Annotated in this window: 55 protein-coding genes and 1 pseudogene (2 of these 56 cut by a window edge); 23 read left to right on the plus strand and 33 right to left on the minus strand. The window is 74.1% G+C overall.

Annotated features, from left to right (window positions below):
- Positions 1-454, minus strand: partial view of a TetR family transcriptional regulator gene (locus tag HNR61_RS35835; protein WP_312898264.1) — the 5' portion only. The gene continues 188 nt to the left of window position 1, outside the view; only the first 454 of its 642 coding nucleotides appear in the window; the start codon lies at positions 452-454; the stop codon falls past the left edge of the window.
- Positions 455-526: 72 nt separating this feature from the next.
- Between HNR61_RS35835 and HNR61_RS35840 the strand changes: the two genes are divergently transcribed.
- Positions 527-2,770, plus strand: a complete 2,244-nt coding sequence (locus tag HNR61_RS35840; RefSeq protein WP_182847581.1) for an MMPL family transporter — start codon at positions 527-529, stop codon at positions 2,768-2,770.
- Complete coding sequence (locus tag HNR61_RS35845) at positions 2,767-5,889, plus strand: ATP-binding protein (protein WP_182847582.1); 3,123 nt, start codon at positions 2,767-2,769, stop codon at positions 5,887-5,889. Before HNR61_RS35840 ends, HNR61_RS35845 begins: the two co-directional genes overlap by 4 nt.
- On the opposite strand, the gene HNR61_RS35850 is transcribed toward HNR61_RS35845, so the two are convergent.
- The 4 genes from HNR61_RS35850 to HNR61_RS35865 all read right to left on the minus strand — a co-directional run bounded on the left by HNR61_RS35850 (position 5,870) and on the right by HNR61_RS35865 (position 10,154).
- Positions 5,870-6,655 carry an ABC transporter permease gene (locus HNR61_RS35850; protein ID WP_182847583.1) on the minus strand — a complete coding sequence of 262 codons (786 nt, stop codon included), beginning with the start codon at positions 6,653-6,655 and terminating at the stop codon, positions 5,870-5,872. The two genes, HNR61_RS35845 and HNR61_RS35850, sit on opposite strands and share 20 nt — an antisense overlap.
- Positions 6,652-7,602 (minus strand): ATP-binding cassette domain-containing protein, encoded by a 951-nt coding sequence (locus HNR61_RS35855; protein ID WP_182847584.1) that lies wholly within the window; start codon positions 7,600-7,602, stop codon positions 6,652-6,654. Before HNR61_RS35855 ends, HNR61_RS35850 begins: the two co-directional genes overlap by 4 nt.
- Positions 7,603-7,774: 172 nt before the next feature.
- Positions 7,775-8,671, minus strand: coding sequence for a cytochrome d ubiquinol oxidase subunit II (locus HNR61_RS35860; protein ID WP_182847585.1), 897 nt, complete (start codon positions 8,669-8,671; stop codon positions 7,775-7,777).
- A gap of 115 nt (positions 8,672-8,786) precedes the next feature.
- Positions 8,787-10,154, minus strand: a complete 1,368-nt coding sequence (locus tag HNR61_RS35865; protein ID WP_246444502.1) for a cytochrome ubiquinol oxidase subunit I — start codon at positions 10,152-10,154, stop codon at positions 8,787-8,789.
- A gap of 92 nt (positions 10,155-10,246) precedes the next feature.
- Between HNR61_RS35865 and HNR61_RS35870 the strand changes: the two genes are divergently transcribed.
- Together HNR61_RS35870 and HNR61_RS35875 are read left to right on the plus strand one after the other, a co-directional pair.
- Positions 10,247-10,633: a BlaI/MecI/CopY family transcriptional regulator gene (locus HNR61_RS35870; RefSeq protein WP_312898265.1), complete on the plus strand. Its 387-nt coding sequence runs from the start codon at positions 10,247-10,249 to the stop codon at positions 10,631-10,633.
- 127 nt (positions 10,634-10,760) lie between these two features.
- On the plus strand, positions 10,761-11,669 hold the full coding sequence (locus HNR61_RS35875; RefSeq protein ID WP_182847586.1) for a M56 family metallopeptidase: 909 nt from the start codon (positions 10,761-10,763) through the stop codon (positions 11,667-11,669).
- 43 nt (positions 11,670-11,712) lie between these two features.
- Here HNR61_RS35875 and HNR61_RS35880 read toward each other — a convergent pair whose 3' ends face one another.
- From HNR61_RS35880 to HNR61_RS35890, 3 genes are all read right to left on the minus strand, one after another.
- Positions 11,713-12,159, minus strand: a complete 447-nt coding sequence (locus tag HNR61_RS35880; protein WP_182847587.1) for a PPOX class F420-dependent oxidoreductase — start codon at positions 12,157-12,159, stop codon at positions 11,713-11,715.
- Between the two features lie 29 nt (positions 12,160-12,188).
- A complete protein-coding gene (locus tag HNR61_RS35885; protein WP_182847588.1) occupies positions 12,189-13,637 on the minus strand; it encodes an MFS transporter in 1,449 nt (482 codons plus the stop codon).
- Between the two features lie 74 nt (positions 13,638-13,711).
- The gene (locus HNR61_RS35890) at positions 13,712-14,200 is read right to left on the minus strand and encodes a MarR family winged helix-turn-helix transcriptional regulator (protein WP_182847589.1); all 489 of its coding nucleotides are present in this window, start codon (positions 14,198-14,200) and stop codon (positions 13,712-13,714) included.
- 214 nt (positions 14,201-14,414) lie between these two features.
- On the opposite strand from HNR61_RS35890, the gene trpS reads away from it, so the two are divergent.
- From trpS to HNR61_RS35910, 4 genes are read left to right on the plus strand one after another with little or no spacing between them, the layout of a single operon-like run.
- On the plus strand, positions 14,415-15,482 hold the full coding sequence (gene trpS / locus HNR61_RS35895) for a tryptophan--tRNA ligase (protein ID WP_182847590.1): 1,068 nt from the start codon (positions 14,415-14,417) through the stop codon (positions 15,480-15,482).
- A gap of 43 nt (positions 15,483-15,525) precedes the next feature.
- Positions 15,526-15,858, plus strand: coding sequence for an ArsR/SmtB family transcription factor (locus tag HNR61_RS35900; RefSeq protein ID WP_067820777.1), 333 nt, complete (start codon positions 15,526-15,528; stop codon positions 15,856-15,858).
- On the plus strand, positions 15,855-16,337 hold the full coding sequence (locus tag HNR61_RS35905) for an SRPBCC family protein (protein ID WP_182847591.1): 483 nt from the start codon (positions 15,855-15,857) through the stop codon (positions 16,335-16,337). Before HNR61_RS35900 ends, HNR61_RS35905 begins: the two co-directional genes overlap by 4 nt.
- A gap of 14 nt (positions 16,338-16,351) precedes the next feature.
- A complete protein-coding gene (locus HNR61_RS35910) occupies positions 16,352-17,134 on the plus strand; it encodes an alpha/beta fold hydrolase (RefSeq protein ID WP_182847592.1) in 783 nt (260 codons plus the stop codon).
- Between the two features lie 10 nt (positions 17,135-17,144).
- On the opposite strand, the gene HNR61_RS35915 is transcribed toward HNR61_RS35910, so the two are convergent.
- Positions 17,145-17,564 (minus strand): MarR family winged helix-turn-helix transcriptional regulator, encoded by a 420-nt coding sequence (locus HNR61_RS35915; RefSeq protein WP_182847593.1) that lies wholly within the window; start codon positions 17,562-17,564, stop codon positions 17,145-17,147.
- A gap of 112 nt (positions 17,565-17,676) precedes the next feature.
- On the opposite strand from HNR61_RS35915, the gene HNR61_RS35920 reads away from it, so the two are divergent.
- From HNR61_RS35920 to HNR61_RS35930, 3 genes are all read left to right on the plus strand, one after another.
- Positions 17,677-18,099, plus strand: coding sequence for a DUF6069 family protein (locus tag HNR61_RS35920; protein WP_182847594.1), 423 nt, complete (start codon positions 17,677-17,679; stop codon positions 18,097-18,099).
- Positions 18,096-18,542 (plus strand): nitroreductase family deazaflavin-dependent oxidoreductase, encoded by a 447-nt coding sequence (locus tag HNR61_RS35925; RefSeq protein WP_182847595.1) that lies wholly within the window; start codon positions 18,096-18,098, stop codon positions 18,540-18,542. The genes HNR61_RS35920 and HNR61_RS35925 overlap by 4 nt, the downstream gene beginning before the upstream one ends.
- Before the next feature lie 100 nt (positions 18,543-18,642).
- Positions 18,643-19,755: a type III PLP-dependent enzyme domain-containing protein gene (locus HNR61_RS35930; RefSeq protein WP_182847596.1), complete on the plus strand. Its 1,113-nt coding sequence runs from the start codon at positions 18,643-18,645 to the stop codon at positions 19,753-19,755.
- A gap of 29 nt (positions 19,756-19,784) precedes the next feature.
- On the opposite strand, the gene HNR61_RS35935 is transcribed toward HNR61_RS35930, so the two are convergent.
- Genes HNR61_RS35935 through HNR61_RS35945 form a run of 3 tightly spaced genes read right to left on the minus strand, consistent with a single transcriptional unit; the run spans position 19,785 to position 22,167 of the window.
- The gene (locus HNR61_RS35935) at positions 19,785-20,387 is read right to left on the minus strand and encodes a TetR/AcrR family transcriptional regulator (RefSeq protein WP_182847597.1); all 603 of its coding nucleotides are present in this window, start codon (positions 20,385-20,387) and stop codon (positions 19,785-19,787) included.
- Positions 20,387-21,340 (minus strand): saccharopine dehydrogenase family protein, encoded by a 954-nt coding sequence (locus HNR61_RS35940; RefSeq protein ID WP_182847598.1) that lies wholly within the window; start codon positions 21,338-21,340, stop codon positions 20,387-20,389. Before HNR61_RS35940 ends, HNR61_RS35935 begins: the two co-directional genes overlap by 1 nt.
- The gene (locus HNR61_RS35945; protein WP_182847599.1) at positions 21,337-22,167 is read right to left on the minus strand and encodes a class I SAM-dependent methyltransferase; all 831 of its coding nucleotides are present in this window, start codon (positions 22,165-22,167) and stop codon (positions 21,337-21,339) included. Before HNR61_RS35945 ends, HNR61_RS35940 begins: the two co-directional genes overlap by 4 nt.
- 136 nt (positions 22,168-22,303) lie before the next feature.
- Here HNR61_RS35945 and HNR61_RS35950 point away from each other — a divergent pair, with 136 nt between their 5' ends.
- Both HNR61_RS35950 and HNR61_RS35955 read left to right on the plus strand, forming a co-directional pair.
- Positions 22,304-22,942: a TetR/AcrR family transcriptional regulator gene (locus HNR61_RS35950; RefSeq protein ID WP_246444504.1), complete on the plus strand. Its 639-nt coding sequence runs from the start codon at positions 22,304-22,306 to the stop codon at positions 22,940-22,942.
- Positions 22,932-24,038: a winged helix DNA-binding domain-containing protein gene (locus HNR61_RS35955; protein ID WP_182847600.1), complete on the plus strand. Its 1,107-nt coding sequence runs from the start codon at positions 22,932-22,934 to the stop codon at positions 24,036-24,038. Before HNR61_RS35950 ends, HNR61_RS35955 begins: the two co-directional genes overlap by 11 nt.
- Before the next feature lie 48 nt (positions 24,039-24,086).
- Here the strand turns inward: HNR61_RS35955 and HNR61_RS35960 are convergent, their stop codons facing one another.
- From HNR61_RS35960 to HNR61_RS35970, 3 genes are read right to left on the minus strand one after another with little or no spacing between them, the layout of a single operon-like run.
- Entirely contained in the window at positions 24,087-24,740 is a 654-nt protein-coding gene (locus tag HNR61_RS35960; protein WP_182847702.1) for a LuxR C-terminal-related transcriptional regulator, read from the minus strand.
- 8 nt (positions 24,741-24,748) lie between these two features.
- Positions 24,749-25,984, minus strand: coding sequence for a sensor histidine kinase (locus HNR61_RS35965; RefSeq protein WP_182847601.1), 1,236 nt, complete (start codon positions 25,982-25,984; stop codon positions 24,749-24,751).
- Positions 25,984-26,430, minus strand: coding sequence for a hypothetical protein (locus tag HNR61_RS35970; RefSeq protein ID WP_182847602.1), 447 nt, complete (start codon positions 26,428-26,430; stop codon positions 25,984-25,986). Before HNR61_RS35970 ends, HNR61_RS35965 begins: the two co-directional genes overlap by 1 nt.
- A 156-nt stretch (positions 26,431-26,586) precedes the next feature.
- Here HNR61_RS35970 and HNR61_RS35975 point away from each other — a divergent pair, with 156 nt between their 5' ends.
- Entirely contained in the window at positions 26,587-27,966 is a 1,380-nt protein-coding gene (locus tag HNR61_RS35975) for a cytochrome P450 (RefSeq protein ID WP_182847603.1), read from the plus strand.
- Positions 27,967-27,997: 31 nt separating this feature from the next.
- Here the strand turns inward: HNR61_RS35975 and HNR61_RS35980 are convergent, their stop codons facing one another.
- The 3 genes from HNR61_RS35980 to HNR61_RS35990 all read right to left on the minus strand — a co-directional run bounded on the left by HNR61_RS35980 (position 27,998) and on the right by HNR61_RS35990 (position 30,990).
- The gene (locus HNR61_RS35980; protein ID WP_182847604.1) at positions 27,998-28,831 is read right to left on the minus strand and encodes an NAD-dependent epimerase/dehydratase family protein; all 834 of its coding nucleotides are present in this window, start codon (positions 28,829-28,831) and stop codon (positions 27,998-28,000) included.
- Positions 28,832-28,975: 144 nt separating this feature from the next.
- On the minus strand, positions 28,976-30,298 hold the full coding sequence (locus HNR61_RS35985; protein ID WP_182847605.1) for a sensor histidine kinase: 1,323 nt from the start codon (positions 30,296-30,298) through the stop codon (positions 28,976-28,978).
- Positions 30,298-30,990 carry a response regulator transcription factor gene (locus tag HNR61_RS35990; protein WP_182847606.1) on the minus strand — a complete coding sequence of 231 codons (693 nt, stop codon included), beginning with the start codon at positions 30,988-30,990 and terminating at the stop codon, positions 30,298-30,300. The genes HNR61_RS35985 and HNR61_RS35990 overlap by 1 nt, the downstream gene beginning before the upstream one ends.
- Before the next feature lie 116 nt (positions 30,991-31,106).
- On the opposite strand from HNR61_RS35990, the gene HNR61_RS35995 reads away from it, so the two are divergent.
- Together HNR61_RS35995 and HNR61_RS36000 are read left to right on the plus strand one after the other, a co-directional pair.
- A complete protein-coding gene (locus HNR61_RS35995; protein ID WP_182847607.1) occupies positions 31,107-31,808 on the plus strand; it encodes a PepSY domain-containing protein in 702 nt (233 codons plus the stop codon).
- 179 nt (positions 31,809-31,987) lie between these two features.
- Positions 31,988-33,013 carry a PepSY domain-containing protein gene (locus HNR61_RS36000; protein ID WP_182847608.1) on the plus strand — a complete coding sequence of 342 codons (1,026 nt, stop codon included), beginning with the start codon at positions 31,988-31,990 and terminating at the stop codon, positions 33,011-33,013.
- Positions 33,014-33,960: 947 nt separating this feature from the next.
- Here the strand turns inward: HNR61_RS36000 and HNR61_RS36005 are convergent.
- A complete protein-coding gene (locus HNR61_RS36005) occupies positions 33,961-34,419 on the minus strand; it encodes a MarR family winged helix-turn-helix transcriptional regulator (protein ID WP_182847609.1) in 459 nt (152 codons plus the stop codon).
- A 131-nt stretch (positions 34,420-34,550) separates the two neighbouring features.
- Between HNR61_RS36005 and HNR61_RS36010 the strand changes: the two genes are divergently transcribed.
- The gene (locus HNR61_RS36010; RefSeq protein WP_182847610.1) at positions 34,551-35,744 is read left to right on the plus strand and encodes an MFS transporter; all 1,194 of its coding nucleotides are present in this window, start codon (positions 34,551-34,553) and stop codon (positions 35,742-35,744) included.
- A 48-nt stretch (positions 35,745-35,792) separates the two neighbouring features.
- Here the strand turns inward: HNR61_RS36010 and HNR61_RS36015 are convergent, their stop codons facing one another.
- Positions 35,793-36,665: a LysR family transcriptional regulator gene (locus HNR61_RS36015; protein WP_312898266.1), complete on the minus strand. Its 873-nt coding sequence runs from the start codon at positions 36,663-36,665 to the stop codon at positions 35,793-35,795.
- A 93-nt stretch (positions 36,666-36,758) separates the two neighbouring features.
- Between HNR61_RS36015 and HNR61_RS36020 the strand changes: the two genes are divergently transcribed.
- Positions 36,759-37,916, plus strand: coding sequence for an MFS transporter (locus tag HNR61_RS36020; RefSeq protein WP_182847612.1), 1,158 nt, complete (start codon positions 36,759-36,761; stop codon positions 37,914-37,916).
- Positions 37,917-37,979: 63 nt separating this feature from the next.
- Positions 37,980-38,489, plus strand: a complete 510-nt coding sequence (locus HNR61_RS36025; protein WP_182847613.1) for an O-acetyl-ADP-ribose deacetylase — start codon at positions 37,980-37,982, stop codon at positions 38,487-38,489.
- On the opposite strand, the gene HNR61_RS36030 is transcribed toward HNR61_RS36025, so the two are convergent.
- Both HNR61_RS36030 and HNR61_RS36035 read right to left on the minus strand, forming a co-directional pair.
- Entirely contained in the window at positions 38,486-38,944 is a 459-nt protein-coding gene (locus tag HNR61_RS36030; protein ID WP_182847614.1) for a universal stress protein, read from the minus strand. The two genes, HNR61_RS36025 and HNR61_RS36030, sit on opposite strands and share 4 nt — an antisense overlap.
- An 84-nt stretch (positions 38,945-39,028) precedes the next feature.
- Complete coding sequence (locus HNR61_RS36035; RefSeq protein ID WP_182847615.1) at positions 39,029-39,817, minus strand: TIGR03084 family metal-binding protein; 789 nt, start codon at positions 39,815-39,817, stop codon at positions 39,029-39,031.
- A gap of 102 nt (positions 39,818-39,919) precedes the next feature.
- Between HNR61_RS36035 and HNR61_RS36040 the strand changes: the two genes are divergently transcribed.
- Positions 39,920-40,636, plus strand: a complete 717-nt coding sequence (locus HNR61_RS36040) for a carbon-nitrogen hydrolase family protein (RefSeq protein ID WP_312898267.1) — start codon at positions 39,920-39,922, stop codon at positions 40,634-40,636.
- A 27-nt stretch (positions 40,637-40,663) separates the two neighbouring features.
- Here HNR61_RS36040 and HNR61_RS36045 read toward each other — a convergent pair whose 3' ends face one another.
- The 5 genes from HNR61_RS36045 to HNR61_RS36065 form a co-directional block, all read right to left on the minus strand.
- Positions 40,664-41,566: a transposase gene (locus tag HNR61_RS36045; protein WP_182847616.1), complete on the minus strand. Its 903-nt coding sequence runs from the start codon at positions 41,564-41,566 to the stop codon at positions 40,664-40,666.
- Between the two features lie 40 nt (positions 41,567-41,606).
- Positions 41,607-41,891, minus strand: a complete 285-nt coding sequence (locus HNR61_RS36050) for a hypothetical protein (protein WP_182847617.1) — start codon at positions 41,889-41,891, stop codon at positions 41,607-41,609.
- Positions 41,892-42,101: 210 nt separating this feature from the next.
- Positions 42,102-43,073, minus strand: coding sequence for a C40 family peptidase (locus HNR61_RS36055; RefSeq protein WP_182847618.1), 972 nt, complete (start codon positions 43,071-43,073; stop codon positions 42,102-42,104).
- Positions 43,074-43,125: 52 nt separating this feature from the next.
- On the minus strand, positions 43,126-43,560 hold the full coding sequence (locus HNR61_RS36060) for a tyrosine-type recombinase/integrase (RefSeq protein WP_246444509.1): 435 nt from the start codon (positions 43,558-43,560) through the stop codon (positions 43,126-43,128).
- Between the two features lie 70 nt (positions 43,561-43,630).
- The gene (locus HNR61_RS36065) at positions 43,631-43,915 is read right to left on the minus strand and encodes a hypothetical protein (protein WP_182847620.1); all 285 of its coding nucleotides are present in this window, start codon (positions 43,913-43,915) and stop codon (positions 43,631-43,633) included.
- Positions 43,916-44,211: 296 nt separating this feature from the next.
- On the opposite strand from HNR61_RS36065, the gene HNR61_RS36070 reads away from it, so the two are divergent.
- Positions 44,212-44,490 (plus strand): WGxxGxxG family protein, encoded by a 279-nt coding sequence (locus HNR61_RS36070; protein WP_182847713.1) that lies wholly within the window; start codon positions 44,212-44,214, stop codon positions 44,488-44,490.
- Positions 44,491-44,584: 94 nt separating this feature from the next.
- Here HNR61_RS36070 and HNR61_RS36075 read toward each other — a convergent pair.
- The 3 genes and pseudogenes from HNR61_RS36075 to HNR61_RS36085 all read right to left on the minus strand — a co-directional run bounded on the left by HNR61_RS36075 (position 44,585) and on the right by HNR61_RS36085 (position 46,706).
- Positions 44,585-45,314: pseudogene (locus HNR61_RS36075) on the minus strand (transposase).
- 140 nt (positions 45,315-45,454) lie between these two features.
- Complete coding sequence (locus HNR61_RS36080; RefSeq protein WP_220510204.1) at positions 45,455-46,138, minus strand: DUF899 family protein; 684 nt, start codon at positions 46,136-46,138, stop codon at positions 45,455-45,457.
- A gap of 103 nt (positions 46,139-46,241) precedes the next feature.
- Complete coding sequence (locus HNR61_RS36085) at positions 46,242-46,706, minus strand: hypothetical protein (RefSeq protein ID WP_182847622.1); 465 nt, start codon at positions 46,704-46,706, stop codon at positions 46,242-46,244.
- Between the two features lie 1,284 nt (positions 46,707-47,990).
- Here HNR61_RS36085 and HNR61_RS36090 point away from each other — a divergent pair.
- Positions 47,991-48,902 (plus strand): transposase, encoded by a 912-nt coding sequence (locus HNR61_RS36090; RefSeq protein WP_182847623.1) that lies wholly within the window; start codon positions 47,991-47,993, stop codon positions 48,900-48,902.
- Here the strand turns inward: HNR61_RS36090 and HNR61_RS36095 are convergent.
- Positions 48,890-50,548, minus strand: coding sequence for an AMP-binding protein (locus HNR61_RS36095; RefSeq protein ID WP_182847624.1), 1,659 nt, complete (start codon positions 50,546-50,548; stop codon positions 48,890-48,892). The genes HNR61_RS36090 and HNR61_RS36095 overlap by 13 nt on opposite strands.
- A gap of 108 nt (positions 50,549-50,656) precedes the next feature.
- Between HNR61_RS36095 and HNR61_RS36100 the strand changes: the two genes are divergently transcribed.
- On the plus strand, positions 50,657-51,505 hold the full coding sequence (locus tag HNR61_RS36100; RefSeq protein WP_182847625.1) for a class I SAM-dependent methyltransferase: 849 nt from the start codon (positions 50,657-50,659) through the stop codon (positions 51,503-51,505).
- On the opposite strand, the gene HNR61_RS36105 is transcribed toward HNR61_RS36100, so the two are convergent.
- Positions 51,468-53,807 carry a PEP/pyruvate-binding domain-containing protein gene (locus HNR61_RS36105; RefSeq protein ID WP_182847626.1) on the minus strand — a complete coding sequence of 780 codons (2,340 nt, stop codon included), beginning with the start codon at positions 53,805-53,807 and terminating at the stop codon, positions 51,468-51,470. The genes HNR61_RS36100 and HNR61_RS36105 overlap by 38 nt on opposite strands.
- A 63-nt stretch (positions 53,808-53,870) precedes the next feature.
- Positions 53,871-54,522 carry the 3' portion of an SDR family NAD(P)-dependent oxidoreductase gene (locus tag HNR61_RS36110; RefSeq protein ID WP_182847627.1) on the minus strand. It continues 107 nt past the right edge of the window, so the window shows 652 of its 759 coding nt (coding positions 108-759); its start codon lies off the right edge, out of view; the stop codon is at positions 53,871-53,873.

Here is a 54,522-nt window from a genome sequence, read left to right on the forward strand (position 1 = left end):
GGCACAGCTCGCGCAGCCGGGTCTCGATCTCCTGCTGGACCTCGGTGATGCGCTCCAGCGCGCGGGCGCGCAGCGCGGGCCGGTCCAGGATCAGCTTCACCTGCACCGGGCCGTACTCGCCGGTCTCGGCGACCAGCGCCTCCAGCACCGCCACCACCGCGCGCCGGACCGTGCGCAGCGGCGGTTCGCCCGGCGGCCGGCCGGCCAGCAGCTCCCCGACCTCGGCGAGACGGTCGTCCACCTCGGCGAACACCACGTCCTCCTTGGACGGGAAGTACGCGAAGAACGTGCGCGGCGACACCTCGGCGGCCTCGGCGATGTCGGCGATGGTGGTCTCCTCGTAGCCGCGCTCGGCGAACAGTCGCAGCGCGGCGGCGGCGAGCGCCCGCCGGGTGCGGGCCTTCTTGCGTTCGCGCAGGCCCTGCCGGGACAGGGGCCGGGGAGAGTGATCCACGTCACGGAACCCTACCATGACTGCAAACTTGCATCTGTTGCAAAAATGCACCGGGCGCGGTGTACTTCGATCATGGCGCGACTGCTGGAACGGCTGGGCCGCTGGTGCGTGCGCCGCCGTCGGACCGTGTTCGGGCTGTGGGCGCTGCTGATCGCCGGGACGGTCGCGCTCGGCGTCGCGGGCGGCGGCATGTTCGTGCAGCAGAGCACGCTGCCCGGCACCGAGACGCAGCGGGCCATCGACCTGATGGAACGCGAGTTCCCGTCGATGGCGGGGCCGACGGCGACCGTGGTGTTCACCGCGCGCGGGAACGTGACGCCGGCCGACTGGCGGGTCGCGCTGGTCGTGGACCGGGCGATCGGCGACATCACGCGGCTGGACCGGGTCGCGTTCGCCGAGAACCCCTACGTCCAGGGCATGGGCGGGATGAGGAGCCACCGCGCCGTCGCGGTCCGCGTCGCCTTCAAGGGCACGATGGGCGACATCACGGCCGCCGACCTGGAGCGGCTCGACGCGGCCGTGGAGCCCGCGCGGATGGCCGGGCTGGACGTGCGGTTCGGCGGCATGGTCGCGATGATCCTCAACCAGCCGAAGGGCGGCCCGCAGGAGGCCGCCGGGATCGCGCTGGCGCTCGTGGTGCTGCTGCTGGCGTTCGGGTCCTACCTGGCCGCCGGGATCCCGATCCTGGTGTCGCTGTGCGGGATGGCCGTCGCCTACTCGCTGATCCACTACGCGGCGGGGCTGGTCGAGATCCATCCGACCGCGCCGATGGTGGCGGCGATGCTGGGGATCGGCGCGGGCATCGACTACGCGCTGTTCGTCGTCACCCGGCACCGGCAGCAGCTCGCCGACGGCGACGACGTGGAGACCGCCGTGGGCCGCGCGATGGCGCACGCCGGGCACGCGGTGGTGTTCGCCGGGGGGACGGTCGTGTTCGCGATCTGCGGGCTGTTCCTGTCCGGGATCGCGTTCATCGGGCGGATCGGGCTGGCGTCGGCGGCGGCGGTCGCGCTGATGGTGCTGGCCGCGCTCACGCTGCTGCCCGCGATCCTCGGGGCGATCGGAACGCGCATCGACCGCTACCGGCTGCCGCGCGCCCGGCCCGACCGGTCCGCCGAGCGCTGGACGCGCTGGGGACGCCACGTGGACCGCCACGCCTGGCCGTACGCGATCGTCGGGACGCTGGTGCTGCTGGTCATGGCGGTGCCGACGCTGAGCCTGCGGTCCGGGGTGATGGCCGACTCGATCGCCTCGCCGAAGATGGAGGCGCGGCAGGCGTACGAGGCGGTGGCCCGGGAGTTCGGACCGGGGCACCACAGCCCGTTCCTGGTCGTGGCGCGGGTCCCCGGTCCCGAGCCGAAACCCGCGAGGAAGGCGGGAGCGCCCGCGTACCAGCTGCCCAAGGGCGCCCCCGACCTGACGCGGAAGCCCGACCGCCGGGCGGCGCTGCTGATGCAGGACCTCCGGCAGCGGATCGCCGAGACACCGGGGGTGGCGTTCACCGGCGAGCCCGTCGTCGCCGGGAAGGCCGCGACGCTCCAGGTGGTCCCCGAGACCGCGCCGCACGAGAAGGCGACCACCGACCTGGTCCACCGGCTGCGCGCGGACGCGCTGCCCGCCGCCGCCCGCGCGCACCCCGGCGCGGCCGTCCACCTGGGCGGCGAGAACCCGGCGATCATCGACATGGCCGACACGGTCGGGGCCCGGATGCTCACGGTCGTGGTCGCGGTGGTCGCGGTCGCGCTGCTCCTGCTGGTGGTCGCGTTCCGGTCGATCCTGGTGCCGGTCAAGGCCGCGCTGATGAACCTGCTGTCGATCGGGGCGTCGTTCGGTGTGGTGACGGCCGTGTTCCAGTGGGGCTGGGGCGTCGGGCCGCTGGGCGTGGACCAGCCGGTCCCGATCATGTCGTTCGTGCCGCTGTTCATGTTCGCGCTGGTCTTCGGACTGTCGATGGACTACGAGGTGTTCCTGCTGTCGCGGATCCGGGAGGAGTACGAGCGGACCGGCGACCCGCACGGCAGCGTGGTCACCGGGATCGGCGCGACCGCCCGGCTGATCACCTCGGCCGCGCTGATCATGATCTTCGTGTTCGCCAGCTTCGTGCCGCAGCCGGACCCGACGGTGAAGATGATGGCGCTCGGGCTGGCCGTCGCGGTCGCGGTGGACGCGACGATCGTGCGGCTGGTGCTGGTCCCGGCGCTGATGAGCCTGCTCGGCCACGCGAACTGGTGGTGGCCCGGACGGGGACGGCCCGTCCCGGCGGCCGTGGACGGGGAACGCGCCGAACGTCCGCTGGTGTCTACGCTTTCCGGGTGAGCGTCGAGCTGACCCTGCTGTCGCGCGTGGCCCACCGGGGGCGGGAGGTCCCCGGGGAACGCCCCCGCGCGCTGCTCGCGCTGCTGGCCGCCGACCTGCGGGCGGGCTGCTCGGCGGCCCGCCTGGTGGAGGGCCTGTGGCCCGGCGGGCGGCCCGCGCACCCGGCGAAGGCGCTCCAGGTCGTGGTGGCGCGGACGCGTTCCCGGCTCGGCCCCGGCGTGATCGCCGGCACGCCGACCGGCTACCGGCTGACCCTCGACGAGACGCGGGTGGACGCCTCGGCGGTGCTGCTGCACGCGGCGGAGGCCGCGCGGCTCGCCCGTTCCGGCGACCACGCGGGCGCGCTCGCGGAGGCCGAGGCGGGGCTGGCGCTGTGGGAGGGCGCCCCCGGGGACGACGGCGACGGCCCGGTGGGGGAGCTGCGGGCGGAACGGCGGGGCTCCCTGCGCGCGCTGCGGCGGTCCCGGGGGCTGGCGCTGGCGCGGCTGGACCGGCACGCCGAGGCCGCCGAGGCCCTGGCCGCCCTGGACCCCGACGAGGAGGTCCTCGCCGAGCTGCTGCGCTGCGAGGCGGCGACGGCCGGGCCGGCGGCGGCGCTGACGCGCTACGAGAAGTACCGGCGGGAGCTGCGCGACACCCTCGGGACCGATCCGGGGCCCGCGTTGCGGGCCGTTCACCAGCGGCTCCTGCGGGAGACCGAACCGGCCGTGCGGCACGGCGTCCCGCACGAGCCCAACCCCCTGCTCGGCCGCGACGACGACCTGGCCGCCGTCGCCGGGCTGCTGCGCTCCTCCCGCGTCGTGTCGGTCGTCGGGCCGGGCGGCCTCGGCAAGACCCGGCTGGCGCAGGCGGTGGCGCGCCGCGCCGGGCAGAGGGTCGTCCATCTGGTGCCGCTGGCCGGGATCGGCGCGGACGCCGACGTGACCGCCGAGGTCGCCGCCGCGCTCGGCACCGGCGACCTGTGGGCCGTGCCGAAGAGCCGCGCGGCCCTGCTGAACGACATCGTCCGCGCCCTCGGCCCCGGCCCGGCGCTGCTGGTGCTGGACAACTGCGAACACCTCCTGGACGGCGTGGCCGACCTGGTCGGCGCGCTGGTGGCCGCCGCCCGGGAGCTGCGCGTCCTCACCACCGGCCGCGCCCCGCTCGGCCTGTCGTCGGAGGCGGTGTACCCGCTGCCGGAACTGCGGCTGGACACGGCGGTCGAGCTGTTCGCGCAGCGCGCGCGGGCGGTGCGGCCGGACGTCCGGTTGCCCCCGGACGAGGTGGCCGCGCTGTGCCGCCGCCTGGACGGGCTGCCCCTGGCGGTGGAGCTGGCCGCCGCGCGGGTCCGGGTCATGCCGGTGGCGGAGATCGGCCGCCGTCTGGCGGACCGCTTCGCGCTGCTGCGCGGCGGGCCGCGCGACGCCCCGCACCGCCACCGCACGCTGCGCGCCGTCGTGGACTGGAGCTGGAACCTCCTGGACGCCGACGGGCGGGCCGCGATGCGGGCGCTGTCGGTGTTCCCCGGCGGGTTCACCGCCGAGGCGGCCGAGGCGGTGCTCGGCGGGGAGGCCTGGGAGACGCTGGAGCACCTGGTCGAGCAGTCGTTGCTGAAGGTCGCCGACACGCCGCCGGGCGTGCGGTTCCGGATGCTGGAGACGGTCCGGGAGTTCAGCGCCGACCGCCGCGAGGAGGCCGGGGAGACCGGGCGCGCGGTGGACGGCTTCCTGCGGTGGGCGCGCGGGTTCGGCGTGGCGCACCACGAGACGCTGTTCGGCGCGGAGGTGCCCGAGGCGTTCGTGGAAGGGCTCCGCGCCGAGCAGGACAACCTCGCGCGGGCGCTGCGGCACGCCCTCGACCGCGGCGACGCCGCGACCACCGCCGCCGCCGTGGCGCTGCTCGGCGGCCTGTGGATGGTCGAGGCGAACCACCCGCGCGTGGCGGGGCTGACGCGGGACCCGGTCCGGCTGCTGTCCCTGCGGCGGCCCGCGCCGGAGTACGTCGACGTGACGCGGACGGCGCTGTGCCTGTGCGCGCTGAACGCGTTCACGCAGGGGCCGCGCGAGCTGCGTTCGCTGGCCGCGCTGCGCCGCCTGCCCGACGCCCCGTCCGGCACGCCGGGCCGCACCCTGACGACCGTGCTGCGCGTCCTGCCCGAGCTGATGGGGCGGGACCCCGCGACGGTGCGGCGGCTGTGCGAGAGCGGGGACCGGCCGGTGGCCGGCGCGGCCGAGACCGTCCTCAGCTACGTCCACGAGCACCGGGGGGACATGGACCGCGCGCTGGCGGCGGCCGAACGGGCGCTGGCGGCGTTCGAGGGGACGGGCCACCGGGGCGCGCTGTTCCTCGCCCATGCGCGGGCCGGCGAGCTGGCCATGGCCGTCGCCGACGGCGAACGCGCCGAACGGCACATGACGAGCGCCCTGCTGGCGGCGCGGGGGGCTCGTCCGCAGCCCTTCGTGGAGGGGCTGTCGCTCGGGCTGGTGGTGGCGGCCCTGCTGCGCGGCGACCTCGACGAGGCCGAGCGCCGCCTGGCGCTGATCACGCACGTGCCCGGGGAGACGATGGGCGCGGTCCCGGTGGTGCTGACGGTCCGCGCGGACATCGCGCTGGCGCGCGGCCGGGTCGAGGAGGGCCTGCGGCTGTGGCGCGACGCCGTCGCCGGGTGGCGGGGCGACCGCGACCCGGCCTACGGCGACGGGCCGCGGGAGTCGGAGCCCTGGACGCTGGAGACCCGGTCGGCCGCCGTGATGGCGCACGCCCTGCACGACCGGCTCGACCTGGTCGCCGACCTCCTGGAACGGCTGCCGGGCGATCTGGGCGACGTGCTGGCCCACCCGCTGCCCGCCCCGCCCTCCTACCTGGTGGAGCCGCGGATGTGCGGCACCGCCCTGCTCGCCCTCGGCCTGGTGGACCTGGTGCGCGGCGAGCGCGTCCCGGGGACGCGGCTGGTGGCGCTGTCGGAGCGCTTCGGCCACACGCGCAGCTACCACCCGCTCCTGGCCGCCGAGGCGGCCCGCCGCGTCGCCGGGGAGGCCGACCGCCCGGCGTACGCCGCCGCGCGGGCGGAGTACGCCGGGCTGTCCCGCGACGAACTGCCGTCCGCCGCGCTCGACGCGCTCAGACGGTACGGCGGTTGAACAGCCGCCGCGCCCAGAAGAAGCACACCAGGCTGGTCCCGGCGCACCAGGCGACGGCGATCCACCCCTGGTCCCCGATCGCGGTGCCGAGCAGCAGCCCGCGCAGCGTCTCGGTGATCGGCGTGAACGGCTGGTACTCGGCGAACCACCGCAGCGCCGTCGGCATCGAGTCGGTGGGCACGAACCCGCTGCCCAGGAACGGCAGCATGGTCAGCGGCATCGGCGTGTTGCTGGCCCCCTCCACGGTCCTGGCCTTGACCCCGAGCCCCACGGCCAGCCAGGTCACCGCCAACGAGGTCGACGTCACCAGCCCCGCCGCCGCCAGCCACTCCACGACGGTGGCGTGCGACCGGAACCCGATCGCCACCGCGACGACCACCACGACGACCACGCTGAACAGCGACTGGACCACGCTCCCGACGACGTGCGAGGTCAGCAGCGCGGGCTGGAAGACGGCCATCGTCCGGTACCGGGCGACGAACCCCTGGATCATGTCCATGGCCACGGAGACGGACGTCCCGGTGGCCGACCCGCCGATGGCCAGCAGGATGACGCCGGGCGTGACGTAGGCGATGTACCGGGCGCGGCCTCCCGACGTGCCCCCGAGCCCCGCGCCGAGCGTCTCGCCGAAGACGTAGACGAACAGCAGCAGGAACACCACGGGCAGGCCCGCGAGCATCAACGTGATCGACGGGTACCGCAGCAGGTGCCGCATCCGGCGGCGGAGCATCGTCGAGGTGTCCTGGACGGCGTACCCCACGCTCATCGCACGGCCTCCCGCCGGCGCTGCCCGGTGAGGGCGAGGAAGACGTCGTCGAGGTCGGGCGTGTGCACCGACAGGTCGGCGACGTCGAGCGACTCGGCGTCGAGCGCGTTCAGCAGCAGCCGCAGCGAGGCGACCCCGCCGTCGCCGGGCACGCGCAGCGTCAACGCCTCGTCGTCGCGCCCGGCGGCCTCGAACATCCGCGCCGCCGCCGCGTACGCGCGCGGCTCGGCGAACCGCAGCCGCACGTGCGCCCCGGGCACCCGCCGCTTGAGCTCCCCGGGGGTCCCCTCGGCGACGATCCGTCCGCCGTCCAGCAGCGCGATCCGGTCGGCGAGCTGGTCGGCCTCCTCCAGGTACTGGGTGGTGAGCAGGACGGTGACGCCGTTCCCGACGAGTTCCCGGACGATCTCCCACATGGCCCGCCGGCTGCGCGGGTCCAGCCCCGTCGTCGGCTCGTCGAGGAACAGGATCCCCGGCGACCCGACCAGCCCCATGGCGAGGTCGAGCCGCCGCCGCATCCCGCCCGAGTAGGCGAGGGCGGGCTTGCGGGCGGCCTCGACCAGGTCGAACCGGTCCAGCAGCTCGGCGACCCGCGCCCGCCCGGCCCGTTGGCCGAGCCGGTGCAGGTCGGCCATCAGCCGGAGGTTCTCCTCCCCGGTCAGCGCGTTGTCGAGGGCGGCGAACTGCCCCGTGACCCCGATCTCCTTCCGCACCCGCTCGGGGTGCCGCGCCACGTCGTGCCCGGCGACGCGGGCCTCCCCGCCGTCGGCGGGGACCAGCGTGGACAGGATCCGCACCACCGTGGACTTCCCGGCCCCGTTCTGCCCGAGCAACGAGAGGACCGACCCCGCGGGCACCCGCAGGTCGATCCCGTCGAGCACCCCATGGTCCCCGTAGGACTTCCGCAGTCCGGTGACGGCGACGGCCGGATGACTGGCTTCGCTCATCGTTCCCCTCCTGATGACGCGCGACCGGCCCGGCCGCGCGTCCCCAGGGTCCGGCCGTCCGGCTTCACCCCGGCTTCACCCCGGCTTCACGGCGGTTTCACGCGGTTTCAGGAGGGTGCGGCGCGCCGGGCCGGTTGGTTGCCGACCGTGAGCGGCCCGGCGCGCCGCGGGTTCAGGAGGCGGTGCGGCCCGGGCCCCGCTGGAACAGGACGAACAGCCACACCATCGAGGGGACCAGGATCAGCGCGCCGACGCCCAGGGCCGCGAAGACCACCTGGAGGACGGCGTCGTGGGCGGCGTGCCGGTCCAGGTCCAGGCCCGCCATCCCGGCCGCGCCCCACAGGACCGTCACCACCGCCAGGGCCCCGGTCACGCGCACGGCCAGCAGGCGCTGGTAGTGGACCAGGAACAGCGAGGCCAGGCCCGCCGCGGCCGACAGCGCCATCAGCGGGGAGTGCACGCCGAACGTCACCGCGCCCGGCAGGGCCAGCAGACCCGTCGCCACGCCCGACATCATCGCGTAGCCGCGGAAGCGCAGGATCACCTCGGCGTCGCCCAGCCGGCGGGCGTCCCAGATCAGGTAGACCGCCGCCAGGTAGGCGCACAGGGCCGTGGTGAGCAGGCCCCCGTACAGGCCCGCCGGGCTCAGCCAGGTGTCGCCGCCGGTGGCGACGACGGTCGCCACCGCGCCGAAGCAGTACGGGGTCAGGACCGAGGAGATCCCGAAGATCGGGGCGTGCCAGGGCTGGTCGGGGGCGGCCTTGGCGAACACGAACGTGCTGCCGCGCGCCACGATCCCGAGGGCCGCCAGCGACAGCGGCACCCAGTGGGCGGACATGATGCCGGCGAACACCGGGGGGAACGCCGTCCACGTCATCACCATCACGAAGATCAGCCAGACGTGGTTGGCCTCCCACAGCGGGCCCATCGCGTGCTCGATGACCCGCTGGTCGGAGCGGCGGCGCGAGACCAGATGCCACAGGCCGGCGCCGAAGTCCGCGCCGCCGAACAGCAGGTAGGCCGACAGGCCGAGCAGGATCAGGCCGAGTGCGACGTCGGAGTAGCTCATGCTGTGTCTCCCGCTCTCTTCCAGGGCGCCCCAAGGCGCCGTCTTCCCTCGTCGCTCTGGTCGCTTCGCTCCCGGCGCTCCTCAGTCCAGACGACGCCGCGCCCTTCCAGCGAGCTCATGTCCCCACCTTTTCCGGTTCGGTGAGGGGGGAAGGGGATCCGGGGCGGCGGCGCATCCGCCGCAGGACGCTGACCGTCGCGGCCGCCAGGACCGCGTAGACGACCAGCACGATGTAGAGGCCGAAGCGCAGGCCGGGGTTGGGGTTGACGGCCTCCTCGGTGCGCATGACGCCGTAGACGATCCACGGCTGGCGGCCGACCTCGGTGACGGTCCAGCCCGCCTCCATGGCGACGGCGGCGGCGACGCCCGCGACCGTCGCGGCGCGCAGGAACCAGCTCCGCCACGGCAGGTCGGCCGCGCCGCGCCGCGCCCGCCACCAGCTGAACGCCCACCAGGCCGCCAGCGCGAGCAGGAACATGCCCGCCACGATCATCACCTCGAACGCGATCTTCACGACCTCGGCGGGCGGCCGCTGGTCGGCCGGGATCGCGTCCATGCCGCGCAGCGTCGCGTGCGCGTCGAACTTCAGCATCAGCGACAGCGCGTTCGGGATCTCGAACACCGCGAACTTGAACGGCACCCCGGCCTGCGTGTGCTCGATGCCCTCCATGGCCGCGAACTTGGCGGGCTGGTTGTCGGCGACGAACCGGGAGGCCCAGTCGCCGACGAGCACCTGGAGCGGCGCGCACGCCGCGCCCAGCGAGAACGGGACCGCGAAGCCCAGCCGGTTGTACCGGTCGACCCGGCCCGCCCGGCGGTCGCGCAGCAGCGCCACCGCGTACACCGAGGCGACCAGGAAGCCGCAGACCATCAGCGAGGCCAGGATCAGGTGCACCGCCTGCACCGGGGTGGCCGGGTTGAACATGGCGGCCAGCGGGTCGACGTCGGTGACCCGGCCGTCGACCAGCTTGAAGCCGCGCGGCTGGTTCATCCACGAGTTGACCGTGACCACGAACGACGCCGACAGCAGTCCGGCGATCACGACCGGGATGCCGGTGACGAAGTGCGCCTTCGGCGACAGCCGGTCCCAGCCGTACAGGTAGATCCCCATGAAGATCGCCTCGATGAAGAAGGCGATCCCCTCCAGCGCGAACGCCGCGCCGAAGACCTGCCCGTACTTGTCCATGAAGCCGGGCCACAACGTGCCCATCTCGAACGACAGCACGGTGCCCGACACCGCGCCGACCGCGAACAGCACGCCCGCCGCCTTCATCCAGCGCCGGGCGAGCTCGGCGTAGACGGTGTCGCCGGTGCGCAGCGAGCGCCACTCGGCGAGCAGCGTGATCGCCGGAAGGCCGATCCCGATGGAGGCCAGGATGATGTGGAAGCCGAGGGTGAACGCCATCTGCTGCCGGGCCGCCATGAAGTCGGCGGGGGTGGCGGCCCCGGCGACGGCGTCCGCCGCGAGCGGGAGGAAGCTCATACGACGAAGAGTAGTACTACAAGCTGTAGTACTTGAGTGGGTAGTACTACCTCGCGTGGTGATGTCGGTCTCAGTCGACTACCCTGGCAGGCGTGAAGGGTCTGGGAGAGCTTGAACGCACCGTCATGGAGGTCCTCTGGGCGCGGGAGGACGCCGGTCAGGGGGCCGCGACCGCCCGCGACGTCAGCCGCGCGCTGGCCAGCGAGCGTGACCTCGCGCACACCACCGTCATGACGGTGCTCGACCGCCTCGCCAAGAAGGGCTTCCTGGCCCGCGAGCGCGACGGCCGCGCCTGGCGCTACCGCCCGGTCGCCAGCCGCGAGGGCTACGTCGCCGAACTGATGCTCGGCGCGCTCAACGAGACCGGCGACCGCGACGCGGCGCTGGCCCACTTCGTGCGCTCGGTGACGCAGGACGAGGCCGCCGTCATCCGCCAGGCCCTCGCCGACCTCCTCGCGGGGAAGGAGCCACCGGCATGATCTGTTCATCGTCGCGCCTCCGGCACGACGGGTCCTGGCGCCGTGACGCCGGGCCCTCCCTCGTCGCTGACGAGATCGCTCGCGAGCTTCCGATCCTGACACTCCTCAGCCCGGGCCAGGCGGCGCCATGACCGGGACCGCCCTGCTCGCGTTGATCGCGCTCGGCACCGTCGGTGGGGCGCACCTGCTGTCGAAGGCCCGCTGGCCGTGGCAGGCCCCGCGGCTGGGCATCGCGTTGTGGCAGGCACTCGGGCTGGGCTGGGGGACGGCCACCATCGGCGCGCTGCTGGGCGCGGCGCTGCTGCCCTACCAGAAGGGCATCGTGCACGGCATGCCCGGCATGCTCGCCGACCAGGCCGGACGGCTCGACGCGGTCCATCTGGCGTCGCTGCTGGGCGGCGTCGGCCTGACGATGGTGCTGGTCGTGATGCTGATGTACGCGATCGTCCGCGTCGTCCGCGCCCGCCGCCGCCACCGCGCCCTGCTCGCGCTCGTCTCCCGCAGCGACTCCGCCGCCCCCGGCACCCTGGTCCTGGACCACCCGGGCGCGGCGGCGTACTGCGTTCCGGGGGTGCGCTCGTCGAAGGTGGTCGTCAGCGCCGGGACGCTGGAGCTGCTCGACCCCGACGAGCTGGCCGCCGTGCTCGCCCACGAGCGCGCCCACGCCCGCGAGCGCCACGACCTGGTGCTGCTGCCGTTCGCGTCGCTGCGCCAGGTGTTCCCGCAGATCCACCTGGTGGGCCGCTGCCTGGACGCCGTCGAGCTGCTGATCGAGATGGCCGCCGACGACCGGGCCCGGCGCCACCGGGAGCCGAAGGAGCTGGCCACGGCGCTGCTGCGGTTCGCCGCCGCCCGCCCCGGCCCGGCCCCGTCGGGGACGCTGGGCGTGGCGACCGCCGGCGACATCCCGGTGATCGCCCGGGTGAACCGCCTGCTCAAGCCGCAGCCGGTGCCGCGCCGGACCCGGATCGCCGCGACCGCCGCGATCCCGGTCCTGGCGCTGCTGCCGCTGTGGCTGTACGTCATCCCGCACTGAGCGCCCCGCACCGGACGACCCCTCCACGCTCTCCCGGCCCTGGTCATTCCCCCGGAATGTCCAGGGCCGTTCCGTACAGCCGGTCCGCCGGGATCCGGATGACGACCCGCCGTTCCGCGGCCATCCGCTCCAGATGGGCGCGCTCCTCGGCCGGGTCCTCGAACCCGCCCGCGAAGGCCACCAGCTCGGCCGCCTCCGCCGACACCTCGGCGTCGCCCTCCACCACCGCGAACGACCACACGTTCCCGCCGTTGACGTGCAGCGCCACGCGCGGGTCGCGGCGCAGGTGCCGCGTCTTGATCCGGCCCTCCAGGGTGGAGATCCGCACGACCCGTTCGGCCGGGTCCCACCGGTACAGCACGGTGGCCAGGTGCGGGTGCCCGCTCCTCTTCACGGTGGCCAGGGTGCCGAACCCCTGCTCGCCCAGGATCTTCACCAGCTCGTCCTCGGTGAGGGCGCGCGGGGCGGGGCCGGACTCGTTCTCGCTCATCTCGTGATCCTTCTCGGTGTGGTGGGTGGTCAGGCGGCGGGGACCGGGGCCTCGGCGGTCTCGGTCCCGCGCCGTGCGGGCCGGGGGGTGCGCAGGACGGCGACGCTCAGGACGAGCGCGGCGACCAGCAGGATGCCGCCGATCCCGAAGCCCAGCCGGTAGCCGGAGTTCAGCGCCTCGGCGGTCCCGCCCAGCGCCTCGGTCCGCGTGGCGGCCACCGTTGTCAGCGCCGCGACGCCCAGCGCCCCGCCGATCTGCTGGGTGGTGTTGAACAGGCCCGAGGCGACCCCGGCGTCCTCGGCCCGCGCCCCCGACATGCCGAGCCCGGTCAGCGCGGGCATCGCCAGCCCGAACCCGCCGGACAGCAGCATCGCGGGCAGCAGGTCCACCAGGAACGTCCCCTCCACCGGCAGCCGCAGCAGCAACAGCCGCGCCGCCAGCAGCAGCACCAGCCCGGCTACCAGGACCGCGCGCTCGCCGAACCGCGCGATCAGCCGCGCCGACACCACCAGCGACACGGCCCCGATCGCCACCGCCGCCGGGAGCAGCGCCGAGCCGGTCGCGCTCGCGCTGTACTTCAGGACGTTCTGCATGTAGAGCGCGATGAGGATCTGGAAGGACATCAGCGCGGCGAGCATCAGCATCTGGATGAGGTTCGCGCCCCACACGTTGCGGGAGCGCAGCACGCGCAGCGGCAGCAGCGGCGTGGCGGCGGTGGCCTGCCGGGCGACGAACGCGGCGAGCAGCGCCACCGACAGCGCGCCCAGCGTCAGCGTGCGGGCCGAGGCCCATCCGGCGTGCTCGGCCTGGACGATCGTGTAGACGCCGGCCATCACGCCCGCCGTCACCAGCACCGCGCCGAGCGCGTCGGCGCCCCGGCGCAGCCCGAGGCCGCGGTCGTTCTCCAGGCTCACCAGCGCGAACGCGATCGCCAGCGCGCCGATCGGGAGGTTGATGTAGAAGACCCAGTTCCAGCCCAGGGTGTCGGTGAGGACGCCGCCGAGCACCTGCCCGACCGAGGCGCCCGCCGCGCCGGTGAACGCGAACGCGCCGATCGCCCGCGCCCGCTCGCCGGGCTCGGTGAACAGCGTGATGATCATGCCGAGGCTGACCGCCGAGGCCATCGCCCCGCCGACGCCCTGCGCGAACCGCGCCGCCAGCAGCACCCACGGCTCCCAGGCCACCCCGCACAGCACCGACGCGGCGGTGAACACCGCCAGCCCCGTCACGAGCATCCGGCGCCGTCCGACCAGGTCGCCGAGCCGTCCGGCGAGCAGCAGCAGCCCGCCGAACGCGATCAGGTACGCGTTGACCGTCCAGGACAGCCCGGAGGGGGAGAAGCCCAGGTCGGCCTGGATGGCGGGCAGCGCCACGGTGACGATGCTGCCGTCCAGAATGATCATCAGGGACCCGGCGCAGAGCACCGCCAGCGCGAACCAGCGGGACCGCAGCCAGGAGGAAGTGGAGGGGGAAGACATGGACGTCCTTCCTGCTCGAAGGGAACGGGAAGGACGCTAACAGATGGTTTCGTTGTAGACAATATTTATCGGATCTACCTTTGGCGCTCGCGGGCCCGGCGGGCGGGGCGCGGGCTGTCCACCGGCTTGGCGAGATGCCCGTTGGCCAGGCGGTTCAGGGCGCGCAGCAGCATCTCCCGCTCGTCCTCGGGCAGCGCCTCCAGCGCCTCGCCGTGCACGCGGTTCACGATCTCCTGGCTCCGCTCGGCGATCTTCGCCCCGGTCTCGGTCACCGCGACGATCCGCGCCCGCCGGTCGGTGGCGCTCGGCCGCCGTTCGGCGTAGCCCGCCTTCTCCAGGGCGTCCATGGTCACGACCATCGTGGTCTTGTCCATGTCGCCGATCTCGGCGAGCTGGATCTGCGTGCGCTCCTCCTCCTGGGCGTGGACGAGCACGCAGTGCATCCGGGGCGTCAGCCCGATCTCGGCCAGCGCCGCGGTCATCCGCGTCCGCAGCACGTGGCTGGTGTGGTCGAGCAGGAACGACAGGTCGCGGGTGTCGCCCGTGGGCGCGAGAGAGGTCATGCCGCCAGGTTAGCAACCGGTTGGCAGGCGGATAATCCGCCAAAAAACAAAAGGGGTGGCAGTACCATGGGCGCATGCTTCGCCTCGTGTGCCGCAACTGGTGGCCGTCCTAGGACGGCCACCCCGCCAGCACGCCACCCGGGCCGTCCGAACGGACGGCCCTTCTCCTTGCCGGGTCCCCGTTCGGCGGCCTCCGACCCGAGAAGGAGACCCCATGTCCGCCCCGACCCTCACCGCCGCCGCGCCCTCCGGAACGCCCGAGCACAGCGCCGCCCTGGAGGAGCGCATCGCCCGCGACCCCGGCGCGTTCCGCATCCTCACCGGCGACCGCCCCACCGGCCCGCTGCACCTCGGCCACTACTTCGGGACGCTCGCCAACCGCGTCCGCCTCCAGGACGCGGGCGTGGAGCTGTTCGTCGTCATCGCCGACTACCAGGTGCTCACCGACCGCGACGTCGCCGACCGCCTGCCCGAGCACGTCCTCGGCCTGCTCGCCGACTACCTGGCGGCCGGTGTGGACCCGGGGCGCGCCACGGTCTTCGTCCACAGCGCCGTGCCCGCCCTCAACCAGCTGCTCCTGCCGTTCCTGTCGCTGGTCACCGACGGCGAGCTGCGCCGCAACCCCACCGTCAAGGACGAGATCGCCCACTCCCGGCAGGCGTCGGTCAGCGGCCTGATGCTCACCTACCCGGTCCACCAGGCCGCCGACATCCTGTTCTGCAAGGCCAACCTCGTCCCGGTCGGCCGCGACCAGCTCCCGCACCAGGAGGTCGCCCGCACCGTCGCGCGCCGCTTCAACGAGCGCCACGCGCCGGTCTTCCCCGTTCCCGACGCGCTGCTGTCGCGGGCCCCGAAGCTGCTCGGCACCGACGGCGGCAAGATGAGCAAGAGCCGGGGCAACGCCCTCGCCCTGTCGGCGACCGAGGATGAGACGGCCCGGCTCCTGCGGCGCGCGAAGACCGACGCCGAACGGCACATCGCCTACGACCCCGACCGCCGCCCCGAGGTCTCCAACCTCGTCCTGCTCGCCGCCCTCTGCCAGGGCCGCGACCCGCACGAGGTCGCCGCCGAGATCGGCGACGGCGGCGCGGCGGCGCTCAAGCGCGCCGTCACCGAGTCGGTCAACGAGTTCCTGCGGCCCGTCCGGGAGCGCCGCGCGACCTACCTCGCCGATCCGGCCGGGCTGCGGCGCGTGCTGGCCGAGGGCAACGCCCGCGCCAACGCGGTCGCCGAGCGCACCCTCGCCGAGGTGCGTGACGCCATGGGGATGCTCTACCGGTGAATATGTATTGACGCGTATATATGTCTCGATGCATACTAGAGGCATGGACGCGGACAACGTGCCCGGTCTGCTCGGCGTCCTCGCCGAGCCCAACCGGTTCCGGATCGTGGAGCTGCTGCGTGGCGGCCCCCGGCCGGTCAACGGGATCGTCGAGGCGCTCGGCCTCGGCCAGCCCCAGGTGTCACGGCATCTGAAGGTGCTCGGCGAGGCCGGGTTCGTCACGGCGCACCGGCAGGCGCAGCAGCGCATCTACCGGCTGCGGCCCGAGCCGTTCCAGGAGATCGACGCGTGGTTCGCCACGTTCGCCCGGATCTGGGAGGACCGCCTGGACCGGCTCGACGCCCTGCTGGCCGACGACGAAGGGAACGCCCCGTGAAGACGGTGATCACACGCCGCCCCGAGACGTTCGAACTGGTGGTGGAGCGCGGCTTCGCCGCCCCGCCCGAACGCCTCTGGCGTGCCTGGACCACCCCCGAGGTCGCCCGCTGGTGGGGACCGCACGGCTGGCGCGCCGAGGTGCACGAGATGGACGTGCGCCCCGGCGGCCGGTGGCGCTACAGCATCGTGCCCGACGCCGGGGACGAGCCGCCGGTCCGCTGCACGGCGGTGTACCGGACCCTCGCCGCCCCCGCCGAGCTGGCCTTCGACGACGGCCTCGCCGACGAGGACGGGGACGGGATCGCCCCCGGCACCGCCGTGCGGGTCACCGTGGCGATCGAGCCCCGCGACGGCGGCGCGCACCTCGCGATCATCACCCGTTACGCCGACGCCGCGCACTTCGCGACGGCCGGGCCGAGCGGCATGGACACCGGACTGGCCGAGGCCCTGGACCGCCTGGCCGCCCACCTCATCTGAAGGAGAGAACCATCATGAGCACCGTCACCTCCGCCGACGGCACGACCATCGCCTACGAGACCACCGGTTCCGGCCCGGCCGTCGTGATCGTCGCCACGACCGCCGCCGACCGGCACGACCTGGACGGCCTGGCCGCCGCGCTGGCCTCGCGGTTCACCGTCCACAACTACGACCGGCGCGGCCGGGGCGAGAGCGGCGACACCCCGCCCTACGCTCCCGAACGCGAGATCGAGGACCTGGCCGCCCTGCTCGACGCGATCGGCGAACCGGCCCTGCTGGTCGGCGGCTCGGCGGGCTGCGTGCTCGCCCTCGACGCCGCGACCGCCCTGGGGGAGCGGGTGTCCGGGCTGTTCCTGTACGAGCCGTCCTTCGTCATCGACGACAGCCGCCCGCCGGTCCCCGCCGACTACGTCGAGACCGTCGAGCGCCTCGTCGCCGAGGACCGCCGCAGCGAGGCCGTGGAGTACTTCATGACGCGGGCGGTGGGCGTTCCGGCCGAGTACCTGGAGCCGATGAAGGCCGACCCGTCCTGGGCGAGGATGGTCGGGTACGCCCACACCCTCGCCTACGACGGGCGCATCGTCGCGGGCACCCAGAGCGGACGCCCGCTCCCGGCCGACCGCTGGAAGGTCGACGCGCCGGTCCGCGTCGTCGCCGGCGAGAACTCCCCGCCGTTCTTCCACGAGGGCGCGAAGGCGCTGGTGGCCCTGCTCGCGAACGCCGAGTACGGCGTGCTGCCCGGCCACGACCACAGCGCCCCCTGGATGGCCCCGGACGCGGTCGCCGCGCTCGTCTGACCGCCGGGGCTCAGCGGGCGGCGACCTCGCCGAGCAGCTCCCTCAGCAGGTCCCGCCGCCCGCCCGGCAGGTCGAACAGGACGGCGGCCTCGGCGGTGCTGCGCTCCCGCAGCGCGGCCCGCCGCCGTTCCCCCTCCTCGGTGAGCACCACGTGCTTGACGCGGCGGTCGTCGGGGGAGGGGCGGCGGACCGCCAGGCCGCGCCGTTCCAGGCCGTCGACGATGCCGGTCACGTTGGAGGCGTCGCAGCCCAGCATGTCGGCCAGCGCGCGCATCGGGTGGGGCTCCGACAGCCGGATCAGCAGCAGCGCCTGGGCGGGCGGGAGGTCCATCTCCGCCGCCGCCGCGTGGAACCCCCCGCGCAGCCGCTCGGCGACCTGGAAGACCAGGTCGGCCAGTTCCTCGGTGATCTGGTCGGGGCGCGCGCTCATACCGTGATCATACGCGGTCCTTCAGGAGATCGAATATTGAGGTTCTCAAGTAAGTGGTCTATGCTCCGGAAAAGCTTGAGCTTCTCAACAATGGTCGTCCTCAAGGAGTCTCATGTCCGTGACCACGGCGTCCCCACCGGTCCCGAGCCGCCTCCGCACCCGCGCCCTGGCGGTGGCCGGGGCGGTGGCGGCCTCCCTCGCCGTCTGGGCGGTCGGCGAACCGCTGCTCGGCCACGACCTCGTCGTCGCCGCGCCCGACCAGAGGCCCATGGACCTCGGCGCGTCCCAGATCCTGGTGTTCTCCCTGCTGCCCGGCCTCCTGGGCTGGGCGCTGCTGGCCGTCCTGGAACGCGTGACCTCCCGCGCGGGCACCGTCTGGGCGGTCCTCGCCCTGCTGGTCCTGGCGCTGTCGTTCGCGCCGCTGCTCTCCGTGGAGGCGACCGGCGGGTCCAAGGCGGTCCTGGCGCTCACCCACGTCGCCGTCGGGGCCGTCCTCGTCCCGGCGTTCCTGCGCACCACGGGAGCGCGCCGGTGAACCCGCGTCCCGACGAGGAGGTCACCGACAGTCCCCTCGACTGGGTGGCCGAGCACATCCGCGTCTACGTGGAGTCCGACGGGGCGGAGGGGCACCTGCGCCAGGGCTGGCCGACGCTGCTGCTCACCACGCGGGGCCGCCGTTCGGGCAGGCTGCGCCGCACGGCCCTGATCTACGGCCGCGACGGCGACCGCTACCTGCTGGTCGCCTCCAACGGCGGCGCGCCCGCCCACCCCGCCTGGTACCTCAACCTGACGGCCCACCCGGAGGTCGCCATCCAGGTCGGCGCCGAGCGCCTCCCCGCCCGCGCCCGCGTCGCCACCCCCGAGGAGAGGCCCGCCCTCTGGCGGACGATGGCTGAGATGTTCCCGCCGTACGACGAGTACCAGGCCGGGACCGACCGGGAGATCCCCCTGGTGATCCTGGAGCCCGCACCCGGCTGACCGGCCGCGGGCATCGGTGAAACCGGGCGCCGGGCCGGGTGGCACGGGCATCCTGCTGGTGCAGGGGCGTCACCACGACGGCTCCGTCCGGGGGGAACCGATGATCACTGAAGCGGTGCGGGAACGCGCCACCGAACTCGCCGCCGCCGCGGCGCTGCCCGCGTTCGTCTACGACCTGGCGGCGCTGCGCGGGCACGCCGCCGCGGTCCGCGCGGCACTGGACCAGCCGGGGGCGCCCGAGCTGTTCTACGCGGCCGCGGCCAACCCCGAACCACCGATCCTGCTGGCGCTCGCGCCGTTCACCGACGGCGTCCACACCACCTGGGGCGGCGAGCTGGAGCACGTCCGGACGGTGCTGCCCGACGCGCGGCTGACGTTCGGCGGCCCCGGCAAGACCGACGCCGAACTCGCGGCGGCCCTGGACCACGGGGCCGAGCGCCTCCACATCGAGAGCCCGCACGAGATGCGCCGGCTCGCCGCCCTCGACCGGGACGCCGACGTGCTGCTGCGCGCCGGCGCCGCCGGGGGACCGTTCGGCATGGACTTCGAGGCGATGGAGGAGTGCCGGACGGTCCTGGCGGACGCGCCCCGGCTGCGGCTGCGCGGCGTCCACGCCCGTCCGCCCTCCGGCCTGGACGTCGCGGACCTGCTCCGCCGGACGCGGGAGATCCTGGACCGGACGCGCCCCTGGGCCGCGTCCGCCGGATGCGAGGACCCCGAGTTCACCTTCGGCGGCGGCATGGCCGTCGACTACGCCGACCCCGGCCACCGGTTCGACTGGCCGGCCTACGCCAAGGGCCTGGCGGAGCTGGCCCGCCCCGGCGAGACCTTCCGCGTCGAACCGGGCCGCGCCCTCAGCGTCTACTCGGGCTGGTACGTCACCGAGGTGCTGGACGTGCGGCGGGCCCACGGCGACTGGTACGCGGTGCTGCGCGGCGGCACCATGCACCTGCGCGCCCCGGCGGTCGAGGGCCGCGACCAGCCGTTCACGGTGATCCCGCGCGGCCGCCCGGGGCCGTCGACGGACGAGCCGGTCACGCTGGTCGGGCAGCTGTTCACCCCCGAGGACGTGCTGGCCCGCCGGGCCCCGGCGGGCCGGGTGGCGGTGGGCGACGTGGTGGCGTTCGCGATGTCCGGCGCCCACACCTGGGACATCTCCCCCCACGACTTCCTGATGCGCCCGCCCCCGACCTTCCACTACCTGGTCGACTGACCGCGCCGGCGGGCGTGGTGTCCCCGGGGTCAGGGGCCGATGCCGGACAGGAGGGTGTCGATCAGGGCGTCGATGTCCGGTGGGGTGGGGCGGGCGCCCGTGAAGATCTGGGTCAGGACCGCCTCGTGGCAGACGCCCACCAGGAACGCCGTCGCCGCCTCCACGTCGGCGGACGGGGACAGGCGGCCGAGGTCGCGTTCGGCCGCCAGGTAGGCGCGCAGGCGGTCGCGCCAGTGCGGGGCGCCGTTCTCCGCGCCCGCGAAGCGGGCCAGGACCTTCGGCTGGCCGACCAGGCCCGCCAGGGCGGGCAGGATGCCCTCGTGCAGCGCCAGGCCGAGGGCGAGATGGGCGCGCAGGCTCGCCGCGACCGTGCCCGCGCCGGGGGCGGGCGGGTCGCCGAGGGCGGCCGCGACGGCGTGCGCGTGGGCGTGCAGGGCCAGGGCGAGCAGCTCCTCCTTGTCCTCGAAGTGGTTGTACAGCACTCCGTCGGACACCCCGGCCTCGCGGGCGATGGCGCGCACGGTCAGGCCCGCCGTGCCGCGTTCGGCGATCAGACGGGCGGCGGTGGTGATCAGGTGGTCGCGCAGGCTCCGTCCGTCGTCGCCCAGCGCCGCCGCTCTCCTCGGTGACATCACCCCGCATCGTAGTGATCGTGCAGCGTGAAGCCGTAGTCCGTCAGGGCGGCGAGGTACCCGCGCGGGTCGATCACCTCCTCGATGTGGTGGACGCCGGGCGGCAGGCCGGGCAGCCGCTCGACGGCCAGCGCGGCGGCCAGGCCGGTGGCGCGGCTCTGGCGGCGGCCGGTGAACGCGACCGACCGGCCGCCGCCGGTGGCCGTGACCGCGAACCCGTCGCCGCCGGTGTGCACGCGGGCGAGGACCCTCTCGACGGCCGCGCGGACGCGGGGGACGCGCAGCGGGGTCCGGGCGCGGGGCAGGAGAGCGGTCAGCGCGCGGGAGTCCAGGCACAGGCCGGTGCGGGCGCGGGCCACGCCGAGCGTGCGCGGCAGCGTGTACTGGTCGGAGAACGGGAAGCGGTGCACCGTGCGCGTGCCGTGGGGGGCCGGGAACCGCGCCCGCCAGGACGGGCCGATGCCGGCGACCGCGTCGAGCGTCCAGGCGAGCGCCGCCGCGCCGTGCCGCTCGCCCGTGCCGAGCAGCACGGCGATGTCGATCGCGTCGGCGCCGGTGTCGGCGCACATCCTGGCCAGCAGGTTCGTCACGCCGGGGACCAGGCCGACGCTCAGCAGCGCGGTGGCCCTCGCCGACTCCAGCCCCTCGATCTCGGCGACGACCGGGTGGGAGGCCGTCACGTCCACGTAGTGCACGCCGCGTTCCAGGCAGGCGCGGGCGACGCGCGCGTTGTCCCGGTCGACGCACATCAGCACGGTGTCGGCGCCGTCCAGGGCCGCGTCCAGGGCGGAGGCGTCGCCGAGGTCGAGGCGCAGGGCCGTGGCGCCGGGGACCGGGGCGGCCCGCTCCGGGTGGCGGCCCGCCACGGTCACCGCGAACCGGCCGGCCAGCGCCGTCGCCGCCTCCCGGCCGACCGCGCCGTACCCGCCGATGACCAGCACGCGTCCCGTCACGGCCGGTCCGCCGTGACCAGGCGGGCGGCGCCCCGCAGCCACACCCCGTCGGGCCGGGCGAACGGCCGCAGCCCCTCCGCGACGGCCGCCACCACGGTCTCGCCCTCGCCGAAGTTGAAGCGGAGCGGGCCCCACCCGGCGAAGAACTCCGCCGCGTCGGCCAGGTCCCGCCCCAGGCACTGGTCGGCCTCGACGCGCTCGGAGACGACGCCGGTGAACCCGGCCGCCTCCAGCAGGGAGCGGACCCGGCCGGGGTCGGCCAGCGACGTGGGGCCCTGCCCGTCGTCGCCGGTGGGGTTCCGCTCGCCGTCCAGCCGCCGCAGCAGCGTGGCGAAGAACGCGCCGAGGTCGCTGCCCTCCAGCCGTTCCATGCACAGGAACGCCAGCCGCCCGCCGGGCCGCAGGGCGCGGGCGACGTTGGCGAACGCGGCGACGGGGTCGGCGAAGAACATCACCCCGAACCGGCTGACCGCCACGTCGAACGCGCCCTCCCCGAACGGGTGCGTCTGCGCGTCGCCCCGCTCGAACGCCACGTTGCGCACCCCCTCCTCGGCGGCCAGCGCGCGGGCGCGGTCCAGCATCGGGACCGACAGGTCCACGCCGACGGCGTGCCCGTCGCGGGCGCGGCGGGCGGCGAGCCGGGTGACCTGCCCGTTGCCGCAGCCGATGTCGAGCACGCGGTCGCGGGGGCCGATCGCGGCGGCGGCGAACAGCGTGTCGTTGAAGACGCCGTTCAGGGCGTCGTAGCGGTCGTGGTGGGCGGCCCAGTGACGGCCCTCGTAGCCGTTCCATGCCTCGGCCTGGTGGGTGTTCACGATCTCGGACACCGGTGACGCCCCCTCTGTGAACGGCTGTTCATGAACATGTGTTCATGATGAACCGGCCGGGCTTCCGCCGTCAAGGGGCGAGAAAGTTGGCTCTCCGCAGTAGAACGGAATTGTTCGTTCCCTTACTATGGGCGACATGGAGACCACGAAGCAGGCGCCCATGAGCGGGCGCAAGGCCCAGGCCGCCCGGAACGACGAGCTGATCAAGGAGGCCGCGCGGGCGGTGTTCACCGCCGACCCCGGCGCCCCGATCTCGGCGGTCGCCGAGCACGCGGGCGTCGGCATCAGCGCCCTCTACCGGCGCTACAAGAGCAAGGAGGAGCTGCTCCAGCGGCTCGCCGACGACGGCATGGACCGCTACCTGTCCGTCGTCCGGGACGCCCTGGCCGAGGAGGGGGACGCGTGGGAGGCGTTCGCCCGGTTCATGCGGCGCTGCCTGGACATCGGGGCCGGGTCGCTGACCATGCGGCTGGCGGGCAGCTTCCCGGTCACCGAGGAGATGAGCCGCAAGGGCCGGGAGATCCACGCGGCCACGACCGAGCTGCTGGAGCGCACCAAGGCCGCCGGGGCGCTGCGCCCCGACATCGAGGTCGGCGACGTCTCGGTCCTGCTGGAGCACCTGCACACCATCCGCATCGGCGACGACGAGCGGATGAACCGGTTGCAACACCGCTATCTGACCTTGATCCTGGACGCCTTGCACATGCCAGAAGCGGAGGAGCTCCCCGGCCCCCCTCCCAACTGGCTCGAACTGAGGGGGCGCTATGACGGCTGAACAGGGCACCGCCGGACCGGTGCTGGGACGCCGCGCGCTCAACCGGGCGCTGCTGGCGCGGCAGCTTCTGCTGCGCCGCCACGACCTCCCGGTCATCGACGCGGTCGAGCACCTCGCCGGAATGCAGTCCCAGGCGCCCAACCCGCCCTACCTCGGGCTGTGGAGCCGCCTGACCGACTTCGACTTCGGCGAGCTGGGCGCGCTGATGACCGAACGCCGCGTCGTCCGCACCGTCCTCATGCGCGGCACGGTCCACCTGGTCAGCGCCCGCGACGCGCTCGCCTGGCGCGCCCTCACCCAGCCCCTGCTGGACCGCGCGGCGCAGAGCACGCTGCCCGCCGGGCTCGACGTCGCCGCCGTCGCCGCCACGGCCCGCCCCCTGCTGGAGGACGGGCCGCTCAGCGACAGGGAGCTGCGCGAACGCCTCGCCGAGCACTGGCCCGACGTCGCCCCCGACACGCTGGTGCGCGCCGTGCGGTGCGGCCTGCACCTGGTGCAGGTCACGCCGCGCGGCGTCTGGGGGTCCTCCGCCATGGCGCGGCACACCACGGTCGAGAAGTGGCTCGGCCGCGCCCCCGAGCCGGGCGCGGCCGAGGAGATGCTGCTGCGCTACCTGGCCGCGTTCGGCCCGGCGACCGTGCGGGACGCCCAGCACTGGTGGGGCGTGACCCGGCTGGGCGAGGTGATGGAGCGCCTCGCCCCGAAGCTGGTGACCTTCACCGACGAGAACGGCCGCACCCTCTACGACCTGCCCGACGCCCCGCGCCCCGACCCCGGCGTGCCCGCCCCGGTCCGCCTGGTCCCCGAGTTCGACAACCTGACCCTCTCCCACGCCGACCGCGCCCGGATCATCTCCGAGGAGCACCGCAGGCGCGTCTTCACCGCCAACGGCATCATCCGCGCGACGGTCCTGGTGGACGGCTTCGTCCACGGCATGTGGAAGGCCGAGGCCAAGCGCAAGGTCGCGACCCTGCGGGTCGAGCCGTTCGCGCCGGTGCCCGCCGCCGTCCGCGAGGAGATCGAGGCCGAGGCGACCCGCCTGCTGGCCGACGCCTACCCGGACGCGACCGCCCGCGAGGTCGTGTTCAGCCCGTGAGCCGCGCGGACGGGCGTTCCCCGCGGCCGGCGGTCTCCTCGGGCGAGGTCATCGGCCCCGCCCCTCCAGATGGCGCAGCACGGCCAGCACGCGGCGGTGGCCGGTGCCGGTCGGGGCGAGGCCGAGCTTGGTGAAGATGTTCGCCACGTGCTTCTCCACCGCCCGCTCGGACACCACGAGGGCGGCGGCGGTGGCGGCGTTGGTGCGGCCCTCGGCCATCAGCCCCAGGACCTCGCGCTCGCGCGGCGTCAGCGCCGCCAGCCCCGGATCGCGCCCGGACGGGCCGAGCAGGTGCGCGACGACCTCGGGGTCCAGCGCGGTGCCGCCGGAGGCCACCCGGGCCAGCGCGTCCACGAAGTCGTCCAGGTCGGAGACGCGCTCCTTCAGCAGGTAGCCGACCCCGGCGGCGTTCCCGGCGAGCAGGTCGCGGGCGTAGCGCGTCTCCACGTACTGCGAGAACAGCAGCAGCCCGACCTCCGGATGCGAGCGCCGCAGGTCCAGCGCCGCCCGCAGCCCCTCGTCCACGAACGCCGGCGGCATCCGGACGTCGATCACCGCGACGTCCGGCCGGTGCTCGGCCACCGCCGCCCGCAGCCCGTCGGCGTCCCCGACCCCGGCCACCACCCGGTGCCCGCGCAGCGCCAGGAGCTGCGCCAGGCCCTCGCGCAGGATCACCGCGTCCTCCGCCAGCACGACGCGCAGCGGCGCGCTCACGGGCGGAGGGGAAGGACGACGGTCACGACGGTGGGTCCTCCCGGCGGGCTGTCCACGTGCACGGTGCCGTCCACGGTACGCGCCCGGTCCGACAGCCCCGCGAGCCCGCCTCCCGCCCGGACCCTCGCGCCGCCCCGGCCGTCGTCGGTGACGCGCACCCGCAGCCCCGTCCCGCCGGGCTGCGCGGCCTCGATCAGGACGCGGGTCGCGGCGGCGTGCTTGCCCGCGTTGGCCAGCAGCTCCGCGACGCAGAAGTAGGCGATCGACTCGATGGCCGCCGCCGGGCGCACCGGCAGCTCGGTGCGGATCTCGGCCGGAACGGGGCTGCGCGCCGCGAGCGTCGCCAGCGCCACGTCCAGGCCCTTGTCGAGGGTCGGCGGATGGATGCCGCGCACCAGCTCCCGCAGCTCGGCGATGGCGGCGCGGGCGTCGCCGTGCGCGGCGTCCACCATGTCCCGCACCGCCTCGGGCGCGTCGGCGGGCAGCGTCTCCCTCAGCATCGCCAGGTGCATGGTGAGCGCGACCAGCCGGACCTGCGCGCCGTCGTGCAGGTCGCGTTCGATGCGGCGCAGCGTCGCGGCGGTGTCCTCCACCGCGAACGACCGGCTCTCCTCCAGGTCCCGGATCCGCCCGTCCTCCGCCCGGACCCCCAGCAGCGCCCGCGCCGCCGCCAGGTCCGCCCGCACGGCCGCGCGCACCACCCACGGCGCCGCGACCAGCAGCGCCAGCCCGAAACCCGCCACCACCAGGCTCGACGCGGGAGTGTCGAAGTACAGCCCCCCGACGTGCAGCCCGTGCCGCGGCGTCCCCGACGCGTCCCGCGAGGTGATCTCGTTCAGGCCGAACCGGAGCTGCACCGGGTAGGTCAGCAGCACCGCGCCGCACAGCCACGTGGCGTACACCGCGGCCAGCCCGAGCGCCGTGACCAGCGGTTGCACCAGCAGGTGCAGGAACGCCCGCGCCCCGCCGCGCGCGTCGGGCTCGATCCGCTCGCCCAGCAGCCGCGCCGCCGCGCCCAGCCGCAGCGCCCCGAGCGCCCGCGCCCCGCGCAGCGCCACCGCCGTCGCCGGGCCCCCGACCCGCGTCACCGACAGCGCGCCGCCCACGACCACCGCCACGGCCGCGTAGAGCAGCCCGGCCACCGCCGACGGCAGCCCGGCGAGCACGTACAGCGCCTCGGCCCCGTCCCGCCGCGTGAACGGGGCCCGCCGCGTGAACGGAGCGCGTCCCATCAGCCCATTCTCTCCGCCCGCAGGACGCGGCGCGCCTGCCGCTCCTGGAGCCGGGCGAACCCGAGGGCCAGCAGCGCCGTCACCACCGCCGCGCCCGCGCCGCCCGCCGCGTGGACCGCCCACGCCCCCGCGAGCGTCGGTCCGCCCCAGGCGTCCTCGTAGGAGCCGTCGCCCATCCCGACCAGCGGGCGCAGCGGATAGAGCAGGTTCAGCGCCACGACCAGCCAGCCGTACCCGGTCACCACGGTGGACAGGAGCCCGAGCGGCAGCGACGCCGCCGCGTGCGCCGCGACCCGCCCCCGCGCCGCGCCGCCCGCCTCCACCCCGAGCAGCCGCCGCACCAGCCGGACCTGGGCCCGGCCTCCCGCCAGCGAGACGACGCCCGCGGGCAGGGCCACCAGCGCGTAGCCCACCCGGCCCGGAAGATCCGTGCGGTTCGGTGACATCGAGCACCCCCTTTCGTCCCCTCCAGCTTCGGGTCCCGGGGGCGGCGGGTCGATCGTGCTGCCACGGAGAACGGGGGTTCGGTTTGCCCCACCCCACGTTTGAGGCTGGTGTGACGGGCAGAGCCCAGGGTGGAGGGGACCGAAAAGGGGGGAATCATGACCGTTGCCCAGCAGAAGGTCACGGGGCGGGCGCCGGTTCCGCGGGCCTCGGTGCTCGACACCGCCAAGGTCGGGGCCGTCGTGTTCGCGCCGGCCCTCGCGCGGGGCGTCCTCGCGCGCCGGCCGCGGATCGTCGCGCTGGCCGAGAGGATGGACGCCGACCGGAAGGCGGGGCGGCTGCTGCGGCGTCTGCGCGCCCGCCACGGCCCGGGGCCGCTCCGGCTGAGCATTCCGGGACGGTCGTTCGCGCTGGTCCTGACCCCCGAACACGTCGCGCGGGTCCTCACCGGGCCCGAGTTCGCCGCCGCCAACAGGGAGAAGCGCAGCGCGCTCGCCCACTTCCAGCCGCACGGCGTCCTCGCCTCCACGGGGGCCGACCGCGCCGACCGCCGCCGCTTCAACGAGCGGGTCCTCGACACCCCGCACGAGATCCACACCGGGATCGCCGAGCCGGTCGCCGCCAAGGTCCACCAGGAGGCCACCGAGCTGCTGGGCCGGGTGGAGACCACCGGGACGCTGGAGTGGGAGGAGTTCCGGCGGGTCTGGTGGCGGGTGATCCGGCGGGTCGTGCTGGGCGACGCCGCCCGCGACGACCACGAGGTCAGCGACCTGCTGACCCGGCTGCGGATGAACGCCAACTGGGGGTTCGCCCATCCCCGCCGCGACCGGCTGCGCCACCGCTTCGAGGAGCGCCTCCACACCCACCTCGCCCGCGCCGAGCCCGGCAGCCTGGCCGGGGTCATGGCCCGCACGCCCGTCACCGCGCGCACCGATCCCGAGCAGCAGGTCCCGCAGTGGCTGTTCGCGTTCGAGCCCGCCGGCATGGCCGCGTTCCGGGCGCTCGCGCTGCTGGCCGCGCATCCCGGCGAGGCCGTCCGGGCCCGCGCCGAGATCGGCGATCTGGCCGTTCCCCAGGACCTGCCGTACCTGCGGGCCTGCGTGCTGGAGTCGGTGCGGCTGTGGCCGACCACGATGGCGATCCTGCGCGACACGACCGAGGAGACCGAGTGGGATGGACGCACCCTGCCCGCCGGGACGGGGCTGCTGATCCACACGCCGTCGCTGCAACGCGACGAGGAGTACCTGACGTTCGCCGACGCGTTCGCGCCCGAGACCTGGCGCGACGGCACGGCGGAGGCGCACTGGTCGGCGATCCCGTTCAGCGCCGGGCCCGCCGAGTGCCCCGGCCGCAACCTGGTCCTGCTGACGACCAGCCTGTTCCTGGGGGCGCTGCTGCACCACCACGACTTCCGGCTGGCCTCCGGTCAGCCCCTGGCGGAAGGGCGGCCGGTGCCGCGCACGCTCAGCCCGTTCCGGCTCCGGTTCGACGTGCGCCCGGCCACGGCGGACGTGCCGGACGCGGCCGCCTCGGCCTGACGGCGGGAGCGTTCCCGGCGGAAGTCCGGGCTCAGCCCTGCTGGGAGAACCCGGTCCGCCAGGACGCGACGCGCGGCTTCCAGCCCAGCTCCCTGGCGCGGGCGTTGGACGCCGGACGGCCCGTCGCCGCCGCGTGCCGCGCGGTGCCCGGCGTCGGCATGCCGAGGGCCTCGCAGTACACCGGCAGCCACTCGGCGGACGTCGCGGGCTCGTCGTCCACGATGTTCACCGGGCCGGCGGGCCAGTCCAGCGCGGTCAGCACGGCGGCGGCCGCGTCGTCGGCGTGCACGAACGACGTCCACGCCGGGGTGCGCCGCAGGCTGCCGTTGCGGACCCGCGCGGCGATCGCGCCGTCGGGGGCGTACCAGGTGCCCGCGCCGTACAGCGCGCCGTACCGCAGCACGACCCCGCGCGGCATCTCCGCGACGGCCTGCTCCAGGGCGGCCACGCCCTCGTAGGGCGGCAGCGACGGGTCCAGCGGGTCGGACTCCACCGCCGGGGTGTCGCCCGGCCGGTACAGCCACGCGATGCTCTGCGCCACCATCGTCTCCACGCCCGCCGCGCGGGCGGCGTCGACCAGGTTGCGGGTGCCGACGATCCGCAGCCGCGAGTTGGCCGCGAAATCCTCGTCGCTCAGGTCGGTGAGCTGGTGGACGATCACGTCGGGGCTCGCCTCGGCGACGGCCGAGGCCAGCGCCGCGGCGTCCATGACGTCCACGACGACCGGCGTGGCCCGCTGGTCGGCCAGCGTCCGCGCGCGCTCGGGTCGCCGGGTCGTGCCCGTCACCTGGTGGCCCGCCGCCACCAGCAACGGGACCAGACGGCGGCCCACGACGCCGGTCGCTCCGGCAACAAAGATCTTCAAGGGGGGAACCTCCGCGACTTGGCACGTCGTTGTGGTCGTCTTGACGGCAGCATAGTCGCGTATCGGCCCACGTTTCCGTTCCCTGCCGACCCGTCCCGGTCACCGATCGTCGCCCCCAGAACCCCCAGGTAACTCACATCACGCTCATTCGGGGCGGGCGAGCGGCAGCCGCACCTCCATCGCCGCGCCGCCGCCGGGGGCCTCGCGCGCGGCGACCGTGCCGCCGTGCGCCTCCACCAGGTCGCGCACGATGGCCAGCCCGAGCCCCGCGCCACCGGCGTCCCGGCTGCGGGCCTCGTCCAGCCGCACGAACCGTTCGAAGATCCGCTCCCGGTCCGCCGGGGCGACACCGCTCCCGTCGTCGACCACCCGCAGGACCGCCGCGTCACCGGCCGAGGTCAGCTCCAGGCGAACGGCCGACCGGGCGTGTCGCACCGCGTTGTCCAGCAGATTGTTCACGACGCGTTCGAGCCGCGTTCGCGACCCGAGCACCACGGGTTCGGCCTCCACCGCCATCGCGACGCCCGGCCGCGCCGCCCCCCGCACCAGGTCGGCCAGCGCCACGCGTTCGGAGGCGGACCGGTCCCCGGCGTCGAGCCGGGCGAGCAGCAGCAGGTCGGCGGCCAGCCCCTGCAACCGCACGACCTCGTCGGCCAGGCCGTCCACGTCCAGCAGCTCCGGATGCGCCTGCGCCACCTCCAGCTCGGCCCGCAGCGACGCGATCGGGCTGCGCAGCTCGTGCGAGGCGTCGGCGACGAAGTCCCGCTGCCGGGCCACCGAGCGCTCCAGCGCGGCCAGCGTCGCGTTGGTGGTGGCCGCCAGCCGCGCCACCTCGTCGCGGGACCGGGGCACCGGCACCCGCCGCGCCAGGTCCCCGGCCGCGGTGATCTCCGCCAGCTCCCCGCGGATCGCCTCCACCGGCCGCAGCGCCCGCCGGGTGACCAGCCAGGTCACGGCCGCGACGACCGCCAGCAGCACCGGCAGCCCGACCAGCATCGCCTCCCGGACCGTGCCGACCGCCTCCCGCCGGGTGTCCAGCGGAACGCCCGCGTGGACGGTGACGTCCGTGCCGTCGGGGGCCTCGGCCCGCACCGCCGCGAACCGGTACTCGGCGGCCTTCCCGTCGACCGTGACGACCCGCGTGGACGGGACCGGATCGTCGTCGTCCTCACCGGACGTGGGGAACGTCACGTCCCGCAGACCCTCGCTCGCCGCCCTCACCCGCCCGTCGTCGTCCACGACCTGGACGGGCTGCTCGTCGGCGTCCGGCAGGTCCAGCCCGCCGAACGGGGTCCCCGCCGCGATCCGCGTGGCGACCTCCCGCGCCGCGACCTCGGCCCGCACCGCCGCGTTCCGCGTCAGCTCGGCCTGGAGCAGCCACACCACCGCGACCCCGACCGCCACCAGCGCGACCGCCACCACCGCCGTGGCCGCGAGCGTCGTGCGGGCGCGCACCGAACCGAGCATCAGCGGCCCCCGCGCGCCGGGGGAGCGGCCGCCAGCCGGTAGCCGAGGCCCCGCGCGGTCTCGATCGACCGGAGCCCGAACGGCGCGTCCAGTTTGCGGCGCAGCGCGCTGACGTACACCTCGACGATGTTGGGGTCGCCGTCGTAGGCCGCGTCCCACACGTGCTCGATGATCTGCGCCTTCGACACGACCCGGCCCGCGTTGACCGCCAGGTGCTCCAGCACCGCGAACTCCTTCGCGGTCAGCTCGACCTCGGTGTCGCCCCGCCACACCCGCCGCGCGGCCGGGTCCACCCGCAGGTCCCCCACCGTGATCACCGGGTCGCCGCCCCGGGTGCGGCGGCGCAGCAGCGCCCGGACCCGGGCCAGCAGTACCACGTAGGAGAACGGCTTGGTCAGGTAGTCGTCGGCGCCGGTGTCCAGGCCCTCGGCCTCGTCGTACTCGCCGTCCTTGGCGGTCAGCATGAGGATCGGGACGTCGATCCCGGCGGCCCGCAGATCGGCGCACACGCGGTAGCCGTTGCGGCCCGGCAGCATGATGTCCAGCAGGACCAGGTCGTAGTCGTGCTCGAACGCCAGGTCGAGCCCCGTGTTCCCGTCGTGCGCGACGTCCACCGCGAAACCCTCGGCCACCAGGCCCTTGGCGAGCGTGGCGGCGAGCCGGCGCTCGTCCTCGACGATCAGCAGACGCATGGGTCCAGGGTTCCAGACCGACCTGAAGCGTTCTTCAGCCCGCTTCAGGCGCGCCTCAGGATCGCCGGGGATGGTGAGGGACGTCGGTCGAAGAAGAACCATCGAGGGAGTAACGCATGAAGCCCGCACTGACCGGTCGTCGCCTGCTCGTGACCGTCGCCGCCGGAACCCTGCTGGCCGCGGGCGGGGCCACCACCGCGCTCGCCGCGCGGGACGACGGCCGCGACGACCGCGCGCCCGCCGCGAAGGTGACCGCCGAGCAGGCCGCCGCCGCGGCCCTGAAGGCGGCCCCTGGGCGGGTCGCCGAGCTGGACCTGGACGACGAGGACGGCCGGGCGGTCTGGGAGGCCGACGTGCTGGCCGCCGACGGCGCCTGGCACGAGGTGCGGATCGACGGCGGCGACGCCAGGGTCCTGGGGAACGTCAAGGCCGCGCCCGACCAGGGCGACCAGGGCGACCAGGGCGACCAGGGCGACCAGAGCGATGATCAGGGTGACGAGAACGACGGCCGGGACGACGCCGCTGAGGCGAAGGCGCTGGATGGGACCCGGGTCACCGCCGCGCAGGCCGCCGCGAACGCGTTGAAGGCCGCGCCCGGGACCGTGGTCTCGGTGGACTTCGAGCGGGCGGGGAACGGCTCGTCCTGGGACGTCGAGGTCGCCGGTCGGAACGGTGAGGAGCGCGAGGTGACCGTGGACGCGGCCACCGGCAAGGTCACCGCGAACGTCACCGACCGCGAGGACGACCGGAACGACGCCGATGACACCGCCGATGACACCGCCGACGACACCGCCGACGACACCGCCGACGACGACTGATCGAGCGTCCGCCGAACGCCCCCGAACGCCCGCCGGACGTCCGGCGGGCGTTCGCGTCTTTGGATGCGCTTGACGGACTTTGCCATCGCCCGAGTGACCTGCGGGTTTTTGCTGGGAATAGACCCCTTCGTAAGACCTCGGGGGGACCGATGGGATGCCGGACGCAGGGGCGCCTTCCGGTGGCCGCCGTCGTGGCCGTGCTGGCCGCGCTGGCCGTCGCCGGGACCGTGACGGGTTGCGGCGCGCCGCACAGGGCGCGGAACGCGTCCGGATCCGGGACGCCCGCGCTCACCCGGACGCACCTGATGTCCGCCGCACCGGCGGAGATCCCCGCCGACCGGGCCGCCGCCGCGATCCTGAAGGCCGTTCCGGGCCGGATCGCCGTGCTGGCGGTGGACGACGAGGACGGCCGGGCGGTCTGGGAGGCCGACGTGCTGGCCGCCGACGGCGCCTGGCACGAGGTCCTGCTCGGCGGCTCCGACGGCCGGATCCACGCCGACCGCAGGGACGTCCACGCCGGGAACGAACGGACCGGGACGGTGCGGACGGCCGAGGTGACCGCCGCGCGGGCGGCGGCCGTCGCGTCCCGGCGGAGTCCCGGCGCCGTCGTGGGCGTGGCCCTCGGCGACCGGAACGGCCGGCCGCTCTGGGAGGTGACGGTGGCCGGTCCGGGCGGCGCGGACCGGAAGGTCCTGGTGGACGCCGCCACCGGCGCGGTCGTGCCCCCGGCCATGATCATGCCCGGCGCCCGGCGCAGCAGCGCGCCCGTCGGGATGAGCGCGGCGACCGCGCGGATCACCGCCCGGCAGGCCGCCGAGGCCGCGTCACGGGCCGTCCCGGGCCGGGTCGCGGGACTGGACCTGGACGCGGACGAGGACCGCTTCGTCTGGGAGGCCGAGGTGCTGGCCACCGACGGCACCTGGCGTCAGGTGCGCCTGGACGCGCACGACGCCGCGCTCCTCGGCGTGCACCCGGACACCTCGGACCGGGACGACGACGCGGCCAGGGCGAAGACGCTGCGGACGGCGGGCGCCGACGCCGGGCGGATCGCCGCGGACGCGCCGAGGACCGCCCCCGGCATGGTCGTGTCGGTGGACCTGGACCGCAGGCGCGGCGTCCACGTCTGGCGCGTGGAGGTGGTCGAGACGGACGGGGACAAGCGCGAGCTGACCGTCGATCCGGCCACCGGCGGGGTTGTCGCTTAATCGGCTGGCCGCTGGCCGCTGGCCGCTCTTGAAGCGGGCTCGGGGTGGGGTTTGGGTTTGTGTGGACCCTTGGTGTTGCTGGGGTCTGTGGTTTTCTGCGGCGAAAGTGGGTGTCGGGGGTTTTGGCGAACTGAGGCTGTTGAGGACGTGTAGACCCCCTGGGGTTTAGGGCCTGTGAGGGAGGTTTGGCGAAAGCGGGGGTTGGGGTCTTGGGGGTTGGGGTTTCCGGTCAGGTGTAAACCCCCGATATTGCTGGGGGTCTGTGGGGAGGGCTTAGCGAAAGCGGCTGTGTTGGCCTTGGGGGGACCGTCCCCCCAAACCCCCACATCGGGCCCGCGCACGCCGGGAAGACTCCGCCAGGGCTCCGCTTCCCGTCGTGCTGCGAACCCTGGCAAAGGGGCCAGCCCCCTTGGACCCCCGGCGGTGGCTCCGCCCCCACACCCCCGGCAGGGGCCCTGCCCCCACACCCCCGGCAGGGCTCCGCCCCACACCCCGGCAGGGGCTCCGCCCCTACAACCCCGACGCCGACGCTGCCCCGGCAACCCCGACAGGGTTCCGCCCTACGCCCCGGCAGGGGACTCCGCCCCCTACAACCCCGGCGCGGGCGTTGCCCCCGCAACCCCGGCGGGGGCTTTGCCCTCACGCCCCGGCGGGGGCTCTGCCCCACACCCCGATAGGGGGTATCCGCCCCCACGCCCCCTGGCAGGGCTCTGGCCCACGCCCCGGCAGGGACGCTGCTCCTACGGCTCCGGCAGGGCTCCGCCCATGCTTTGGTAGGGGCGCTGCCCCACCGCCCCCTTTGTGGGGCTCCGCCCCTACGCCCACGGTCGTTCCTGGCCACCCCGGCGTAGAGCCTGCGTCCACATCCCCTCGTAGGGCTTCGCCTTAGGTCCCTCACCTGCGCATCCCCCACCTCGGGGGTGTGGACCAGGGCTTTGGAACGCGGCTCAGGAGACCAGGTTCAGGTCCTCGACGGCCCGTGCCAGCGGGGCCAGTTCGGGGTCTTCGGCGGCCTGGTCTAGGGCCTCGCGCAGTGCCCGCTCGTTCGTGGGGCGGGCTTCGGCCAGCAGTTTCGCTCCGGCCTCGGTCACGTCGGTGTAGATGCCGCGCCGGTCGGTCGGGCACAGGTAGCGCTGGAGCAGTCCCCGGTCCTCCAGCCGCGTCACCAGGCGGGTGGTGGCGCTCTTGCTCAGTGCGACGGCGTGCGCGACCTGGTGCATCTGCAGGTGGCCGCCCTCGCCGTCGTGCTGGCGGCTGAGCACCTCCAGCAGGGAGTACTCGCGCACGCTCAGGCCGTGCCCGGCCTGGAGGGCGCGTTCGATGTGCGACTCGATCCGGTCGTGCAGCAGGGACAGCGCGCTCCAACCCTGCGCGAGCGCGGTCATCGCGGGATCTGTGGCGGTCACGGCCGGTCCTCTCCTCGGTGCGTCCCCAGGATACTCGTCGCCCGAAATATGGCGCGCTTGCAATCATCGTCGCGTGCAACTATTGTCGACGCTTGTTATCGCTGCACGCAACACCTGAGGGGGACGCTCCCATGCCGCTGGCACTGCTGGCCCTGGCGATCGGGGCCTTCGGCATCGGCACCACCGAATTCGTGATCATGGGGCTGCTGCCCGAGGTTGCTGCCGACTTCGGCGTCTCGATCCCCACCGCCGGATGGCTGGTCTCCGGCTACGCCCTCGGCGTGGTGGCGGGCGCGCCGCTCATGACGGTCCTGGGCACCAGGATCACCCGCAAGCGCATGCTGATGCTGCTGATGGGCCTGTTCATCGCGGGCAACGCGCTGTCGGCCGTCGCCCCGACGTTCGAGGTCATGCTGGCCGGGCGGATCGTCGCCTCGTTCAACCATGGCGCGTTCTTCGGGATCGGCGCGGTCGTGGCCGCCGACCTGGTCGCCCCGCACCGCCGGGCCGCCGCGATCTCGCTGATGTTCACCGGGCTGACCGTCGCCAACGTGGTCGGCGTCCCGTTCGGCACCCTGGTCGGGCAGCACGCCGGATGGCGCGTCACGTTCGCGATCGTCGCGGGCCTCGGCGTGCTCGGCCTGCTCGGCGTCGCCAGGCTGGTCCCCGCGCAGCCGCGCGACACCAGCGTGCGGATCCGGCACGAGCTGGCCGCGTTCGGCAACGTCCAGGTCCTGCTCGCCCTCGGCATGACCGTGCTCGGCTTCGGCGGCGTGTTCGCCGCGATCACCTACATCGCGCCGATGCTGACCGAGGTCACCGGGTTCGCGCCCGGCGCGGTGTCCTGGATGCTGGTCCTGCTCGGCCTCGGCATGGTCGCCGGGAACCTGGTCGGCGGCCGCTACGCCGACCGCCACCTGATGCCGTTCCTGATCGCCACGCTCGGCGGCGTGACCGTGGCGCTGGGCCTGTTCACCTTCACCGCGCACGACAAGGTCGCCGCCGCCGTGACGCTGTTCCTGGTCGGCGCGCTGGGCTTCGCGACCGTCCCGCCGCTGCAGAAGCGCATCCTGGACCAGGCGTCGGCCGCGCCCACCATGGCCTCGGCCGTGAACATCGGTGCGTTCAACCTCGGCAACGCCCTGGCGGCCTGGCTCGGCGGCGTCACGATCGCCGCGAACCTCGGCTACACCTCCCCCAACTGGGTCGGCGCGCTGCTGTCGGGATCGGCCCTGCTGCTGGCGCTGCTGGCGGCGGTCCTCGACCGCCGTCCCGCCGCGTCCCGGGCCGCCACCCCGGGACGCGAGCTGGCCGAGGTCGGCTGAGCCTTTCGTTCCGAACCGGGCGGTTCGCCGTTTTCCGGAGGGCCCGCCTCAGCCGGTGAGGACGCGGGCGAACGCGTCCAGGCGCGCGGTCCGGTTGGCGGGGAGCCAGACCAGCGTGAGCGACGACGGCGGCAGGCCCTCCACCGGGACGGCCGCCAGGTCCGCGCGCCGGTGGTGGCGGGCCGTGGCGGCGCACATGAGCATGCCGCCGCGGCCGACCGCCGCCATCGTCAGGCCCTCCTGCAACGTCGCCACCACCGGCCCGCGCGGGATCGGGCGGCCGTCCGGCGTCGCGGCGGGGGACTGCGCCTCCCGCCAGTAGCGCGGGGCCGGGTCGGCGAGGCCGACCACCGGGCAGCCGGCCAGGTCCTCCGCCCGCACCGCGGCCCGCGCCGCGAACGGGTGCCGCGCCGACACCACCAGCGTCACCGGCTCCACCGAGAACACCGGCCCCGCCGCCAGGTCCGGCTCCCGGACGGGCGTCAGCACGATCGCCGCGTCCACCTCGGCCCGCCGCACCGCCCCGAACGGGTCCGACAGCGGCAGCTCCGTCACCTCGACCTCGCATCCGGGGTGCTCGTCCCGGAACGCCGCGACCGCGTCCAGCAGGCGTTCGCTCAACGTCCCGGCGAACCCCAGCCGCAGCACCCCGTCGACCCCGCGCGCGTCGGCCCGCGCCCGCTCGAACGCCTCGCGCAGCGCGCCGTAGGCCGGGCGCAGGTCCGCCAGGAAGCGTTCGCCCAGCGGTGTCAGCCGCACCCGCCGGCTCGTGCGCTCCACCAGCCGCCCCCCGACCCGGCTCTCCAGCGACCGCAGGAGCTGGCTCACCCGGCTCTGCGACACGTAGAGCCGGTCGGCGGCGCGGCCGAAGTGCAGCTCCTCGCTCAGCACGAGGAAGCACTCCAGTTCGCGGATCTCCACAGCGGCCCCTTCCTGCATCGATGAGCCCAGCTGATCCAAGGATGCGGGGTTCGCCGTTGTTCCGGCGGCGCGGCCCCCGCACGCTCGGTGACCATGAAGGTGACCACGAGGACGACGAAGACCGAACGCCCGTCCTGGCCCGCCGTCGGCGCGGTGGCGACCGGGACGTTCACGGTGGTGACGACCGAGATGGTGCCGGTGGGCCTGCTGCCGGCCGTGGAGCGGGGCTTCTCCGTCTCGGCGGGCACGGCGGGGCTCACCATGACCGTTCCGGGCCTGGTCGCGGCGGTGGCCGCCCCCGCCCTGACGGTCGCCGCCGGGCGCCGCGACCGCCGCACGGTGCTGCTCGCCCTGGTCGCGCTGCTCACCGCCGCCAACCTGCTGTCGGCGGTCGCGCCCGCGTTCTGGGTGCTGCTGACCGCCCGCGTGCTGGTCGGCGTCGCGATCGGCGGCGTGTGGGCGATCGCCGCCGGGGTCGCCGTCCGGCTGGTCCCCGAGCGCTCCGCCGGGACCGCCACCTCCCTGGTGTTCAGCGGCATCGCGGTCGCGTCGGTCCTCGGCGTCCCGGCGGGCACGCTGGTCGGGGAGGCGGCGGGCTGGCGGGCCGCGTTCGGGGCGCTGGCCGTGCTGTCCCTGCTGGTGCTGCTGGCGTCGGCGGTGCTGCTGCCGCCGCTTCCGGCGGCGCAGGGCGTGCGGCCCGGCGAGGTCCCGGCGCTGCTGCGGGAACGCGGCGTCCGCGCCGGGCTGGCCGTCACGGTCCTGCTGGTCGTCGCGCACTTCGCGGCGTTCACCTACGTGCGCCCGGCGCTGGAGGACGTCGCGCACGTCGCCCCGCACCTGGTCAGCGCCCTGCTGCTGGCCTACGGCGTCGCGGGGGTGCTCGGCAACTTCGCGGGCGGGGCGGGCGCGGCCCGCGACCCGCGCCGCACCGCCCTGGTGCTCGGGCTGGCGGTCGCCGCGTCGGTGGCGCTGCTGCCGGTCGGCGGCGTCGGCGCGCTGATCGCCTGGGGGCTGGCCTACGGCGGGGTGTCGGTGACGCTCCAGACCTGGATGACGCGGGCCGTGCCGTGGGCCCCCGAGGCGGGGGCGGCGCTGTTCGTCGCCGCGTTCAACGTCGCCATCTCCCTGGGCGCGCTGGTCGGCGGGCGCGTCGTGGACGGCGCGGGCGTCACCGCCGTGCTGTGGACCGCCGCGGCCCTGGCCGCCGCCGCGGCGGTGGCCGCCGGGATCGCGCGCAACGCCCTACGTTGACGGTGTTTACGCTTCCGTCCGGCTGAGAAGTTCTCAGATCGCAGGCGACGGAGAGAGCGGGTCATGCAGATCACTCTGGTGCAGGGCGACATCACCGAGCAGGACGTGGACGCGGTCGTCAACGCGGCCAACTCCTCGCTGTTGGGCGGGGGCGGCGTCGACGGCGCGATCCACCGCAGGGGCGGTCCGGCGATCCTGGAGGAGTGCCGCAAGCTGCGGGCCTCGCACTACGGCGGCGGGCTGCCGACCGGGCAGGCGGTGGCCACGACCGGCGGCGACCTGCGCGCCCGCTGGGTGATCCACACCGTCGGCCCGGTCTACTCCGACACCGAGGACCGCTCGGCGCTGCTGGCGTCCTGCTACCGCGAGTCGCTGCGGGTGGCCGACGACCTGGGGCTGCGGTCGATCGCGTTCCCGGCCGTGTCGGCGGGCATCTACGGCTGGCCGATGGACGACGCCGCGCGCATCGCCGTCACCACGGTGCGGAGCACCGCGACCCTCGTGGAGGACGTGCGGTTCGTGCTGTTCACGCCCGACGCGTACCGGGCGTTCGAGCGCGTCCTGAACGGCTAGGACGCGGGGGGAACGATCAGGACCGGCCGCTTCGTGTGGTGCAGCACGCGCGTGGACACGCTGCCGAGCAGCACCGACCTGGCCCCCGACAGCCCCCGCGACCCGGTGACGACCAGCGTGGCGCCCAGCTCGTCGGCGACGTCCACGATGGCCGACCAGGCGGGCCCGTCGCAGCGTTCGGCGCGGGCGGCGACGTCGGTGAACCCGGCGGCGCGGGCCCGCGCGGCGCCGTCCTCGGCGACCTTGGCGGCGTGCTCCTGCTCGGTCCACTCCTCCCCGGCGGGGTCGACGGCGGGGATCGGCCCGCCCGCGGCCAGCGGGGCCCAGGCGAGCTGGCTGAGCATCGGCTCCCAGACGGTCAGCACGGTGACCGGCTCGGGCCGCAGGTGGCGGGCGGCGAACTCGACGGCGGCGCGGGCGTCGTCGGAGCCGTCGTAGGCGATCATGATGGTCATACCTGCGACCTATCCAGGATCGGCGGGATGGAACCCGGACCGGGCGAACAGTGCGCGAGCTCTCACCGGTCCGGGTCCCGCCGGTCAGGCGCCGACCGGCACGGGGTCCCCGCCGGGCGGGCCGGCGAACGCCTGCGCCACGTCCAGCCAGCGGTCGGCGTCCTCTCCGACCGCGGTGACCGACAGGTCGGCGCGGTGCCGCCGCCGCGTGACCAGCAGGCAGAAGTCCAGCGCCGGTCCGCTCACCGACTGGGCGGCGCCCTCGGGCCCCCACGTCCACGCCTCGCCGCCGGGCGCGGTCAGCTCGATCCGGAACGGCCCGGCGGGCGGCTCCAGCCCCCGGTTGCGGAACGCGAAGTCGCGCGTCCGGACGCCCAGGTGCGCGACGTGCCGCAGGCGGCGCGTGGGGGTCCGGTCCACGCCGAGCGCGTCGGCGACGTCCTGCGCGTGCGCCCAGGTCTCCATGATCCGCGCGGTCGCCATCGACGCGGTGCCCATCGGCGGCCCGAACCAGGGCAGCTCCGCGCCCAGCGGCGCGGCGGCCAGCGCCTCGATCACCTGGCGGCGGCAGGCCCGCCAGCGGTCCAGCAGCTTGTCGGGGTGGTCCCGCGCGCCCTCGGCCGCGCCCTCGTCGACCGCCTCGGCGAGTTCGGCTTTGGCGCGTTCCACGAAGGCGGCGAACGCGGCCGGGTCGGTGGCCGCCAGGATCGCCTGGCGGTCGGTCCAGGCGAGGTGGGAGATCTGGTGGGCGATCGTCCAGCCCGCCGCGGGCGTCGGCGTGGCCCAGCCCTCGGCGGGCAGCGGGGAGACCAGCGCGTCCAGGGCGTCGCCCTCGGCCGCCAGGTCGGAGAGCAGGGTGCGTAGATCCGGCATTCCGTCAGAATCGCGTGTGCGGGGCGTTCCGTACAGACCCGGACGGGTGGGATTTCGGCCGCGCTCTAGGGTGGTCCCGTGATCCAGGACGGGAGGTCAGGGGTGGGGCGAACGGAACGGAGCGCGGACCGGCGGCCGCTGAGCGTCGCGGTGGCGCAGCCGAGGTGCGCGGCCCACGACGTGGCGGCCAACGCGGTCGCCCACGCGGAGGCGGTGCGGGCGGCGGACGCGCGGGTGGTGGTGTTCCCCGAGCTGTCGCTGACCGGGTACGAGCTGGACGCCGTCCCGGTCGACCCGGGCGACGGGCGGCTGGCCCCGATCGTCGCGGCGTGCGCCGAGACCGGGACGCTCGCCCTGGTCGGCGCGCCGGTGCCGGGCCCCTACATCGGCGTCCTGGCGGTGGACGGCGAGGGCGCGCGCGTCGTCTACGGCAAGACGTACCTGCACGGCGGCGAGGCCGACCGCTTCAAGGCCGGCGAGCCCGCCGTGATCGAGGTGGACGGCTGGCGGCTGGGCCTGGCCGTGTGCCGCGACACCGGCGTCCCCGAGCACGCCGAGCGCACCGCGGCGCTCGGCATCGACGGCTACGTCGCCGGGGTCGTGCACGCCGACCACGAGGCCGGGGTCCACGGCGAACGCGCCCGCCGCGTCGTCGCCGACCACGGGGTGTGGGCCGCGACGGCGGCGTTCGCGGGCCCGACCGGCGGCGGCTTCGACCGCACCTCCGGCCGGTCGGGCATCTGGTCGGCCGAGGGCGCGCTGCTCGCCGAGGCGGGCGAGGCCCCGGACGAGGTCGTGCGGGCGGTGTTCACCCCCTAGATCGTTGATGGGAAATGTTGTGGCTGGTCAGTGGTCGTAGGCGGTCAGGGAGCGTTTGATGGGCTGGTCGGTGAGCCAGTTGTGCCAGATCGCGGCGTTGAGCGCCACGATGGGTTGGCTGATGCGGGCCCACAAACCCTCGGTGGTGCGGGCCTGGTGGCGTTCCAGACCCAGCTGGTTCTTCAACCTCCAGATGACCGCCTCGATGCGCTGACGCAGCCAGGCGGGAAAAGCGTGACCAGGACTGGGGTGCGGCTCATCGTGGCGGCGCGGGCGGATCAACCGGTATCCCAGCCGCGCCACGGCCGCCTGGATGCCCGCCCCGGCAAAGCCCTTGTCGCACACGATCGGGCACGGTCCCTCGGCGGGTGGGCGCACCTGCAGCAGATGCAGTGCTTGTTTGCGTTCGTCCAGTTCTTTGGGGTGGGCCAGGCTGAACGCCGTCACCGCACCGTCGGCGGTGGTGATCAGCATCAGCTTGGTGCCCCAGTAGAAGGCGTGGTGGGAGGTGTCGTGGCCATAGCCGGCGATCTCGCCCAGGCTGGAGCGGTGGACCGTGACGCGGGAGGCGCCGCAGCGTACCGGGGTGCCATCCATCAGCCGCAGCCGCTCGTGCCAGGTGGGGGTGAGGCGGGCCAGCCACACCGCGACCGCCGCCCACACCGGCCCCAGATCGCGTAGGTGCCGGTTGTACTGGGCCTGACACGGCAGCCGGGGGAACAGGTGCCCGATCCGGGCCGGGGCCAGGCGCAGCCAGCGGCGTTCGGTATCGCAGCCCAGCAGCACCTGGGCGACCGCGACGCAGACCGGCTCGGCATCGGTCAGCGTCCGGGGCCGTCCTCGCCGTGACGGGGATTGCCGCCAAGGCAAGACGTGGTCATCCAAGTGGACATAGAGTGCGGTCAGAAGGGCGTCCAGGTTTGTCTTCACACACCGACCATGGGCGCCCTTCCTCATGCCCGCACCCGGTTCAGCAATTTCCCATCAACGATCTAGTGCAGATAACTGAGCACGAGCGGGTGCCCGGCGCGCCGTTGCTCATCCGCACCGAGATCGGGATGGAACGTGAGCCCTCGCGCATCAGACGGCCGTACAGGGTCTCGGTGGCGCCGTCGCGACGGATGCGGCGCAGCTCGCGCAGGTCCAGCCCGTGGGCGGCGGCGAACGGCACGGCATGCTGGCGGACGTAGGCCGGGGTGGCGGGATGTTCGGAGTCGTCGCCGACGTTGGCGAACAGGAACGTGGTGAAGGGCACCTCGCCACGGGTGGCCAGGACCAGAGCGGCGACCGACTGCCAGCCGCCACCGAAGCTGAACGCCCGCAGCGGCCCACAGGGGACGGGTGCCTTCGGCGTTTGACGAGGCCGTGGCGGGTGTGGGTGCGGGGCGGCTGGATGGAGCTGGGGCGGTGGGCGGATCGGCGATAGGGACCGTGTGGATGCATGCCAGGGCCTCCTTGGTGAAGGTCAAGCCGAGTGGGAGCGCGAAGCGGCGGGACGGGTCGCGCCGACGTACTGGCGCTCGCGGTAGGGGTTGCCGGTGAACTGGGCGATGCGCACCACATCGCCGGTCTGGGGGGCGTGCAGCATGCGGCCGCCGCCGGCGTAGATGCCGACGCGGTGGATGGAGTCGGGGCGGCGCGGGTTGTGGGCGAAGAACAGCAGGTCCCCAGGCTCCAGCTGGGAGCGGGGCACGTGTGGACCGTCGTCATACTGGGCGGCGGCCACCCGGTCGATGCGCACTCCGGACTGGGCCCAGGTGTACTGGGCCAGGCCCGAGCAGTCAAAGCCCTTGATGTGCGCGCCGTGGGCGATGCCATAGCTGGGGCCATTCGGTCCGCCGCCCCAGAAGGAGGGAGCGCCCAGCCAGCGCGGCGCGGCCCGTAGTGCCACCGCGCCGCGGCCGCTGGCCAACATCGCCATTGAGGCGGCGTAGCGCTTAGCCATCTCCAAGACCTTGCGGACGTACCAGTCGGCGTGGTTGTAGTGCCAGATCGCCCGGTACAGCCATTTGCCGCCCTTACCCGCGCCGTTGGCGCACAGGTAACGGGCGGCGCCGTAGATGGCGTCGGCGGGGTCGTAACGGTCGGCGCGGCCGTCGTGGTTGGCATCCACACCGTAGGCCGCCCAGGTGGGGCCGAGGAACTGCATCGGACCACCGGCCCCGGCGTGGTTCTCACCGGAGTGCACGCCCGGCAGGTTGGAGCGGCCGTGGTCACTTTCCACCTTGCCGATCACGGCCAGGCTGCTCCAGGACAGTCCCGGACAGGTGCGCGCGGCGTCCAGGTACCAGCGCAGATAGGCCGGTGGGATGTCGCGTTTGGCCAACGCGGTGGGAGCGCCCGCGACCGGTGTCCCGCCCTTGGCGGTGATCAAGAAGACCAGCGCCAGGGGCAGGGCGAGCGCGGCGGCGCACAGACAGGCGGCGGCCTTCAGCATGCCGCCAGCCGAGGTGGCGGGCTACTCCTGGTCGGTCGGCTGGTCGGTGGGTTCATCGGTGGTCTGGGCACCGGTGCGGGCGCGGGTCGGCCAGGAACAGCGGGCCGCTGGTGCGGCCGTTGATCAGGCGCGGGAGCAGGCGGGTGGTACCGGACTGCCAGTGGATCCAGCGGGCGGTGCCGCCCTTGCCGAGGATGCGGCCGCGTTTGTTGTCCAGGTCCAAGTGCTCGATGTTGAGTGCCAGGACCTCATCGGCGCGGGCGGCCGATTCGTAGGCCAGCCGCCAGAGTGTCTTTTCGCGTAGTGGCACGTCGCGGCGATCCAGCAGCGCGGTGATGATGTGCCGGTCGATGGCGCGGGTGCGGTCCCGGATCTCGGGGCGTCGTTCGATGAGTGCGGCCAGGTCGGTGGTGATCCAGCCGCGGCCGCCCAGGCCGGCCCACGCTGGCCCAAGCCAGGGCCTACCTTGCTGCCGGGCGGTGTGCATGCCCGGTGGCCTGCGCGAGCATCCTTGATTTGGGCCGGGGACTGTTGGGGAGACCCTGATCAGGGCGTGATCACAGGGGCCGGTCATTGAGCGAGGCGCAGGGCACGTTCGCGCTCACAGCCTGGCCGTTTTTGTGCTGCAACATCCTGATGCCGTGGTCACTGAACCGGATCCACGCATCGTCCTCGCCGAGTTCCGGTACCCAACTGACGACCACGCCACCGAAGATTCGCACGCCTTTGTGGGCTTCCCCGAACTGGATGTAGCCCTGCTCCTGGTCTGATCCGCGCACTTGGTGAGTGATCACCTTTTTGGCGTCGGTCTGGGTCGTAGAGCGCACGATCGAACTGCGCATCGGTTCCGCCAGTTGCGCGTCCGCTGACAGTCCACGCCGACACCCATGAGGCGTTCATGACCCTGGCCCCTGGCCAAAGCCGTCCCGATGCCCCACAATCGTGACCTTTAGACTGCCGTCTGCTTAAAAAGAGACCAGTCAGGCAAGTCGCCTTGGCGATTTCCGGAGGAAATATTTGCTCGAAAGAATACAGCTTTCCTTCTCGTCGGGGTAGGAACAGGCGACGGAAGGCAGTACCTCGACTAGCTGACAAGTTCGAGGAAATAGTCGACTCACCGAATCCGAAGGAGGAATAAATGAGTAAGTACATCGCCGCCGCGGCCATGGCGGCGTTCATCGGTATCGGCTCTGCAGCGCCAACCCTCGCAGAACCGTCGGAAACGGTCACAAAGAACCAGATACAGGTGATGGCATCGCAAGAACGTCAGCAGCCCCGGCAGGACAATGACGACCATGACAACAAGGGCCTATGGGGGCTGACAGGCCTCCTTGGCCTTCTAGGCCTGCTCGGTCTGGCTAAAAAGCAGCGCGAGACCCCAAGGAGAGAACACACCATTCCCCCAGATCGCCGCTGACACAAGCAGCCGGAGGCGATCGGCAGGCATCCCCGCAGCCGTTTCTACCTGAATCGGTAGGAAAAACTCAGCGTCTGAGTACCCATGAGCCTTTTCAGCGGGTGGCGGTCTCGCGGTTCTGTAGTACGAGGATGGCTTTGGCCAGGTGTCCGGCGCGGTGGGGGCAGCAGCCCAGCTTGTCCAGGATGTGCCAGGACTTCAGTTGGGCGCCTGCGCATTCGCCCGGGCCGCGCAGGCGGGCGTGGGAGCGGTTGGCGTCCTTCTGCGAATCGGGCTTGCCGCGCCCCTTGTAGGGGAGGATCGCCTCGTCCAGGCCCTGGTAGCCCTTGTCGGCCAGCACCAGCAGATCGGCGGTGCGCAGGTGGCGGGGCACGCTCCAGGTCCGGGCGGCACTCAGGTGGTGCACGCTGCCGGGCAGCGCCCCCGACACCCCACAGCAGCCGCCCGTCCCCGGCGGCCAGCACCTGCAGGTCCATACCGTGTCTCTTGTGTTTACCCGAGCAGAACGGCCGGTCGGTGGCCACTCGATCGATGGGGACCAGGGTGCCGTCCAGCACCGCATACAGCAGCCGGTCACAGGTCACACGACCTAGCGCGGCGCCCAGCTTGGGGGCGCGGGCGACCAGCAGGTCCACGATGCGGTTGACCTACCGCCAGGCGGTGGCGGTCGAGACGGCGAACCTGCAGGCCAACGCGGTGAAAGTCGCGCCCTTGCGCAGGCAGAGCAGGGTCATCAACGCCTGCTGGCCCGGTGCGAGCGCGCGGTGTCGGTGGACGCCTCGGGTGGCGCGGTCACGGCGCACCACGCCGGTCACATAGGTCAAGGTCTAACGCGGCAGCGGACCACGATAGAAAAGCACGTGGAGCCTCTGGTTGTGGACGAGCGGTTGTGAGAGATCACCCGTCCTACCAGGGGCTCTTCTGCTCGCGCCACTCCGTCAGACCGTTGACGGCCCTGCCATGCTCAGACCCGAGCCACCCCAGCTGAAAAAGGCTCCATGAATCGGTTCCCTCGTCGAGCTGCCCGGAGCGCCTTTGGCTCGGATCTGCGGTTCACCGAGGGGTGGTTGCCAAGGTCGTCGGACCGTTTGGCATGCATGCGGGACCACTGAGCGATGGGGTGGCCGTTGATGCGGAGCCGCTCGCTGGTGCCGATCCAGCTGTGCGGCCAGCCGGGGGGCGAGTCCTGCCACGGCTCCTGGCGTCCGTACACGGTGAGATCCATGAGCGAGTAGCTGTAGTCCATTGCCTCTACGCCGCGGCGGGTCGTCCGGTAGGTTTCGAACACGCGGTCGCCGTCCCGTACATAGCACACCAGATACATCGGCCCGATGGGGCGCCCGACAAGAAGCGCGTCGAGGGATTCCTCCGCCGCGTACCACGGCATGTCCCAGCCCATGAAGTCGCGATAGCGGCTGTTTTCGTCGCAGGGCCCTTGGCAGAAGACCGCGTAGGTGATGTCGCGAGAATGAGTGTAGGGCAACTCCGCGACCTGGGTGGCACACCACGTGCAGTCCTCGCACTGCTCGGCTGCGGGATGGCCGGGGTGCCACATGAAGTAGTAGGTGATGAGCTGGCGGCGCCCTTCGAACGCTTCGAGCAGGGTGAGGGGGCCGTGGGGTCCGATCAACGCGAGGTCGGCCTCCACCTCGCGACGGACTGATCTGCCGTAACTGGTCAAGCGTCTAACAGCGTGGCGTGCTGATCTTCCCTTCGCTCGTAGATGACCGCTGGGGCACGCTGCACCGGCGCTATTGCATCGCGGGGTTGATCATGTCGTTGACGGTGTTTGTGATATCGCTCGTAGCGGTCCGACGCGGGCAGGACTGAGCCGGAGCGGTCACACTGGCTTGCCCCTCGCTGTAGTCCCGGGAGTCCTGGGCCGAGGCCGACCCAGATGGAGCGGATGGCGCGTGGGTGAGCTGGTGGAGGGATGGTGCCGTGGGCGTGGACCCGGATGCTGCCGGATGCGGCTCCCGCGCGATCGCCTCGGGCTTGGCCGATCCCAGCTGTTCGATGGCCTTGGTGTAGCGGTCGGTGATCTGGCCTTCCTTGGTGGCCTGCAAGGTCAGCCAGGTGCTGACCAGGCTGGCGGCGGTGAACAGCACACCAAAGGCGATCCCGAGGCTGTTGAACCACTGATGGCGGCTGTGTCGGCGGGCGTCGCGGCGCTGGCGCTGCAGCTCCAGCAGCTCCAGCCGGTCGCGGACCGGCAACTGACCGAGTTCCTCCTGGGTAGGAGGACGCAACCGCCCCTCAACCACAGCGGGCTGGCTGGTGGGCTGGCCGCCGGGTCGGCTGGTGGGGTGGCTTCGGACTGGGAGGCGGGGTCGGGGGGGCGGGGCACTCATACCGGTTGGACGCCTGGCTGATGTGCCGCGATGCAGATCGTTTGCCGGACAGCGGCGCCCATGCCAACCCCGCATCCCGTGTGAAGCCTGCTCGCGTTCCCGGTGTGTGCGGTGGCCTCCTCTGCGGTCAGATCTCTGCACCCGAAACGATGGTCTCGCCGGTCGCCGGAGCGTGCTTCCGGAAGGTTGGACGTGGTGGTTTTGTCACCATGTGAAAACAGAAGGTGCGGTGGAACCTCCCGACGGCTTCGCCCCGCAGGCCCGTCTCACCAGCAGCGATAGCGGTGCGTGACGGCCGTGGCGGCGGGTGGTTCTTGTCCGGCGCTGGCGTGTGTGGGGGTGGGCAGGACCATCACGACCGCTCGTCTCAGGGACGTGACCGCTGGTCGCAGGCGCCGCGTGATTGCCGATCGGCAGGGTTCGACAGGGTTAGGTTCTGGGGCGCTGACCGGTCGAGCCCGGTGCCACGCGGGCCTGGTGGGGGATCAGGGCCGAGGTCTGGCACCCGAGGTCTGGCCGGTTGGTCGCCTCCGTGGGCGCGTCCTTTGTTCAGCGCCCCTCGCCTCGGCGCCAGGTGTCCCAGCACCGATGAGGACGCGCCCACGGAGAGCGCCACCCGGTGGTGCTCAGCGACCCCAGGCGTTCAGCACCACCGGGTGTGCGGCGAGATCATGCGGCAACCACCGCACGCGCCACCCGGTCGGCGTCCTGGTCGGCGTACTGGTCGGCGGGCGCTGCCGCGTGGAACATAGGGCCCGCGGGGGTAGGGGCAGGGTGTGGGCGGTGTCCCGCCGGACCCGGTGTCAAACCGTGATCATCCCGCCGGGTGCTGCGGGCCCGCCCCTCCAGCCCAGGGACCGGAGAAACCATCCCCCCTTCGCGCAGAGGACACCGCGGCCCCGGGCTCCAGTGGCGGCACCGTCACCGCGTTGGCCCTGGCCCAGACCCGCCCCGACCAGGTCCACACCGTCATCGCCCGCGAGTCCCCGCTGGAGGACTGCAACCGGCTGCACGCCCAAACCGACGACATCATCGCCACCTACCTGCGCGGCGACACCCTCGGTGCTGGGCCAAGTTCATGGCCTAGATCGTTGATAGGAAATTGCTGAACCGGGTGCGGGCATGGGGAAGGGCGCCCATGGTCGGTGTGTGAAAACAGACTTGGACGCCCTTGTGACCGCACTCTACGTTCATCTGGACGACCACGTCCTGCCCTGGCGGCAACGGTTCTCACGGCCAGGGCGGCCCCGGACGTTGACCGATGCCGAGCTGGTCTGTGTCGCGGTCGCCCAGGTGCTGCTGGGCTGTGACGCCGAACGCCGCTGGCTGCGCATCGCGGCGGCCCGGATCGGGCACCTGTTCCCCCGACTGCCCTGCCAGGCCCAGTACAACCGGCACCTGCGTGATCTGGGCCCGGTGTGGGTGGCGGTGGCCTGCTGGCTGGCTCGTGCCACCCCCACCTGGCATGAGCGGTTGCGGCTGATGGATGGCACCCCGGTACGCTGCGGCGCCTCCCGCGTCACGGTGAACCGCTCCAGCCTGGGCGAGATCGCCGGTTATGGCCATGACACCTCGCACCACGCCTTCTGCTGGGGCGCCAAGCTGATGCTGGTCACCACCGCCGAGGGCACCGTGACGGCGTTCAGCCTGGCCCACCCCAAGGAGTTGGACGAACGCAAACAAGCGCTGCACCTGCTGCACCTGCTGCACGTGCGTCCGCCTGCCGAGGGGCCGTGCCCGATCGTGTGCGACAAGGGCTTTGCCGGGGCCGGCATCGAGGCGGCCGCGGCCCGGCTGGGCTATGTGCTGATCCGCCCGCGCCGTCACGACGAACCCGAGCCCGCCCCTGGACAGGTGGTCCCGTCTTGGTTGCGGCAGCGCATCGAGGCGGTCATCTGGAGGTTGAAGAACCAACTGGGTCTGGAACGCCACCAGGCCCGCACCACCGAAGGTTTGTGGGCCCGCATCAGCCAGCGCATCGTGGCGCTCAACGCCGCCATCTGGCACAACTGGCCGATCGACGCACCGGTCAAACGCTCTCTGATCGCCTACGACCACTGACCAGCCACAACATTTCCCATCAACGATCTAGCGGCGTCCCCGGCGACCAGCGCGCGGGCCCTGGCGTAGTCGGCCTTGCCGTTGGGCAGCCGCAGGCTCTCGCCGGTCCGCGCGAACGCCTTGGGGATCTTGTAGCGGGCCAGGTGGGCGGCGCAGCCCGCGCGCAGCTCGGCGTCGGTCGGCGCGGGCTCCGCCACCCGCAGCACCGCCACGATCTCGGTGCCCCAGCGTTCGCTGGGGCACCCCACCACCAGCGCGTCGGCGACGCCCGGCAGGTTCCGCAGCACCGCCTCGACCTCCTCGGCGAACACCTTCTCGCCGCCGGTGTTGATCGTGGTGGCCTCCCGGCCGTGCACCTCCACGGTCCCGTCGGCCAGCAGCCGCGCCCGGTCCCCGGCGACGACGAGCCGCTCCCCGTCCACGGTCAGGAACGTCGCGGCCGTCTTGCCCGGGTCGTTCAGGTACCCCAGCGGCAGCGCGTCCCCGCCCTTGGCGAGCCACCCCAGCTCGTCCTCGCCCGGCGCCAGCCGCCGCGTCCGGTCGGCGCTGAGCACGGCCGCCCCCGGCGCGGGCGTGAACGTCCGCCCCGCCCCGCCCCGCGTCACCGCGAACCCGCTCTCCGACGACCCGAGCACGTCGGTGATCCGCGCGTGCGGGAGGTGCTCCAGCAGCCGCGCCCCGACCTCGGGGCTGATCGCGGCGGCCGAGTTCAGCAGGGTCCGCAGCGCCGTCAGGTCGTGGGGGCCCCGGTCCAGCTCCGCCAGGATCGGCCGCGCGAACGCGTCCCCGACCAGCGGCATCCGGGTGACCCGCTCGCGTTCGGCGGTGCGCAGCAGGTCGGCGGCGTCCAGCCCGTCGACGCGGTCGGGGAAGACCACGCAGGCCCCGCCGCACCAGCCGCCGAGCGCCGACCAGGTGCCCGCCCCGTGCATCAGCGGCGGCCCGACCAGCACCCGGTGCCGCCCGCGCACGGCGCGCTCGACGGCCTCGTCCAGGTCGGTGATCGCGGTGCCGTCGCGCCGCCGCAGCCCGAGGGGGCCGACCATCAGGTCGCCGATCCGCCACAGCACGCCCTTGGGCAGCCCCGTCGTGCCGCCGGTGTAGAGGATGTGCAGGTCACCGGCGTCGGGGCGGACGTCCAGCGGCGCGTCCGACGCCCCGGCGAGCGCGGCCTCGTAGTCGAGCGCCCCCGGCAGCGGGTCCGCGCCGGACCCGTCGGCGACCTGGAGCAGCAGCGGGGCGCGCTCCAGCTTCGGCACGACCCGGCCGATCGCCGCCGCGAACCGCGCGTGGTACACGATCGCCGCCGGGCGCGCGTCCGCGAACAACCGCACCAGCTCGTCGTCGACGTAGCGGTAGTTGACGTTGAACGGCGCGACCCGCGCCCGGTGCGCGCCGAGCAGCCCCTCCAGGTACTCGGGGCCGTTGTGCAGGTAGAGCGCCAGGTGGTCGTGCGGCGACTCCCAGGGCTCGACGGCCCCGCCGTGCCGCCCCAGCCCGGCGTCGTGCAGCACGCGGGCCAGGCGGCGGCCGCGTTCGGACACCTCGCGCCAGGTCATCCGGCGGTCCCGCCAGACCAGGCACTCGCGTTCGGGAACGGCCGCCGCTATGGCCTCGTGCAGGGTCGCCAGGTCGAGCTGGGGCATCGCCTCTCCTCCCGGAAGTACCGCCGGGGAGCACCGTAACCGATTCCTTACCGAATCCGGTTCGGCGGGGTGGTCCCGGCCGTTCCCCCGGGGCGGGACAATGGCGGGATGGCCCGCACGACCAGGCCCCAGGGGGAGGTGACCCGGGGCACCACCAACCCCAACCGGCTCCGCCGCATGGACCGCTGGATCGCCGCCACCCAGGCCGGGGCGCTGCGCGCCGGGGACCGTCCCCTGGCCGTCGACCTCGGGTACGGCGCGTCGCCGATCACCGCCGTCGAGCTGTACACGCGGCTGCGCGCGGTCTCGCCCCGGCTGGAGGTCGCCGGGATCGAGATCGAGCCCGACCGGGTCGCCGCCGGGCTGGCGTTCCTGCGCGCCCACCCCGGCCACGACGGCCTGTCGTTCCTGCGCGGCGGCTTCGAGCTGCCCGTGGACCGGCCCCCGAACCTGGTCCGCGCCGCCAACGTCCTGCGCCAGTACGAGGAGCCCGCCGCCTGGCGCGCCTGGGACGACCTGTGCTCCCGGCTCGCCCCCGGCGGCGTCCTGGTCGAGGGCACCTGCGACGAGCTCGGCCGCCGCCATGTCTGGGTCGCCCTGGAACGCGGCGCGCCCACCGGCCGCGGAACCGTCCGCGCCGCACCGCGGACGATCACGTTCGCGGCGCATCTGCCGACCCTGGAAACCCCCTCCGACCTGGCCGAACGTCTTCCCAAGACGCTGATCCACCGCAACGTCCCCGGCGAACGCGTGCACGCCCTGCTCGCCGGGTTCGACCGCTGCTGGGCGATGGCCGCGCCGCAGTCGGTGTTCGGGCCCCGCGCCCGCTGGGTCGCCGCCGTGGAACTGCTGGCCCGCTCCTACCCGGTCCTGACCCGCCCGCCGTTCGGGGGACGGGCCCGGTGGCGGCTGGGCGAGGTCACGGTGCCGTGGTCAGCGGTCGATCCACGGGCGTGACCAGCCGCACCAGCCCCCGCGCCGCGTCCAGCCGGACCCGGTCGCCGGTCCGCAGCAGCGTCGTGGCCGACTCCGCCCCGACCACGGCCGGAACGCCCAGCTCCCGCGCCACCACGGCGGCCTCGGAGAAGGGCGCCCCCACGTTCGTCACCACGGCCGCCGCGCGCGGGAACAGCGGCGTCCAGCCGACGTTCGCCACCGGCGCCACCAGGATCTCCCCGGGCCGCAGCGCGTCGCCCTCCTCGACCGCGTGCAGCACCCGCACCACGCCCTCGACCGTCCCGCCGGTGCCCGCCGCACTCGTGATCACCATGCCGTCCGCCCGGACGTTCGCGCCCTGCGGGTCCGGCGTCATCCGGTAGCGCTCGTACGCCCGCCGCCGCCCGGTCCCGCGCCGCAGCGCCGTCCCGTCGCCGCCGAGCACCTCCACGATCTCCTCGGCGGTCAGGAAGAACACCGCGTCGCCGAGCGCGGTCACCTCCCCGGCCCGCAGCACGAACGCCCGCAGCACCCCGAACACCCGCGCCACCTCCGACCGCACCGCCGCCCGCAGGTGGAACGCCCCGGCCCACGTGCCGATCCCGCGCCGCAGGGCCGTCACCCGGTAGGGATGCCGCGCCCGCAGCAGCAGCCACGCCTCCCGGACCGCCGCCCGCCGCTCCGCGAGCAGGTCGAGCGCGTCCGGCCCGGGCGCCCCCGACCACCGGGCGACCCAGCCGGGCTCCTCGTCCGGACGCGGCATCGCCACCTCGAACTCGTGCGCCGACCGGTGCCCCCACCGGCGCAGGTAGCCGTCCTCGGCCAGGTCGCCGCGCGCCACCCGCGCCAGCCCCGTCACCGGCCCGAACACCGCGAACGGGTCCTTCCCGGCCGCCCGCAGCCCGGCGAACACCGCGTTGGCGTCGTCCGCCCCGACCAGCCGCTCCAGCCTGCGGAACACGTCCGGGGCCTCGCCGTCGTCGAGTCCGGCGGCGGCCGCGACCCGGCACGCCTCCAGGAAGTAGGGGCGGATCTCCCGGTTCCACAGCCGGACCAGCTTGCGGGGCTCCCCGGCCGCGCGGACGCGCCTCCGGAGATCGTCGCAGTGGTCCGGCGCGCCCTCCAGGAAGGCGGGGATCCGCCGCCGGTCCAGCCGCGCCCGTGCCGCGCCGACCAGGTGCGCCGGTTCGCGCGGCTCCGGGTCGAGGCTCGTGTGGAGGTGGCCGCCGAGGTTCCCGTACCGCCGCCCGGACGCCGCGCCGACCGTGTCCAGCAGCGTCCGCAGCAGCGACCACGTGCACGGCGTCATCACGTCCGGAACGGCCTCCCCGATCCCGCCCCGGCTCCACGCCCGGTCGCCGGAGCGGCCGTCGCCGTCCCCGGCGGCCCGGTGCTCGTCCATCGGCCGCGCCCTGATCAGGTACGGGTGGTCGTCGGCCCAGGCCCACTCCACCCGCATCGGCCGCCCCGCCACCCGCTCCACGCGGTCCCCGAACCGGGCCAGCTCGGCGGCCTGCCCGGGGGTCAGGACCGGCCGGGTCCGCAGCTCGGCGGGCTGCGGCTCGAACGTCCCGTCCGGCAGCACCCGCACCGACTTGGCCGCGACGCGCCGCGCGACGATCCGCCGCGACCGCCGGTCCAGCACCAGCACGTCGGGGATGGTCCTGCGCTCGACCACGGTCGCGCCCCCGCCCCACACCGCGTGCACCACCGCGTGCGCGGCGTCGCCGGGGGCGGAGGTGCACAGCGTCCCGCCCGCCTCGGCGACCACCATCGACTGCACCACCACGCCCACCGCCGCGAACTCGTGGTCGATCCGCCGGTGGTTGCGGAAGTCGATCGCCTCCGCCGACCACAGCGACGCCCACGCGTCGCGGACCGCCGCCAGCACCGCCGCCTCGCCCCGCACGTCCAGGAGCGTCGCCAGCCGCCCGCCCTGCAGCGCCTCGGGCCGCTCGATCGGCGCGCCGCCCAGGTCCCACGCCGCCGCCGCGCGCACCGCGACCGCATGGTCCTGGGCGCCCAGGTCCGCGTACGCCCAGCGGATCTGCCCGGCCAGGTCGTCCGGCAGCTCGTGCGCGGCGAACAGCGCGGCGATCCGGCGTTCGGCCTCCGCCGGACCCAGCGCGGCCACCGCCCGCAGGATCCGCGGCTGGAGCTCCGCGCCGTCGACGTACCGCCAGTACGCGCCCGAGGTCACCAGGAACCCCGTCGGCACGGGCAGCCCCGCCTCCGTCAGCCGTTCCAGCGACGCCCCCGTGGCCCCCGCCACGTCGGGCCGCACCCGCGCGCCGCCGAGCGGCACCACCCATTCCCCGGCCATGCCCGTCCCCCCGAGTCAGGCTTTTACCCGGGGGGATACCCGGACGTGCCGGAGCCGACCCGCCTAGACGCGGTGCAGCTTGTACGGGGCGGCCTGGACGCGCGGCTGCACGTCGATCCGGTCGATGTTCACGTGCGACGGCCGCGTCACCGCCCACGCCACGCAGTCGGCGACGTCCTCGGCCACCAGCGGCTCGGGAACGCCCTCGTACGGCTTGGCGGCCCGCTCGGCGTCGCCCTTGAACCGCACCAGCGCGAACTCGTCGGTCCGCACCAGCCCCGGCGCGATCTCGGTGACCCGGACCGGCTCGGCGACCAGCTCCAGCCGCAGCACCTCGTTCACCGCGTAGGCGGCGTGCTTGGCGGCGTTGTACCCGGCCCCGCCCTCGTAGGGGACGTGCGCGGCCAGCGAGGTGATGTTGACGATGTGGCCGTCGCCGCCCGCGACCAGCTTCGGCAGCAGCGCCTTGGTCACCCGCAGCAGGCCCAGCACGTTCGTGTCGTACATCGCCTGCCAGTCGGCCGGGTCGGCGTCGGCGACCGGCTCCAGGCCGAGCGCGCCGCCCGCGTTGTTGACCAGCACGTGGACCGCGTCCAGGGACCCGGCCAGCGCGTCCACCGACTCCTGGTCGGTGACGTCCAGCACGACCGGCGCGACCCTGCCCGCGCCCGGCACGCCCTCCGCGATCTCCTTGGCCAGCGCGTCCAGCCGGTCG

The sequence above is a fragment of the Actinomadura kijaniata genome, from assembly GCF_014138665.1.
In the GTDB taxonomy this organism is placed as follows: domain Bacteria; phylum Actinomycetota; class Actinomycetes; order Streptosporangiales; family Streptosporangiaceae; genus Spirillospora; species Spirillospora kijaniata.

Coding starts and splice junctions, on each gene's coding strand:
- HNR61_RS35975 (WP_182847603.1), top strand. CDS start 26,587: ATGACCGTTGCCCAGCAGAAGGTCACGGGGCGGGCGCCGGTTCCGCGG.
- HNR61_RS35855 (WP_182847584.1), bottom strand. CDS start 7,602: ATGAGCGAAGCCAGTCATCCGGCCGTCGCCGTCACCGGACTGCGGAAG.
- HNR61_RS35990 (WP_182847606.1), bottom strand. CDS start 30,990: ATGCGTCTGCTGATCGTCGAGGACGAGCGCCGGCTCGCCGCCACGCTC.
- HNR61_RS36025 (WP_182847613.1), top strand. CDS start 37,980: ATGCAGATCACTCTGGTGCAGGGCGACATCACCGAGCAGGACGTGGAC.
- HNR61_RS36095 (WP_182847624.1), bottom strand. CDS start 50,548: ATGCCCCAGCTCGACCTGGCGACCCTGCACGAGGCCATAGCGGCGGCC.
- HNR61_RS35970 (WP_182847602.1), bottom strand. CDS start 26,430: ATGTCACCGAACCGCACGGATCTTCCGGGCCGGGTGGGCTACGCGCTG.
- HNR61_RS35840 (WP_182847581.1), top strand. CDS start 527: ATGGCGCGACTGCTGGAACGGCTGGGCCGCTGGTGCGTGCGCCGCCGT.
- HNR61_RS35865 (WP_246444502.1), bottom strand. CDS start 10,154: ATGAGCTTCCTCCCGCTCGCGGCGGACGCCGTCGCCGGGGCCGCCACC.
- HNR61_RS35900 (WP_067820777.1), top strand. CDS start 15,526: ATGGACGCGGACAACGTGCCCGGTCTGCTCGGCGTCCTCGCCGAGCCC.
- HNR61_RS36060 (WP_246444509.1), bottom strand. CDS start 43,560: ATGCACACCGCCCGGCAGCAAGGTAGGCCCTGGCTTGGGCCAGCGTGG.
- HNR61_RS35935 (WP_182847597.1), bottom strand. CDS start 20,387: ATGTCACCGAGGAGAGCGGCGGCGCTGGGCGACGACGGACGGAGCCTG.
- HNR61_RS35890 (WP_182847589.1), bottom strand. CDS start 14,200: ATGACCTCTCTCGCGCCCACGGGCGACACCCGCGACCTGTCGTTCCTG.
- HNR61_RS36070 (WP_182847713.1), top strand. CDS start 44,212: ATGAGTAAGTACATCGCCGCCGCGGCCATGGCGGCGTTCATCGGTATC.
- HNR61_RS35915 (WP_182847593.1), bottom strand. CDS start 17,564: ATGAGCGCGCGCCCCGACCAGATCACCGAGGAACTGGCCGACCTGGTC.
- HNR61_RS35930 (WP_182847596.1), top strand. CDS start 18,643: ATGATCACTGAAGCGGTGCGGGAACGCGCCACCGAACTCGCCGCCGCC.
- trpS (WP_182847590.1), top strand. CDS start 14,415: ATGTCCGCCCCGACCCTCACCGCCGCCGCGCCCTCCGGAACGCCCGAG.
- HNR61_RS36100 (WP_182847625.1), top strand. CDS start 50,657: ATGGCCCGCACGACCAGGCCCCAGGGGGAGGTGACCCGGGGCACCACC.
- HNR61_RS35965 (WP_182847601.1), bottom strand. CDS start 25,984: ATGGGACGCGCTCCGTTCACGCGGCGGGCCCCGTTCACGCGGCGGGAC.
- HNR61_RS36010 (WP_182847610.1), top strand. CDS start 34,551: ATGCCGCTGGCACTGCTGGCCCTGGCGATCGGGGCCTTCGGCATCGGC.
- HNR61_RS36065 (WP_182847620.1), bottom strand. CDS start 43,915: ATGCGCAGTTCGATCGTGCGCTCTACGACCCAGACCGACGCCAAAAAG.
- HNR61_RS35985 (WP_182847605.1), bottom strand. CDS start 30,298: ATGCTCGGTTCGGTGCGCGCCCGCACGACGCTCGCGGCCACGGCGGTG.
- HNR61_RS36020 (WP_182847612.1), top strand. CDS start 36,759: ATGAAGGTGACCACGAGGACGACGAAGACCGAACGCCCGTCCTGGCCC.
- HNR61_RS36030 (WP_182847614.1), bottom strand. CDS start 38,944: ATGACCATCATGATCGCCTACGACGGCTCCGACGACGCCCGCGCCGCC.
- HNR61_RS35875 (WP_182847586.1), top strand. CDS start 10,761: ATGACCGGGACCGCCCTGCTCGCGTTGATCGCGCTCGGCACCGTCGGT.
- HNR61_RS35885 (WP_182847588.1), bottom strand. CDS start 13,637: ATGTCTTCCCCCTCCACTTCCTCCTGGCTGCGGTCCCGCTGGTTCGCG.
- HNR61_RS35955 (WP_182847600.1), top strand. CDS start 22,932: ATGACGGCTGAACAGGGCACCGCCGGACCGGTGCTGGGACGCCGCGCG.
- HNR61_RS35880 (WP_182847587.1), bottom strand. CDS start 12,159: ATGAGCGAGAACGAGTCCGGCCCCGCCCCGCGCGCCCTCACCGAGGAC.
- HNR61_RS36055 (WP_182847618.1), bottom strand. CDS start 43,073: ATGCTGAAGGCCGCCGCCTGTCTGTGCGCCGCCGCGCTCGCCCTGCCC.
- HNR61_RS36035 (WP_182847615.1), bottom strand. CDS start 39,817: ATGCCGGATCTACGCACCCTGCTCTCCGACCTGGCGGCCGAGGGCGAC.
- HNR61_RS35860 (WP_182847585.1), bottom strand. CDS start 8,671: ATGAGCTACTCCGACGTCGCACTCGGCCTGATCCTGCTCGGCCTGTCG.
- HNR61_RS35850 (WP_182847583.1), bottom strand. CDS start 6,655: ATGAGCGTGGGGTACGCCGTCCAGGACACCTCGACGATGCTCCGCCGC.
- HNR61_RS35920 (WP_182847594.1), top strand. CDS start 17,677: ATGTCCGTGACCACGGCGTCCCCACCGGTCCCGAGCCGCCTCCGCACC.
- HNR61_RS35995 (WP_182847607.1), top strand. CDS start 31,107: ATGAAGCCCGCACTGACCGGTCGTCGCCTGCTCGTGACCGTCGCCGCC.
- HNR61_RS36105 (WP_182847626.1), bottom strand. CDS start 53,807: ATGGCCGGGGAATGGGTGGTGCCGCTCGGCGGCGCGCGGGTGCGGCCC.
- HNR61_RS35950 (WP_246444504.1), top strand. CDS start 22,304: ATGGAGACCACGAAGCAGGCGCCCATGAGCGGGCGCAAGGCCCAGGCC.
- HNR61_RS35910 (WP_182847592.1), top strand. CDS start 16,352: ATGAGCACCGTCACCTCCGCCGACGGCACGACCATCGCCTACGAGACC.